Genomic DNA, 57,671 nt, shown 5'->3' on the forward strand with positions numbered 1-57,671 from the left:
AAAGTCTAATGCGCCCGCATCCAATGCATCAAGCGTTGCTTGTGCACCGTCATGGGTTAATGAAGAAAACATCAGTATTGGAGTCGGATTGGCAGCCATGATTTTACGAACGGCAGTAATACCGTCCATAACAGGCATTTCAATATCCATAGTAATAACTTGAGGTTTCAATTGAGCAGCCATATCAACAGCTTCTTGACCATTGACGGCAACACCCACAACTTCTAAGTCAGGATCTTGATTAACAATCTCACTGACTCGTCGTCTAAAAAAACTCGAATCATCAACAACTAAAACTTTAGTAGCCATTTAATTCCTTAAATAATGGAACTTTTACTTCTTACTTTTAGCGTAATATTTTAATAAGCCTGGCACATCTAAAATCAGTGCAATACCGCCATCAGAAGTAATTGTTGCTCCAGCCATACCTGGCGTACCTTGCAACATGCTTCCCAGAGGTTTAATTACCACCTCTTCTTGTCCTATCAGTGCATCAACCACAAAGCCAATTTGCATGGTCCCAAGTTGCACAATTACTACATGCCCTTGCTTTTTATCACCATGAATAAAGTTAGTTTTATTTCGATGTAACCACTGCTCAAGATAAAATAGCGGTACGGCTTTATCACGAACGATAACGGTTAATTGTCCATCTACTACATTTGTTTTAGTTAGATCGAGGTGGAAAATTTCGTTAACGCTTGAAAGAGGTAAAGCAAATACCTGCTTAGCAACATCTACCATTAGAGTCGGCATAATTGCTAATGTGAGTGGAACTTTAATCTCTAAGATTGTTCCCTTGCCCTGAACGGAATCAATATGAACAGTACCATTAAGCTGGGTGATACGGGTTTTAACCACATCCATCCCAACACCACGACCTGAAATATCTGAAATTTCTACTTTAGTAGAGAAACCAGGAGCAAAAATTAGATTATAAGCTTCGTTATCCGTCATGCGTGCAGCTGAATCTTCGTCTAACACGCCACGACTGATAGCAATTTCTTTTAATTTGTTGGCATCCATACCTGCGCCATCATCTTCAATTTTTAGTAGAATATGATCGCCTTCTTGGCTGGCTGATAAGGTAATGGTACCAGTTCTTGGCTTGCCATTCGCTTCACGGGTAATCGGCATTTCAATACCGTGGTCTACTGAGTTTCTAACTAAGTGAACCAATGGATCAGCGAGTGCTTCGACAAGGTTTTTATCAAGGTCGGTGTCTTCACCAACCATGATCAAATCAATTTCTTTATTGAGCGTACGTGCCAAATCTCTGACAACGCGAGGGAAGCGACCAAACACTTTCTTGATTGGTTGCATTCGTGTTTTCATGACAGCGCCTTGAAGGTCTGCTGTCACTAAATCTAAATTTGCCAACGCCTTAGACATCTCTTCGTCATCACGAGAAATACCTAAACTCACCAAACGGTTACGCACCAATACTAGCTCACCAACCATATTCATAATTTGGTCTAAGCGAGATGTATCAACACGAACCGTAGTCTCACCTTGTGGCATTGCATTTTGTGTTTTCGCAGGTTCTGCTTTTTTCGCAGCGGGCACAGCTTTAGATGCAGGTTCTGGCGCTTTACTTGCTGGCGCTTTATTAACTGGAGCTTTAGCTACAGGAGCTGGTGCTTTGGGCTCAGCTTTAGCAGGTTCACTTGGTGGGCTGGCTTTAGGTTTACTTGCCTCGACAGGCGGCGTGACCGCTGCTGGTGCAGAACCTTTACCGTGTAACTCATCAAGTAGTTTTTCAAATTCATCATCAGTAATGTCATCAGCATCGACTTTTGGCTCTTCAGCTACTGCTGCAGGCTCATTCTTTGCTGTCGTTGACTGAAATCCACCTGAACCATGTAGCTCATCAAGAAGCGCTTCAAATTCATCATCGCTAATTTCATCGCTAGCAGCACTGTCATTGGTAGGACTTGTGGCATTTACTGTCACACCTGCAACAGGTTCGTCATTGACTGATGTTGGGCTTTTCCCTTGTCCATGTAATGCATCAAGTAAAGCTTCAAACTCACTTTCATCAATATCATCAATGCTACCTGAAGTTCCTGCATCGGAGACAACTTCAGCTTCAGCCGCTGCAACAGGTTGTTCGATAATGGCTTCAATGAACTCTTCCACAACTTCAGGTTCAGTCTCAACAACTGTCTCAGAGATTTCAGAAGGAAGAGGCGCACCAGAACTCAAAAGCTTAAGCTTTTCAAGTAAAGCGGGATCAGCATCATCTTGCGGCTGGCCTTGCTGAGTTTGCTCAAACATACTATTGATAGCATCAACAGCTTGGAGAATGATATCCATTAACTCTGCGTTTACTTGACGCTTACCGGTTCTCAGTAAATCAAAGGTATTCTCTGCTTCATGACAAACGTCGACCATAGGGCCCAAGCTTAAAAAACCTGCACCACCCTTTACTGTGTGGAAACCTCTAAAAATAGCATTAAGTAAATCAGCATCATCAGGATTATTTTCAAGAGCGACGAGTTGCTCTTGTAGAAGCTCTAAAATTTCACCAGCTTCAATCAAAAAGTCCTGGAGTATCTCTTCATCAACATCAAAAGACATTAAATTTGACTCCTAATTAGAAACCCAGACTTGATAGCAGATCATCAACTTCATCTTGGCCTGTTACCACGTCTTCACGGGTTTCAGCATTCAAGATGGGACCTTCTGCTTCAATTTTATTGTCATCAACGACCCGTGTTGAGTCTGCTGCGCTTTCGCCAAAAATAGTGAGCATGGAGACTAAATTGCTCTCAACTTCTCTGACTAAATCAATAACACGACGGATCATTTGGCCAGTTAGATCTTGGAAATCTTGCGCCATCAAAATTTGATTGAGCAATTCCTTTAATCTACCTGAGTCATGCTCGCTATGAGACATGATATGTTGAACCTCATGACACAGAGATTTAAATTCGCTTAACGCGATGTCTCTACGCATCAATTTGTCCCACATGGGTGTGACCGATTGAATGTTATTAATTATTGTATCGGCCAAAGGTAAACATTCTTCAACTGCATCCATAGTTTTATTTGCAGCTTGCTCTGTCATATCGATAACAAAGTTTAATCTTTCTTTTGCGTCAGGTATTTCAGTATTGGCAAGTTCGGCTAAACGGGTATCAATTTGGAACTCATTTAATGAACTATGAAGTTGACGTGTCAACTTTCCGACTTCATCAAATAAATCCCGCTGAAGAGGCGCTGATAAGTCACGAATGACTTCATCAGCTTGTTCTTGTTGGCCATCTTCGAGCAGTTTTACGAGTTGCTTTGCTTGTTCAAGGTCGATCAGCCCTGATATTGCTGCCTGCATAACTTATCCTTAGCTTATGCTAAACGTTCAAATATTTTATCGAGTTTTTCTTTTAACGTTGCAGCAGTAAACGGTTTTACTACGTAACCATTCACACCCGCTTGCGCTGCAGCAATAATCTGTTCGCGTTTTGCTTCTGCAGTTACCATTAACACGGGTAAATGCTTGAGTGAATCATCAGCACGAATCGCCTTAAGCAAGTCAATACCTTGCATGCCTGGCATATTCCAGTCAGTTACAACAAAATCAAATTCGCTTTTTTGTAACATTGGTAAGGCGGTTGAGCCATCATCTGCTTCTTGGGTATTGTTGAATCCCAAGTCTCGCAACAAGTTCTTGATGATACGTCTCATTGTTGAAAAGTCATCAACAATAAGAATCTTCATATTCTTGTCCAAGGTTTCCTCCGGTGAGCTCATACACTGTGCTCTATATTAATAATTATACCTGTGTCCAATGCTTGAGTTTGCCTTTAAGACGCAGCATTGCCTGACTTAATATCTGGCTAACACGCGACTCGCTGACCTCAAGAATGGCACCGATTTCTTTTAAATTTAATGCTTCGTCATAATATAGCGACAAAACTAACGCATCTCTTTCGGGTAATGTTGTAATTGCTTCAGATAGTGCTGATTTAAATTGCATTTCAGCAAGTGACTCAAAGCTCTCATCAGGAGTAGACTCTGCTGTTACAATCACATCTTCAGATACACCAAGATCTTCAATCCCGATGATCTTCCCCACTGAAACATCATTTAGAATATGATGATACTCTTCAAGAGTCATCTCTAATTTTTCAGCAATTTCAATATCTTTTGCATCACGGCCGAGCTCTTGTCCTAATTCATCAATAACCTGGGCAACACGACGTTGGTTACGATGTACAGAACGAGGAACCCAATCACCTCGGCGGATTTCATCAATCATTGAACCACGAATTCGGATGCCAGCAAAGGTTTCAAATTTAGCCCCTTTACTGCCATCAAACTTCGATGATGCTTCCAATAACCCCATCATCCCTGCTTGTAATAAGTCATCCAATTGCACTGATGCTGGCAGCCTTGCCAACATATGATGAGCAATTCTTTTTACCAACGGAGCATACTGTTCAACAATTGAAGTTTTATTATCAAACTGAGTATACGCAGCGGCTTTATTCACTCGTTGAATCCTCTTGTTGATCTTTACGTTGAACTAATCGTTCGACAAAGAACTCAAGATGGCCGCCTGGCTGTTGAGGAACAGGCCAGCTCATAATTTTATTCGCTAAACCATGATAAGCAATCGCTGCAGGTGACTTAGGAAAAGCTTCGACAACCAATTTTTGTTTACGAACTGATTTTCTTAAATTTTCGTCAAATGGAACCGTAGCAACTAATTCTAAAGCGACATCCAAGAATCTATCCGTCACTTTACTGAGTTTGGCAAATAATTCCATGCCTTCGCGCAAACTTCTGACCATATTCGCCACAATTTTAAAACGAAAGACGCCATGTTCACGACTTAGGATTTTAATTAAGGCGTAGGCATCGGTTATTGATGTCGGTTCATCACAAACAACAATCAACACATCTTGTGAGGCACGGGAGAAACTCAGCACCATATCCGAGATACCGGCAGCGGTATCGACAATTAAGATATCGAATTGAGTTTTCATTTCACTGAAGGCGCGAATTAAGCCGACATGCTGAGCTTGTGTAAGCTCGACCATGGCTTGAGTCCCTGAAGTGGCAGGCACAATGCCAATACCTTTAGGGCCACGGACAATAATATCGTCCAACTCTGCTTCGCCAGAAAGTACATGGGATAAATTGCGTTCTGCTCGAATACCTAGCATCACATCAACATTTGCTAAGCCTAAATCGGCATCGAGTACTAACACTCGTTTACCTTTTTCAGCGAGCGCAACAGCGGTATTAATAGACACACTGGTTTTACCCACGCCGCCTTTGCCGCCACTAACTGCAATTACTTTTACTTTATCGTTATTTGGTTGATTCATCATACGTAAACCACTTGCTTGATCTCTGGTCATATTGTTACTCGAATGCATAGGCCATGTCATTTGACCACGCAGTGTCATGTGACGTTTGAGGTTTGGTGTCGTTTAATGCTGCTAACGCTTGTTTTGCGAGCATAAGCGTATCAGCAACTTGCATATCTTCTGGAACACGTTGACCATCTGTTATATAGCTTAATGGTAACCCATTTTGAATCAATACACTTAATGCGCCAGCAATCGAAACCGATTCATCTAATTTGGTCAAAATCACCCCTGATAATGGGATTCTTTTAAAATGCTCAACAGCATCTTGTAACACTCTTCTTTGAGAGGTTGCAGACATGACTAGATAACTTCTAATCGGTATTCTTGTATTTGCCATTAAATCATCTAACTGCTGATAAAGGCGCATATCACGCTGCCCCATCCCAGCTGTATCTATTAATACTAACTTACGATTCTTAAACTGGTAGAGAATTTGTTCTAATTCAGCAAGATCGTGAGCTTGTTTTACTGGACATCCCATTATTTTGCCATAAGTTGCCAATTGCTCATAGGCTCCAATACGATAATGATCTGTAGTTATGAGTGCAACCTGCTCTGGACCATGATGTGCTGCAAATCTTGCCGCTAATTTAGCCAGCGAAGTCGTCTTACCAACACCTGTTGGACCAACAAATGCCACCACGCCACCAGTACGAACAATATCATCACCTTGGTTATCTAATAAGTTCGCTAAACTCTGAGGTAACGCTCTCACTAAATCTGCAGGCGTATATTGCTGACTTAAGCCTGCCAATTTCGCCGCTACAGCAGGAGAAAACTCTGCATTAATTAATTTACTTTCTAGCATTGCCCCAACGGGGTCAGTGCGCTTTTTTTGGTCTTTCATTAACGAAGATACTTGATGAGTTAACAACCCACGCAAAGAGGCCATTTCTTCTCGCATTGCTTCAATTTCAGCAGACTGACTTTTATTCGATGTTCTTGGTTGGGCAAATTGCTGTTGTTCAATTTTAGGCTCAACTTTCGCTGTTTTTGTATCTTGTAATTGTTTGGCCCAATCGGGTAACTCAGGTTCTTCAACTCGCTGCGACATTTGTTGCTGCAAACGATTATGCTGCTTTTCGAGTAACGCTTGCAGTGAATCAGCTGCAGGAGGTGGGCTTACCTTGGTTTGCGCTTTCACTGTTGGTTTATTTTGCCCTAGTGAGACTTGATCATCACTGACATTCATAAAACCAGGTACAGGTGAATTTACAGCGACGTCCGCTTTAGGCTCATCGTAGTCAACTGCCGCAACGATTTCTATTCCACCCGTTACTTTTTTATTCGACATAATAACGGCATCAGATCCCAAGGTTTCTTTCACTTGAGCTAATGCTGAACGCATGTCTTTGGCAAAAAATCGTTTAATTTTCACTACGCACCTCTTTCAAACAGAAAGTCATCGCTATTGCCCTACCGCAGATACTATGCGTATTTGCTTTTCATCAGGTATTTCTTGGTAAGAAATAACCCGTAAATTCGGGATAGTATATTTAACAAATCGTGACAGCGTTGACCTTAGCATACCTGATGTCAATAAAATGGCTGGTTGTCCAACCATTTCTTGCTTCTGAGAAGCATCTAATAATGACTTCTGCATGCGTTCTGCAAGGCCTGGTTCGATATTTGGCCCTTCACCGCCTGTCGCCTGCATAGACTTGTGCAACATCTGTTCCAACTCTGGTGCCAATGTAATGACAGGTATCTCTAATTCAGGCCCAGATATTTCTTGAACAATCATTCTCTTCAATGCAATACGCACTGCAGCGGTTAATACTTCTGTATCATTACTCTTTGTACCGTATTCTAACAGGGTTTGTACAATTGTGCGTAAATCACGGATAGAAACACCTTCATTTAGAAGGTTTTGCATCACTTTAACCACAGAACCCAATGGCATGATATCTGGAATGAAGCCATCAACTAACTTAGGCGAGTTTTTACCTAGCATATCCATTAACTGCTGTACTTCTTCATAACCCAGTAATTTAGCCGCATTGTTAGTCAACAGTTGGCTGATATGGGTCGCGACAACTGTTGCCGTGTCTACCACGGTATAACCTAAGGTCTGAGCATGTTCGCGCTGCTCTGGCGCTATCCACACAGCTTCTAATCCAAATGCAGGATCTGTTGTTTCAATGCCATCAAGCTTGCCATACACTTGCCCAGGATTGATCGCGAGTTCACAGTCATGACGAACTTCAGCCTCTCCAACCACTACTCCCATTAACGAAATACGATAACAGTTAGGTGATAAATCAAGGTTGTCGCGAATATGCACCGCTGGTACTAAGAAACCTAATTCTTGTGATAATTTCTTACGCACGCCTTTAATGCGACCTAAAAGCTCACCACCTTGGCCTTTATCCACTAACGGAATTAGACGATAGCCCACTTCAAGTCCGATAGTATCGACATGCTGAACGTCTTCCCAACTGAGTTCTTTAGGCTCTGCATCCTTAATTTCTGCAGGGCTTTTAACCGCTTGCTCAAGCGCTGCGGTTTTGTTGTCATTATTACGCTTATAAATCATATATGCAGCAAAGGCTGTAATAAAAGCGAACGTTAAGAATGCAAAATGAGGCATTCCAGGCACGATACCCATGACAAACAATACGCCTGATGCTATCGCCATTGACTTATGGCTGACAAACATCTGGCTTATCATCATGCCGCCCATATCACCCGATTCATTTTGACGAGTCACCATCAATGCAGCAGCGATTGATAACAGTAGCCCAGGGATTTGAGCGACTAAGCCGTCACCAATGGTCAATAAAGTGTAGATTTCAACAGCACTGGAAAAATCCAATCCATGTTGAACCATACCGATCACAAAACCGCCGAGAATGTTAATCACCAAAATCATGATACCCGCAATGGCATCACCTTTAACAAATTTTGATGCACCATCCATCGCACCATAAAAGTCAGCTTCTTTGGTCACTTCAGCGCGGCGTACGCGAGCTTGATCTTGCGTTAATGTGCCAGCATTTAAATCGGCATCAATCGCCATTTGCTTCCCTGGCATGGCATCCAATGTAAAACGGGCGCTCACTTCAGAAATACGCCCAGCACCTTTGGTAACAACGGCAAAGTTGATAATAATAAGAATCAGGAAAACCACTAAACCTACAGCGTAGTTACCACCAATAACCACAGAGCCGAAGGCTTCAATGACTTTACCCGCGGCATCACCACCGTTATGACCTTCCAATAACACGATTCGGGTTGAGGCAACATTGAGTGCCAATCTAAGTAGCGTTGCGACTAACAGAACGCTGGGGAATGCGGCAAAATCTAATGGTCTATCAGAATAAATAGCGACAAGCAGTACAACGAGTGCTAAAGCAATGTTGAATGAAAACAAGATGTCCAACAAAAAGGCAGGCATGGGCAAAACCACCATACCGAGTGCTGCAAGCACTAATAATGGCGTACCTATACCTTTAAAAGTACTTAATCTAACTTGTTTAACTTGACCTAATGCTGCTTTTACATCCATCAGTAGGAAACCTTTATAGTAATATTCTTGACGCTGACAACAGTAAAATGCAATTACTAAGCCAAAAGAATAGTTTCAAAAGGGCCGCGGGGTTAATTGAAGGTTTTGTAAACGATTTAGTGTTTTAAATCATCAGGGATAGGTTGATTGATTGGCACGGGCTTAGGTCGCTTGCCCCTACCTTTTTGATACTGCTTGAGCTGGAATACATATGCCAAAATTTGTGCGACTGCAGTGAATAACCCTTCAGGCACTTGTTGGTCAATTTTCGTCGTATGGTATATAGCACGTGCTAAAGGTGGCGCCGACACAATCGGTACTTCATGCTCTCTGGCAATTTCACGAATTTTAAATGCGACATCATCGATGCCTTTCGCAATTAAAAAAGGCGCAGCTGACTGACTAACATCGTATTTGACCGCTACAGCATAATGTTCAGGGTTAACCACAATAACATCTGCATTTGGTACTTCAGACATCATCCTTTTGTTGGCCATCTCGTGCTGCATTTGTCTAATTCGACCTTTTACTTCAGGTTTACCCTCAGTGTCTTTGTATTCATCTTTGACTTCTTGCTTGGTCATTTTCAATTGTTTATTGTGATTCCATATTTGAAATGGCACATCAATCACCACAATAAATAGCATTGAAGAACATAACAGAATAAACATCCATACTAACAACTCTAGTGCATGGTAAACGTTGCCAGGTAGATGATCTGTCGAGAGTGTCATTATCTCAAAGAAGTAAAAACTCAATAAAAAATAGGCTGATACTGCCACTACAGCAAATTTAGCGATGCCCTTGGTCAACTCAACTAGAGCTTGTGTACCAAACATTCGCTTAAATCCTTTAGCAGGATTCATTTTACTGCCTTTGGGCATAAAAGCTTTAACTGAGAACGTCATACCACCCAGAATGATATTACCGATAAAAGCAATTAAGGCGAGAAATGCAATAAAACTGATGAGTGGAAAAGCAAGCTCATTGCCAACCACTCCCCAAACCAGAAACATTGAGTTGGTATCAAATATTTGATCCCGCTCCATGGTCAATATTTGTGTCATGATAGTGTGCAGACTTCGGGCAAGATTAGGCCCAACGATTGCGAACCCTACAGCTGATGCTAATAAAACAGCCGCTGTACCTAACTCTTTAGAGCGTGCCACCTGTCCTTTTTCACGCGACTGTTGCAGTCGCTTGGCGGTGGGGTCCTCTGTGCGTTCTTGACCTGTATCTTCTGCCATCAGTAACCTACTGAGTTAATGAGCCGTCAATTTGACAGGTCAATTGCAAAATATCACACATCAATAATTGGCCTCGCAGCCAAACCTCATCGAAATGAGACATGATGGGCCCTAATGTAAGCCACAAAATCAATAACCCGCTTACCATTGTTACCGGGAAGCCAATGGCAAAAATATTCAGTTGAGGCGATGCGCGCGTCATCACACCAAATGATAAGTTAATCAGCAGTAATGCGACGATTGCTGAAATCGACATCGTTAACGCCGCACCAAACATATAACCACCAAACTCTGCTAATTTTCGGTAATTAGTAATGCTAAAACCCTGATTTGAAATGGGGATAGTATCGAAACTAGCCACCAGCATTTTAAACATCAACAAATGTCCATCAACGGCGAGAAAAATCAACGTAGCCAGTAATAAAAAGAAATTACCTACAACTGGTGTTTGCTGACCTGAACTAGGATCGACCATAGAGGCAAAACCTAAACTGGTTTGCATACCAATAATCTGCCCCGTTAGTACAAAGGTTTGCATCACTAAAATTGTCACAAACCCCATAGCAGTACCTATGAGTATTTGCTGCGCAGAAATGAATACAGCACTTAATGAGAACAACTCGATAGGATCAACCGGTTCTGGAAGTACAGGTGCTACGGCAACAGTAATCGCAACAGATAAAAACAAACGGACTCTTGCTGGGGTGGTATTGGCACCAAAAACGGCCATAACCATTAACATTGAAGATATTCTAAATAACGGCCAAACATATGCGGCTATTGTTCGACTGATTTCTTCAAATAAAATTTCCACAGGACTAACCTATCACCTGAGGGATCATATTCACCATAGTGTAAAAAAAATCCATCATGGTTTGCACTAGCCAATGGCCAAGAAACATCAACGAAAATAGCGTAGTTAATAATCTAGGAAGGAAACTTAATGTCTGTTCATTGATTGAAGTTGCGGCCTGAAATACAGCCACAATCAGACCTATAAATAAGCCAGGTAAAATAATTGCCGATACAATCAGGACAATTACAGATAACGCTTCACGAAAAATATCAATCAGTGACTCTGGTGACATCAGTAACGCTCCCTATCTACCAAAACTGTTTGCCAGCGTTCCTAACACCAATCCCCAACCATCAACCAATACAAACAGCATTATTTTAAATGGGAGTGACACAATCATCGGCGACAACATCATCATACCCATTGCCATTAAAATACTCGCAACCACTAAATCAAGAACTAAAAATGGCACAAATAACATAAAGCCAATTTGGAATGCAGTTTTTAATTCACTGGTAATAAAAGCAGGTACCAATACACTCATTGGCGCTTGTTCTGGCGACGCAATATTGGTGTAGCCGGAAATTTCAATAAAGGTTTCTAAATCTGTGGTTCTGACTTGAGATAACATAAATGCACGCAGCGGCTCTTTACCGACTTCATAGGCTTGCTGCATTGTTAAAGATTCATTGATATAAGGCTCTACAGCTCGATCGTAAATTTGATCAAAAACTGGCGCCATAATAAAGAATGTCATGAACATACTCATACCAATGAGTACTTGATTAGATGGTGTTTGCTGTAACCCCAAAGCTTGACGCAAAATAGATAGCACTACAATGATCCGCGTAAACGAAGTGAGCATTATCACCATTGCAGGGATAAAACTCATTGCCGTCATCAGCAGCAATATTTGCATTGTTACAGAATACTCAGTACTTCCATCAGCACCGGTTGAAACCGTAACGGCTTTTAATATTCCATCTTCAGCAAAACTCAATGGCGTAAAAAAAACAGCGGCAAATAAGACTAACACTATCCACTTTTTCATTATTGCTATTCCTTAGCCTGCTCTTTTTCTTGTTGACTGGCTTGCTGTTTGGCTTGCTTTAACCTGCTAGCAAAAGACGTCGTTTCGACATTAACAGCCGTATCGAGCTTTTCAATCAAATTCACTTGCTGAGCAGTAACGCCGAGTAAATACTGCTGCCCTTCTAATTCAATCAAAACAATTTTTTCTTTTTGGCCTAAAGCGGTCATCGCAACAGTTTTTATCACCCCCTGATTTGATTGAACCAAGTTAAGCTTTTTAACGATATAAGCTAATACAAAAATAATGGCGATAACAAGGATCAGCCCACCCATCATGCTTGATAATGCAGCGATATTCGATGTTTCAGCACCACGGATGGCTATTTCTGAATTGGCTGATTCTGAATTTGACGCTTCAGTGACAGCAGAACTTGCCACCACTAATAGACTAACTGCATTTAGCACAAATGAACCCTTAACTGATAATTTGAAATTATTTTATTTTAGCTTTTTGATTCGTTCAGTTTGACTAATGACATCCGTTAAACGAATACCGAACTTATCATTAACCACAACCACTTCACCATGAGCAATTAAAGTGCCGTTTACCATTACATCTAGAGGTTCGCCAGCCACTCGGTCTAATTCCACTACTGAACCTTGGTTCAACTGCAGTAAATTACGAATACTGATAAAACTGCGCCCGACTTCCATCGAGATTGTCACAGGAATATCCATGATGCTATCAAGCTTATCAGCTTCTGCTTGAGAAATAGGGCTTGACTCATCTACGAGCTCATCGAGCTCTACTTGTTCGGCAACATTGGCCTCTTCAAGTGCTTGCTCTGCCATTGCCGCAGCCCAATCGTCAGTATCATCGCTCATCATGTCACCTTATAATTCTGAAATATCACGCGCTTTACCTTTGCGCGTAATTAACTGTAGTTCTGATTTAGCGGTCTCAGGACGAGGAATTTTCTCGCTGATCTTCAACGCTAAGTTATCTCTAGATTTACCTAATTTACATCGATAAGTGGGTAAATCCTCAATTCGCATCATGATGTGCTCAGGTAACTCAATCGGTATAACATCCCCTGCTTTGAATTCCATGACATCACGAAGTTTGACTTCATGCTCAATGATATTGGCATCAATACCGACTTGCACATCCATAATTTCATCACGTAAGGCTTGTCCCCAACGCATGTCAGTATCTTGCTTATCACTTTGAACACCCGCATCAAGTAACTCACGGATAGGTTCAATCATTGAATATGGCATGGTGATATGAAAATCACCACCGCCTCCATCAACTTCAATATGGAAAGAATTAATCACCACAACTTCTGTTGGACTAACAATGTTTGCCATTGCCGGGTTGACTTCTGAATCTAAATATTCAAACTCGACATCCATAACCGGTGCCCAAGCATCTTTATAATCTTCAAAAATAATTTTCAGCAATAATTGAACAATACGTCTTTCTGTTGGCGTAAATTCACGGCCTTCAATTTTTGCATGGAAACGACCATCACCACCAAAGAAGTTGTCTACCAAAATAAAGACTAAACGCGCCTCCATGGTAATCAGGGCAGTCCCTTTAAGTGGGCTAAAACGCACCATATTAAGACTAGTAGGAACAAATAATGTATGGACATATTCGCCAAACTTAAGCATTTGTACGCCATTAATCGACACTTCCGCGGCTCGGCGCATCATGTTAAACATGCTAATGCGCAAATGGCGGGCAAAACGTTCGTTAACGATTTCCAATGTTGGCATCCGCCCACGAACAATGCGGTCTTGAGAGGAGAAATCATATACGCGGGTGTCTTCACCGTCGTTTATGTCATCTTCATCAACATCATCGACCCCATGAAGTAGCGCATCAATTTCGTCTTGGCTTAATAAATCACTCACATTATCACCTTGTCTTATTCACTGGTGTTATTGCATCACAAAACCAGTAAATAGTACTTTTTCTACTATTTTGCGGCCAGCTACAGGTTGTAGTGTGTTTTGCACATTAAGTAGCGCTAATTGTCTTAGTTCATCCTTACCAGCCTGAGTACTTAGCTTTTGTACATCTGCAGCACTAAACGTGGTTAATAAAGCATCTTCAATTAATGGAATGTGCATTTTCGCAGTTTGACCATCATCGCCACGTACCATCAATTGTACTTTTATTTCCACTAGGCGAGCTCGATCAACCCCAGGAAGGTTAAACAAAAATGGCCTCGGCATGCCGACATAATTAGCCTTGCCTTTTTTAGATTCATCAACTTCGGCTTCAGCTGAAGTTGCAGTACCAGGAGTCGCAGGAATTGACTCCTCATCGCCTCCTAGAAAAAATAATGCCGCGCCTGCAATCAGACCAATAACGACGACACCGATAGCAATAAAGATAATCAGTTTTTTCTTACTTTTAGGTTGGTTTTCTGTTGTTAACTCTAGAGATTCTTCTTCAGCCATCATTTATTCCATTTTATGTGCTGCCACATTGGTAATAATCTCATCTCAATTATTACAGGGCTTTGACTGCATTAAAGTAATGGCTATAGATTACCGACTTAGGCGTAATAATCTATAGCTGAATTGCTACTCTTTGCATGTTTTGTAGCAATCTCGAGTTCTTGTGCTGAAATTTCATCCAGCATATTCTCGCCACTGCTGTTTTGTTCATCATACTCGGATTTTTTCTGGCTTTCGCCATCTTGAGATACATGGCTGTCAGCAAGTTGTAATCCTTCCTCAGCCAGCATTTCTCTCAATTTTGGAATCGCTTGCTCAATGAGGTCTTTTGTCTGAGATTGAGCTACTTGAAACTGCACTTGAGTTTGCTCACCGTTAACTTGAACTTTTACTACCATGTGCCCAAGCTCGGCTGGATCTAGACGAATTTCAGCATGCTGAACGCCTTGTCCAACCATAGTGATAAGTTGTTGTTTCATTACAGGTGCAAACTTTTGAATCATATCCTGCATTTGCACTACGGACTCAGCCCCTTGACGTAACGAAAGTTGAAATTGAGGTACATCACTTTTGTGCTGTGGTGTAAAACTGCTTTGATTTTGTAGTGCTTTTACATCTATCGTTTCACTCTCTTGCCCTAGTTCAGCAAGTGTTGATTGACTTGAGTTAGCTACTGCATTAACCATGGCATTATTAAAGGCTACTTTGGAGGTTGGTTTATCTAATGCCACACTTATCTCGGCTTTACTAAGATTCACATGGACACTTTCTTTATCCTCGTTCTTAGCTAGTTTATTCGTATCAGCTATGACTTTTGAATCAGCCACAACTTTCTCAGCATTGGCAACCTGAGCTGAAGCGGCAATATTGTTCGCTGTATCAGTGGCATTCGCAGCACTTTGGACACTATTTGCGATATTAGATGTTGAGTTAGCAAGTTTAGCTTTTTCAGCAGTAATTAAATCAGCATTGGCCTCTGTAACAGGGATTGTTGCTGTCTGGTTATTGAGTTTTCCATCGATTAACAAAGGTAAGGCTTGGTTATCAGTGATGCTGACTTGTTGATTGTAGCCATTAATTAGTTTGTTCAGTTCAGCTACACTTAAGGCGGTAAGATCTTGTTCACTCATCGAAGAAAATTGAGTCAATGCATCTAGTTGTTCAGTGTTCAGTGAACTTAAAAAAGAAGTGGTACTTATTTCGTTACCTAACTCTTTATCTAACTCTTTATCTAATTCTTCAATTCCTGCTTCTTTCGGCAAAACATCGACTGCGAGCTCATTAACCAATAAACCCTTTTCAATTGAATGCTGAGTTTCTTCAGTTAACACTAATTCGCTATCGGCTTGAGAAAGCGCTAACTCTGACAACTCAGATTCAAGCGGCAAGTCTTTGCCACTTTTTTCAATATCTGCCTGAGTATCGAAATTTTCAGCTAAATCTATTTGAGCAAAAATAAGGTCAACATCCGAACCTTCTGCCGATGGAGCATCGATACTTGCTGGTTGTTCATTAGTATTTAGACTGAGCTTAGTTTTATCTACATCCACTTGTGATGCTTGATTAAAGACAGATAAAAAAGACTGTTTATCATCGAGTTGCACGGTTCCTGAAACCTGCGAATTGGTGGTTTTGCCACTATTCCCCAATAAAATACTGCTCATTTGTTGCATAACAAACTCCACTCAACATCACTCATAACGAACCAATTGGTACAACAATCGGATCCTGATAACAGTCACAAAGCTGACACTTCACTAACTAACTCTATAAATAAGCAATTAAAATGCCAGCTTATTAGAATATTGGTTTTTAAGGTTATTTACTCTTTCATCGCAAGGTAACTATCAGACTGAAAAATGAAAGTTTAGAGTCAAGTTTAAGCGTTAAGTTTAAGAAGATTTCTAGCGAGGTTTTTTACGGATGAATTGTTGCATCGCAAATTCATCCGATGCTTTTTGTTCACGTTTATTTGCAATTATTTGCGCTTTTAATGCATTTTTTTCTAGTAACATTTCCACAGCTTTACGTTTTTGCTGCTTTTCTTGCCAATGTACTTGGCGATAACCCGTTTGTTTTTCAGTTTCTTTTACTGCATTAACTTGTTGAATGAGCGCTTGATCGACTTGCTTAATAAATTCATGAAATGAATGGTATTCACTGGCACTTAAAGTTTTGCCTTGGGTTTCACCCATTTGCTTCATGTATTCAAGACGATAGTTATTCAGAGCATCTAGCTGACCTTGGCATTTTTGCTGCTCAAGCTGGGCAGACTTTAATTGCAAAGCAGCTTGCTCTTCAGCTTCTTTATTGATTTTTAATACTGTCAACAGAGGATCAGCGCGGCGCATTATTTACATTGGGCAGCGATTTGCCCCACCATAGTTTGGCTATCATTAAACGAGATAACATCTTTAAAGCCCTGTCTTAAAAATGCATTCATCGCAGGTTGTAACCTAATGGCATTGTCTATTCGCGGATCGCTACCTTGAGAATATGCTCCAATGGATATGAGGTCGCGATTTTGCTGATAGGTAGAATACATTTGCTTAACTAAACGCATCGATTCTAAATGTTCTGGCGCAATCACCATTGGCGCAACACGACTAATAGATTGTTCAATATCAATAGCTGGGTAATGACCAGAATCAGCAAGTGTGCGAGATAAAACAATGTGACCATCAAGAATCGCTCTTGACGCATCTGCAATGGGATCTTGCTGATCATCACCTTCTGTCAGTACAGTATAAAAAGCAGTAATGGAACCTTGTCCAGGGCCTCCGTTACCAGCCCGTTCAACCAGTCTTGGTAATTTAGCAAATACTGATGGCGGATAGCCTTTTGTTGCTGGCGGTTCTCCAACAGCTAACGCCACTTCACGTTGCGCCTGAGCATAACGGGTTAAGCTATCCATCAATAATAAAACGTTGTACCCCAAGTCACGAAAGTATTCAGCTATACGAGTGGATGTTTCACAAGCACGAAGACGCATTAATGGCGAAGTGTCAGCTGGTGCGGCTACGACAACGGAGCGAGCCCGTCCTTCTTCACCAAGGATCTCTTCAATAAACTCTTTTACCTCACGACCACGCTCGCCCACTAGCCCTACAACAATAATGTCAGCAGTTGTCCCGCGAGTCATCATGCCTAATAGCACACTTTTACCCACACCAGAGCCAGCAAATAAGCCCATTCGCTGACCCTTACCCACTGTTAGCATGGCATTGATGGCCCTTACCCCTACATCTAAAGGTTCAGAAATGGCACGTCTAGCAAGTGGATTAATTGGCGGTGCATGACGAGAAGCTTGTTGATCTGTATTTAATGGCCCTAAGCCATCAAGTGGTGAACCACTGCCATCAAGCACTCTGCCCAACAAACTCAGTCCGACATTCAAACTTGACTGCTCACCTAATGGCCGCACTCTTGCCCCAGGTAGTACACCTCTTAATTCATCAACGGGCATTAAGTACAACAGCTCGTCATCGAACCCAACCACTTCGGCAACTAATTCACCCGCCATAGTTTCAATCGAGCATAAACTGCCCACAGGTGCTCTACAGCCTGTAGCCTCTAATGTTAAGCCCACAACACGCACTAACTGCCCACTGGCTACCGGCCTAAGTGGGCTGACTTTTTGACTTTGGTTTTTGAGTTTATTCAGTAACTGATGTTGACGGCTTTGCATTGTCTCGTACCTCATCAGTTTCTAAAATTTTGGATTGCTCGTCTGCACCATTTTCAATTGCTGTTGTGTTATGAAGGTCAACTGAAGAATCTGCAACTTGGAAACTTTGATCTTTTATAGATGATTCTTCTATCAATGGTTCATGACGAGTTGCTTCTTGCAGACTTGTATCATTCTCACTGATTTTTGAATCAGTCACTTCAGTAATTTGACTGTTTTCCGTCGTTAAGCTTGAAGATTGACTTTCTGGTAAGTGATCCACGACTTCAGTCGTATATTGCGGATGTTCAGTTTTTATCGTTTGCACATTTGCTTGAATGCCAGAGGCTTGCTCGTGTAACTCTTGCAATACCTGACGCATTCTCTCTTCTACCCGCAAATCAACGCTTGAACGCATGCTATTGATAATACAATCACCTGGATTTAATGAAGGGTCAGCTTCAATGTCCCAATGATTTTTTTCTAATTGTGCATCGCTGTATAATTGCATCACTAAGGTAGCATCATCTGGATGCAGTCTGAGTTTAACCTGTTGCTCTTTAATCGGCAGGGAGTCAACACCTTGACGCAAGACTGATAAAATATGCTCAGGATGGGTTTTGAGTTCATGACCAACAATAGATTTAGCTAGGTTGATTGCTAACTGTAATACTTCTGCTTCAATTTCAGCATCAAGTAACATCAATGGTTGCTCGAATTGTTTTACCAATTGAGTTAATTTCTCGAGCACTTCATTGACTTTAACTTGGCCAACTTCATAGCCTTGTTGTTCCCCCTGAGCAAAGCCTTCAGCGTGCCCGACTTCAAGACCTTCAAGTTTACCTTGTTCAAGACCTTGGCTGTGACCTGCTACTTTTCCTTGCTCAAACCCTTCCTGCTCAGCTTCAACTCTGATTTGTTCAATTTCTGCCATGGTTGGAGGTAGAAGCGGTTTTTCTTCTGATTTAGCAGGTGGGTTTTGGCTACCTAAGTGTCCAAATAAATTAGACGGAGAGTCTGTTTGATCTTCGGTGACATCAGGCAATTGCCAATGACTGAAATCTAAGTCATCATTTTCGATTGATTTATTGGTTTTAGATTCCGTCATGGATATGCCTAATTTCTACAGCGATTAATGGTTTTATATTGCAGCTAAACGGTAATGGCTTATGGATAAAATTATAATGATGGCATTATAAGAACTCTTCACCACCACCGCCACCAAGCATAATTTCACCACTATCACTTAAGCGACGAGCAATTGCGAGAATTTCTTTTTGGGCCACTTCAACTTCACTGATCCTAATAGGTCCCATTGCTTCAAGATCATCACGTAATAATTCACCGGCACGTTTAGACATATTACCGATAATTTTATCTGACAATTGGTCATCAGTGCCTTTTAATGCCTTCATCAGCACATCTTGCTGTACTTCTCTTAGTAAAACTTGAATTCCGCGGTCATCAACATCAATCAAGTTTTCAAATACAAACATAAGATCTTGAATTTGCTGAGCCATCTCTTCGTCTGATTCACGCATTGTTTCCATAATCTGGCTTTCAACGCCTGTATCTAAGAAGTTCATAATATTAGCAGCAGCTTTAAGTCCACCCATTTTCGCTGCTTGTGCGCCGCCTTGGCCTGCGAACTGTTTCTCCATAATATCATTCAATTCTTGCAATGCAGCTGGCTGTACTTCTTCTAAATTAGCAATACGCATCATCAGATCTAAGCGAGTATTTTCAGGAAACTGACTGAATATTTCTGCGGCCTGATCAGGTTCTAGATAAGATAAAACAATGGTTTGAATTTGCGGATGCTCATTTTGAATAATGGTTGCAACTTGACGTGCATCCATCCATTTTAATGAATCTAAGCCTTTAGCACCGCTACCCATGATAATTTGTTCAATTAAATTACCGGCTTTATCTTCGCCAAGTGCTGCTGTTAAGGCTTTTCTTACGAACTCTTCACTATTAAAACCAATAGACGAAAATTTTTGAATCTCTTCAAGAAATAACTTATGTACGCCAATGACTTTTTCTTGACCAAAGTCTTCCATGGCCGCCATAGACATACCGACTTTTTGAACCTGTTTTGGTTCCAAGTGTTTTAGTATTGAAGCCGCGTCAGCTTCACTTAGGCTTAACAGTAAAATAGCGGTCTTTTCAGTTCCCGTTAAATCATCTGGGTTAAACCCTTTAGTAGCCTCTGCTACCGCAACGTCATCATTTGCCATCGTCTTGTAACCAACTCTTAATTACTTGGGTAGAAAGTTCAGGTTCATTTGCCACTAATGCCCGTATTGACTTAATCATATCATCATCTTTATGAAGATTTGGGATTTGAATTGAGCCATCATCTGCATAACTATAATCAGCTTGCTGAGTATTGAGCATTCCGAGTGTATCTGCAGCATATTGATCTTCAATCTCAGCCAATTCATGACCTAAGCGAGCCTCTTCTGGCATTTCAACTTCATTGGCTTTCAGCAACTTATTCAACATTGGTCTGATAACAAATAAAATCAAGACTAAGACCAATAATGCACCTAAAACCAGTCTTACTGCGCGCCAAAACCAAGGTTGCTCCCATAATTCAGGCTCAGGTAATGCTTCAATTAATTGATCCATAAATGGAACGGTAACCACTTCTAAAGTATCACCACGTTGGCTAGTAAAGCCCATAGCCCCTTCCAGTAAACGGCGAATATTCGTCAGCTCTTGTTCGGTTCTTGGCACTCTAGTGACCACACCATTTTCATCAACCGCACCTGGTTTATAATCAATCGCCACTGACACGCTGACTCGTCTTACTTGGCCAACTTGCTGACGTGTATGACTAATTGTGGTGTCTAACTCAAAGTTACGGGTCGCTTCACGGTGGCTGTCACCACTGACTGAGGTAGTTTCTGCTTCACCGACTTCTTGTGGGATGTTTGATTCCATTGGCGGTTGATTTGATAAAGCGCCAGGAATACCGCCCATTGATTGACCTGATGAATTACGTTCAATGGTCATTTCACTACGAATCGCAGGTAAATCAGGTGAAAAGCGTTTGGCCGTTTGTTCAACCGCAGTAAAATCCATGTTCACATCGACCTGAGAAGTAAAATTTTCAGGTCCTAATATCGGCATTAAAATCGATTCGACTTTATTACGATACTCAGCTTCTTTCTGTTGAACCAATTCTTGTTCGCGGCGCGCTCTAGATGATGCCGCATCTTGGCTGCCTGAATTTAATAAACGGCCATTAGAGTCAGTTACAGTCACTCTCGTTGGGTCTAAGCCCTGTACTGCTGAAGCAACAATATCGACGATAGAGTCAATTTCTTCTTGTCCTAAACTGCCTCGACGAACATTGACCACAACAGTTGCACTTGGTTTGGATTTATTGCGGGCAAAAACATTTTCTTTTGGCAAAGCTAAAATAACTTTAGCGCGAGTTACGCTATTTAGTTCTTCAATTACTCGGGCTAAATTGACTTCTTGGCTTTGCTTTAAGCGTGCTTGCTCCATTCGTTGGCTAACACCGAAGCCACTGTCTTTACTTAGGTAATCTGTTGGCTGGCTTGATGCTTCAACGCCTGCACGAGCTAGTAATAGTTTTACATTTTGATATTTGTCTTCAGGAATACTGACGACATCACCAGAAATTTTATAGGCAATTTTATTTTTATCCAAAACGTCCAACACTTGGATCATTTCGTTTGTTTCCATTTGACCTAACGGTCTGTACTCAGGCTCTTGCGCCCACATCATCATAAATACAGCCAATACCAAACAAACGGCTAATGCCAGAATCATAGTAATTTGACGCATAAAATCAGCACTACCAAAAGAACTCATCAAACCAGGTTTGTTTTCCTGCTGAATCCCTGTGCTACTAGCGGTATCTGAATCTAATACGAGATCTGTACTCACAATAATTACCTACTTTCTAATCTGATAAAGAGGCCTAAACAGGCATGCTCATAATTTCTTTGTAAGCTTCGACAAGCTTATTTCTTACCTGTACTGTCGCTTCAAAAGCCACACCAGATTTTTCACGAGCAATAACGGTATCTGATAAAGTTACCGTAGAATCACCCATCTCTAAACGAGTGGCTAGATTAGCCGAGTTTTTCTGTAACTCTGTCACACCGCCAACAGCTTGAGAAAGCAATTCTCCGAAGTCTGCACCTGAAGTATTGCCTACTTTCTGGATCATATCCGGTTGGATAGGTGAGCGAAGATTAGGCGAGATTTCACCACGAAGTGATTGCATTTCTTGTAAGAAAGGATTCGAGCTAATCTGCATTGTAATCTCCTATTCGTCGGATATTTGACGACTAAAAACCAGTTACAATAGATTTAGCAAGTAGGATGCCAACAATAGAATTAACGCGATAGTTTGGGTGATTTTATTACTAATGGATGACTGTTTGACTAGCAAGTGAACAAGTAAACCTGATCGAAAGCTAGATCAGGTTTACTTTGTAGGAGTCTAGCTAAAAGCTAGGCAGGGACTTGTATTCCCATATCGCGCATCTTGGCCATTTTATAACGTAAGGTTCTAGCACTGATGCCTAGCTTTTCCGCTACATCTTTGCGGCTACCATTACACTGGTTAAGTGTCTCAAGAATAATTACATGCTCTTGAGCTTTTAACTCATCACCAAGTCCTTCATTTTCAACTACAGGTTTGACTTGAGTAGGTTCAGGTTGCTGTAATTCAACTTCATTTGAATCTAATATGATATCTGCTGTTGAAATAGCCTCTCCAGTATGAAGAATGAGTGCTCGTTGAATCACATTATCCAGCTCACGAACATTTCCTGGCCAGCGATAAGTCAACAAACGTCTACAAGCCACTTCATCCAAAGTCGGCACAGGTGAGATATTGGCATTCTTAGCATGCTTAACCAATAAATGACGCGCAAGTGGTAAGATATCAGCTGGTCGTTGATTCAAAGCAGGCCAAGTTAACGGGAATACGTTAATTCGATAATATAAATCTTCTCTGAAACCGCCTGATGCCACCATTTCTTTTAAGTCTCTGTTAGAAGTAGCAAGTACACGCACATCAAGAGAAATAGTTTTACGCCCACCTAAACGTTCAACTTCTCGTTCTTGTAACACTCGCAGTAGCTTAGCTTGAAGACCTAATTCCATTTCTGAAATTTCATCTAATAAAATCGTACCACCTTGAGCTTGTTCAAATTTACCGGGACAAGCTTGGTATGCGCCAGTAAAAGCGCCTTTTTCATAACCAAATAATGTCGCTTCGAGCATATTTTCTGGAATGGCGGCACAATTAATTGCAATAAAGGGTTGTTGTGAACGCGAGCTATTTTGATGTATGTATCGTGACAATACCTCTTTTCCTGAACCGCTTGGCCCCATAATCATCACTGACGCATCTGAACTGGCTACACGCTGGGCAATAGAAAGTAATGCCAAACTTTTGTCATCAGCCACCACAGGCTGATCAAGATTTTGCTTTAGGGGTAAATAACGTGACACTTGGTTAAGTAGTACTTCTGGCGCAAATGGTTTCGCTAGATAATCAACAGCACCAAGTTTAATCGCACTAACCGCACTATCAATGGTTGCATAAGCGGTCATCAGTAGCACTGGCACTTTACAGTTTTGCTGCTGTAAATAATTTAACAAGCCTATACCACCAATGCCTTCCATTTGAACATCACTAATAACCAAATCAAATTCTGTTGACTTGAGAGCAAGAATTGCATCTTCTGCAGATGCAACATCAACACATTCATAGCTTGCCAGCAGTAAGGTGTCGAGTAAGGCCTCACGTAAAGATGCGTCATCTTCAACGAGTAATAGTTTTGCTTCACCCATGTGATGCCTCCGGGCTATTGTGATTTTCTGCGCCACGTTCTGTTTTACTTAAGTCGTTATCTGTAATGTTGTTATCAGCTAATGCTTCATTGTTTAACACTTCACTTTCGAAACCTGTCGTCTGAGTTTTATGCGATTGATAAATCGGGAATGACAATCTGATTAAACAGCCTTTATTTGGTTGTGATGAGACTTGCACTGTCCCTTTATGATTTCTTACTACCGTTTGAACAACTGCTAAGCCTAAACCTGTACCTTGGCTTTTGGTTGTAAAAAATGGCTCTAGAATCTGTTGCTGCATATCAGCTGCTAATCCTTTGCCATTATCAATAACATCAATATTAATATGAGTATTAGATGAAGCTGTAATGATTCTAATTTCTGTGGCATTAGCCTCTAAGCTATTCATAACAAGATTATTAATTGCTGAACTTAGCGCATTACTATTAGCTAACATTCGTTCACTAGCTTGATTAAAATAATTTAACTGACACTGTTTTTTTTCAGCAATGGGTTCACAACTAGCAAGTACAGGTTCGATAATATCTTCAACGTCAGTCACCTGGGATGCATCATCTTGCTTATTTTTAGCCATTAACAGCATGTCATTTACTTGTCGCTCAAGTTCATTCAACCTGTCGACTAATTTAGTTTGAAATCGTTTTTTAGCCGTATCATTCAGTTTTGGACTAGCAAGGTTAGATGCATATAACATAGCGGCAGAAAGCGGTGTTCTTACCTGGTGAGCCAAGGTTGCGACCATTTTTCCTAACGCCGATAAGCGTTGGAGGTGCGACAAATTTTTCTGTAATAAACGTGTTTCGGTTAAATCTGTTAAAACAATTAATTGTCCAGGTTCTGGCGTTAACGGAGTAATAGCCAGTTTAACTCTTCGACCGTTTTTAAGTGAGACTTCATGACCATCATCTTCTTGCGGTGAAAAAGCGCGGTTAATAATATCGAACCATTTAGCCCCTTGTAGCGGTCTACCTAAAAGCTCTGTTGCCACAGGGTTTGCCAATGTAACCAGTCCATCACCATTAATGATAACAACACCTGAAGGCATCGCTTGCAGAATGTGCGCCATTTGATTTGACATATTCGCCGCCTTTTGCGGTGCTGAACGGGCTATTTGTCCAGCTAAATCATGATTAACGCTTGCTGAAGCCTCGGAAATATTATCGTTTTTTGAGGTGTAAAGGTCTTGATTATCAAGTGCTTGATAACCGACTTCTTGATAGTCTAATCCTTGAGGTGCTGAATAGGAGCTTTCTTGAGCCGTATCGTTAAGAGCATAGGAATTTGAGGCATTATAACTCGATCCCATTTCTGTAATAGAATTAGGCTCTACCATCGATTGTGCTAAACTGCTGTGCGCCGAAAACATAGCCACTCCGTCAAAATATTAACTTTTGTGTAAGCTGATGCATTTGGTGTGCCAAAACGTTATGTGTAAATCATAAGCATAAAAAAGCATGCCATGAGGCATGCTTTAGTGTAACCGTTTATGGCAAAACTGGTTAATCTTTGCTCATGCCATATTTACGCATTTTTTCAACTAAGGTTGTTCGTCTAATCCCCAACATTTCTGCTGCTCTAGCAACCACATTATCTTGCTGCTCTAGAGCTTGGCGGATCATATCGATTTCTAGCTCAGCTAATAAATCTTTTAAGTTGACACCTTCTGGCGGTAATTCACTTGGGAAACGGGTTTCAGGGATCTCAATAGGTTCATCATCACTGAAAATTGACGCTAATGCATCACGCTCTTGTTGCTCTTCGCTAATTTCAACACTGTACTCTGGCACATCGATATAACGATACTTTCGCGGTAAATCATTAACATCGACCAGTCCGCCAGGGAAAAGTATCGTCAGGCGCTCGACCAAGTTAGATAACTCACGCACGTTTCCTGACCAGTTATGTTCTTTTAATGACTCTATTGCACGCTGGGTAAAACGGATTTTACCCCGCCCTTCATTGAAGACTCTGCTCACCAATTCCTGCAGTAAAAGAGGCACATCATCACGGCGCTCGCTGAGCGATGGCATTTCGATTGGAAAGACATTCAATCGATAATAAAGATCTTCACGAAATAAATTATCATTTATCATCGTTTCTAAATCACGATGTGTTGCAGCAACAACCCTCACATCAGTGGTAATAGTTTTAGAACCACCCACTCTTTCAAATACTTTTTCTTGCAATACGCGTAGTAACTTAACCTGCATTTGCAGCGGCATATCACCAATTTCATCTAGAAATAGTGTGCCATTCTCAGCCAATTCAAAACGGCCTTTACGAGTTGAAATTGCGCCAGTAAATGAGCCTTTTTCATGTCCAAAAAGTTCACTTTCTAATAATTCAGGTGGAATTGCGCCACAGTTTACCGGAATGAAAGGACCATCCCGTCGCTCTGACATGTAGTGAATATTGCGGGCTACAACTTCTTTACCTGTACCAGACTGACCTAATACTAAAACAGTCGCACCTGAAGTGGCCACTTGGCTTATCAGATGACGAACATTGGCTATCCCTTCACTTCGCCCGACGAGTGAACGGAATAACTTAGTTTGATTAGCACTGGTAGGAATTTGTGGTTGCTTAGCTTGACCATAAACCTGACAAAAATGAAGTAGCTCAGTTAATTGAGGGTAATTGATAGGCTCATCAATAGTGCCAAGTACATTAACACCATTAATTTCAAGCGTACCAATCAATAATACTGGCTGCCAAGGAATGGATGACTGAACATCTTTGATAAACTCTGGCGATACTGATTCAGTATCAATGACTAAGGCTCTAAAACGAGATTCACGTGATAATGAAGCAAGATCATCAGTAGAGATGACATGATGTTTTTCATCTAAGAATTCAAAAATACAACAAAGACGAGAGACTCGCTCAGAAGGTTCAGCAACAATTAAAATTCGTTGTTCTATTTGCATCATTAAGAAGGCCAAAGCTCTAGTTATTAGTTATTCAAAGTCATATTCATGTTATTGGCTGTCTATTTGCAAACATCATAGAGTTAGCACACATTACAGAGTCTAGACTTGAATATTGATTATCACGCTATATTTTTTGAGTCAGAAGACACAATTATAATATAAACATTAACATAGCAGAATGCATACTCATATTTTTTAATCTTTACTTAAATATAGCCAAACCAGCAATAAAGTTTAAACGAATACGCAAAAATTAAATATTGTATTATCAGAGCATGAGAATCAAGCATCAGAAGACATTATTCTACCATGCTGTTGATTTAAGTCACCAACAGTTGTTTTTATAGGCAGGTTTCAACATTTTATTTCAAAAAGTAAATAAAACGAGCATTCGCTTTAACTGCAACCTTAAAACTTATCAGCAATAAAAAAGACGCCATTGGCGCCTGTTTTACAATCGTAACACTTAGTATCAACTTGCTTCTGAAGTCATCAAGTGCATATCTTGAGGAATGGCATCCCAGCCTTCTTTAATGGTTCGAAGAATCCCCGAAACATCATCAATCGCTTTAACATCATTATTCATATTTGCCTCTGAAATACGGCGTAACATGAAGTCATATAGTTCACTTAAATTACCCGCTACAGAATCTTTTACATCCATATTCAAGCTGTTATTTAGACCGTTTATAATTCCAATCGCTTTATTGATTGCAACGCCTTTGCCTTGTAAATCTTGAGTTTCGATTGCGTAACGACTTTGAGCTAAACGCAACAAAGCACCATCGAACATCATTTGGATTAAACGATGCGGGGAAGCAACAGCAATCTCACTATCTAGAGATACTTTGCGGTAAGATTTTATTGATCCTCTCATAGGTCACCTTCGCTACTTATTTGAATCGACTGATTGATATATATTAATTTGGCGTTGATTTTTCTTTCTAGCTTGAAGCAATGCCTGAATATGCTTAAGAACATTTCTCGCCCTTAATTCAAACCCTTCACTAATTACGATCTGTTCTTGAAGTGTCTTTTTAGCAAGTTCTACATCTGTCTCATCAATACTATCGAGTAAAATTTGACGCTCTACAGTCAACTCTTGCAAAATAGATACCAACTCATCAGACTGTTCATTTTCTGATGGGGTATTTTCTAATGTCTGCAGTGTTTGTTCTATTTTTTTATTAGTTTCGTTAAGTTGTTTCATAAATTAACTGCTTGGAACTGAGCCTGGAAGTGAATTTAAACGCTCTACGAGGCCCGAACTTTGTTGGTTCATTTGAGCAACGATTAAATCCATTGTATTGAACTGTTTAAATAATCTTGCTTCTAACAGCTCCATTTTCAAACTAAATGCGTCTCGTTGGTCATCTAAACGACTCTTTTCACTGGTTAAGCTATTATTTCGGTTATCAATGAGTCCACCAGTTTTCACATAACCTTCGACCATAGTATCTAAACGATTAGCGATCCCAGTATCAGGAGTCGCAAATAAGCCTTCAACTAAATCCATATTTTCACTAATTGCAGTATCTAACTTATCACTATCAATTGACATTTTACCGTATCGATCAGTCTCGATGCCTATGTCATATAATGCAACAGTTTGTCCATCAACATCGACTCGGTTACTGATCATACTGCGCATTTGAGATTCGATTGAGCGGATCATCGAATCCCCCTGCAAAGCAGCCGCTTCTTCTTTTTCAGTATCGTATTTAGACATGTCACTAATTGAAGTAACTAATGTATTGTAAGCGTCAACAAAGGCTTGGATATTCTCTTTAACCAGCTCGTCATCTTGTTCTATTTTCAATGTTGTTGTCTTAGCAATGTCAGCATCTGTTAACGACAGAGTCACACCAGCGATGGCATCTGTAACTTCATTAGATTGTGATGTTACTTTTTGACCATCTATGTATAAAACTGCATTTTCAGCAGTTTGTAATGTCGTCAGGTTACCGGCGCCAAACATGTCATCTAGTCCTGTACCTGCAGTATCTGTTGCAGTTATAGTAACTTCATTGTCTGTACCAGGCTCATCTGAGCTAAACACTAACCGACTTCCAGCATCACTTGTAATAATGGTGGCTGTCACACCAGAATTCTCAGTTGAACTGTTAATTTTACTGGCAATATCTTCAAGTGAATCAGTCGCTTCAATATCAACAGAGAAAGCTTCACCGTTGACAGAGAGGTCCAAACTACCAGCCCCGACACCTAAAGTTGGATCAGCAACGTTTGCTCCAGCCACTTTATGTGAAGATGCGAGTTGCTCGACTTGGATCTGATAACTACCTGTTTGCGCAGTTTTATCGGCCGTAGCGCCAAAATAAATACTGTCACCCGTAGACACTTTGCGAATATTTAATGAATCAGGATCGCTCAGTTTCTCTAACGCATCTTGGAAGGTAGATAATTTACTTTTCAATGAACCGATAGCTGAAACCTTAGCATCTATTGTTGCTTCACTTTTGTCGAATAGTGCCTCTTTGGGAAGTTTTTCAGCATCGACCAATACACCGACAATGGTGTTGATATCAAGGCCCGAGCCAATACCAGTTGCTGTTAATGCCATAATTTCCTCTTAGATACTTCGATAAAAATGTGAGCGACCAAAGATTACTAAAACTGCTGATTTTATGCTTCTGTATTAAGCAAAATTCCTGCCACTTCAGCCAGTTTTTTTGATAATTCCAACGCTTCGGCATTGGGTATCTGTCTTATTATATCACCTGAATCTACATCCATAACGCTAATGACATTTTGACCGGAATCATCATCTAATTTGAAAGCCAAACCTTTTCGCATCAATGCAGTCATATCATTAAGATCGTTGGTAATATCTGCTAAATCTTGTTTGTCAGAATCTTTTTCTGTCAAATCTTTACTTTCTTGCTCTGTTTTTTCAAGCTCAGTGACTTTCGACTTTTCTTCAGCTACCGCAGCCTTAGTCTCAGTAAGCTGACGAGTCCCCATATTATCAGTAAGGGTATTTGAGGTACCAGTAAAATTGATATCCATAGCCATCTTACGCCTCTTAGTTAGTTTAGTACGATAATCATCATCAAAAACGACAAAAGGGAGATCTATCAAGACCTCCCTTCTTAAATTTTCAAACTCTAATTCGATTAGTCAAATTAGAGAAGAGAAAGTGCAACTTGAGGTAGTTGGTTAGCTTGTGCAAGCATTGCTGAACCCGTTTGTTGTAAAACCTGATTCTTAGTCATTTCAGCTGTTTCTTTAGCAAAATCCACATCTACGATTCGAGACTTAGCATCTGCAACGTTTGCTTGAGTGTTAGCACTGTTAGCAATGTTGTGAGCAAGACGGTTTTGTTTCGCACCTAAATCTGCACGTTGGCTATCAATAGTGGCAATCGCTGCGTCAATTTTAGTTAGAGCTGAAGCACGACCTGCGGAGGTAGCATTAGTTAGACCTCCAACTGATAAGCTAGTCGAATCACTTGTAGCTACTGTAATAGTAATGTCTTCGCCATCTTGGTGACCAACTTGGAAATTCTTGCCGCCTGAAAAACTACCATCCAATAATTTAGTATCACCAAATGCAGTATTGTTTCCGATTTCAGTGATTTCTAAGGCAAGCTCGTCCATCTCTGCTTTAATAGCTGCTAAATCTTCAGTACTGTTTGCACCATTCTCAGATTGTACAGTCAGGTCACGCATGCGCTGAAGCATGTTAGTTTGCTCTTGCATCGCGCCTTCAGAAATTTGCGCAATTGAAATTGCATCGTTAGCGTTACGCATGCCCACTTCTAAACCACGAACTTGAGAGTTCAAACGGTTAGAAATCGCTAAACCCGCCGCATCATCTTTTGCACTGTTAATACGTAAACCGCTTGATAAACGTTCCATCGATGTGGCTAAGTTACCAGTTGAAGCGTTTAAGTTCTTTTGCGCTTTCATTGAAGTTACGTTTGTATTTACTGTAATAGCCATAATTTGATTCCTCTTTATACCTGGCTTTAAAACATTGCCTGTCTTTATTGCCAGGCGGGTCTATTGGGTTACAAATACTTTAACGGCAGCGTTTTAAGATACTTTAGAAATTATTTGAACATTTTTCGAACATTTATCATATTAGCTAGAAAACAGTGGCTTACAGGCATTAAAAAAGCCATATTCATTCAAAAATGGATATGGCTTTTTATGCAATTGGTTAACTAAACTACATTTCTGGGATGTAAATTACCCCAGTAGCGAAAGTGCAACTTGAGGTAATTGATTCGCTTGTGCAAGCATTGAACTACCTGTTTGTTGTAATACCTGATTTTTGGTCATTTCAGCTGTTTCTTTGGCGAAATCTACATCTACAATTCGGCTCTTAGCATCAGCAACGTTTGCCTGAGTGTTAGCACTGTTAGCGATGTTGTGTGCTAAACGGTTTTGTTTTGCACCTAAGTCAGCACGTTGTTCATCAATTGACTTAATCGCTGCATCAATTTTGTTAAGGGAAGAAGCTCGCCCTGCAGAAGTAGCATTAGTTAAAGCGGCAACTGATAAGCTTGTTGAGTCACTTTGCTTTACAGTTATACTAATATCTTCGCCATCTTGATGGCCAACTTGGAAAGTTTTACCTGCTGAAAAGTCACCGGTTAATAACTTAGTATCACCAAATGCAGTACTGCCACCAATAGCGGTAATCTCTTCTGCAAGTTGATCCATTTCAGCTTTAAGTGCAGCTAAATCCTCTGTGCTGTTTGCACCATTTTCAGATTGAATCGTTAGATCACGCATACGTTGCAGCATATTTGTTTGTTCTTGCATCGCGCCTTCAGCAATTTGTGCAATCGAAATTGCATCATTTGCATTACGCATACCCACTTCTAAACCACGAACTTGAGAGTTCAAGCGGTTAGAAATAGCCAGACCTGCCGCATCATCTTTTGCACTGTTAATACGTAAACCACTAGATAAGCGTTCCATCGAGGTCGCCAACCCCTGAGTTGAAGTGTTTAAGTTTTTCTGTGCCTTCATTGATGTAACGTTTGTATTTACTGTAATAGCCATAAATAAATCCTCATTCTTAGTTTTGTTGCCAAGACTTTGGAGCTTGGCTAAATTTTACAATTTAACGTGGGTCATTATTGTTTACATATCTTGCAAAATTCAAAAACCTTGCTAGATATAGTCAAACAACGAAATAGAACCGACTTTGCCGAATACACTCGACACGGCATTTAATGCCAGTTGCTGTTTTTCAAACTCAGTTATTGCTGCGGCATAATCCAAATCTTCAAGCATGGATAAAGCACTGTCATTAACGATTTTTTCTTCTGCGTGATTTGTAGAGATACTTTCTAAACTCTTCAAGCTATTGCCTGCAATACTTCTTGCCGCACTGACTTGAATTTGACCACTATCGATATTATTCAATAGCTGTGCCAACTTTGAGTTACCTTGGGGAGTATTTGGTATTGTAGGGTCTTCAAGCATAGAAATTGCTTGATTAAAGGTATCTAAAATACTGACTGTTTCTTGCGGTTCCATAGTGAAAGAGTCACCTGCAACGGGCTGTCCAGACAATTGAACCTCAATACCGTTAAAGCTTACAGGGTTACTGGGATCAAAATTGGGCACTGTAGAAATAACTGTTCCGCCAGAGTCTTCTATTTGTAAATCCAATACACCGGCGTTATCAACAAACTTAAACGTGTAGGTATCTTCAACATGAGCAGCGGAATCAAATATTGCCGCCTTATCTACGGTAAAGTCACCTTGTTGGGATGGCAAATAATTGACGCCATAGTCACCTAAAGGGTTTAAGGCATTCATAAATACCGTATCCCCTGGCACATTTGTTCCTACGGTGACACCGGAGGCAACAATACTTTGCCGCTCTCCGCTATCTCCGTTATAAACAATTTCGCCATTGTTATCAAAAGCAAACGGAGGGTTATTCGTGTTGTTCCCCGCGAAAATATAATTGCCAGACTCGTCTTTAGTATTGGCTATCGACATTAACTCTTCTAAGCTATCTTTCATTTCATCGGCAATCATTTGCCGTTCAGACTGAGATAAACTGCCGTTTGCGGCGCGTTGTAACTGTTCACGCATACTGCCCATCAAGGTTTCAGTGCTGCCTAGTTTGCTTTCACTTAATCCAAGGTGCTTTTGAGCGTAATCAACATTTTTGACATATTGATCAACTAGTGCGTTTTTCTGCCTTAAGGTATCAACACCAATTGCCGCCACAGGATCATCGCCAGCAGTATTAATCTTTTTGCCGCTTGCCAACTGTTCAAGAATTTTATTGGTTGCAGACTGCCCCTTTGAAATACTAGAAGTATTCTGGTTAAACATTTGAGCGGTTGAAATTCGCATAACTGATTCTCCTAGCGAACAGAACTAAGCAATGAGTCAAACATCTGCTGAGCAGTTGTCATGATTCTGGCGGAAGCTTGATATGACTGTTGAAAACGCATGAGGTTAGCTGCTTCTTCATCTAAATTAACACCAGACTCACTTTGAACTCGATTGTAAGCTTGCTGATAAACCGCTTCATTAGACGCAACAGATACTGCTGCAGCTTTAGTTTTACTGCCAATATCTAATTTACTGCCCTCAAAAACACCGGCTAAGGTTGTAGTGCCACCATTCATCAATTTTGCATCTGACAATTTAGCCATTTCAACTGCATTACTGTTATCACCTTCAGCAAATGACAAGTCGAAGGTATAAGTATCAATAACACCGCCAGCAGAACTATCATCGATTTCAAAATCAAATCCAAAAGGTGTACTGATTTGAGGTGGTGTAAATGCAGTAGGTCCACCAATAGCAGTACCATCGACATCAAATGCTTGATATGTATTAGTGACGGTATCAATCTGAATCGTGATTTCACTGTCTGTGAGCGGGAAGTTAGCATTAGTACGATCTATGCTAGTTAACTGAACACTCGTATCACCCGAATTTGTTGACTCGCCTATGATTTTAGGGCCTGCTGCAGCAATACCTTTAGGGTCTGTCATTTCAACCCCGATACCTGCGGCTGCACCTGCGTTTGGTCTTATTTCAAACCTATCACCATCAGCGAAACCCGCTGGAACTGAATCAATTTGAATAGAAAAACCATCCCCACCCGTTAATTGGTTATTCACAGCATCATAAGTTAACGCTTGGGTCTCACCCGTTTTAGTATCTTTTAATTCATAAGATGAAGGTGCAGTAAATGAAAGCTCATATGCACTCCCTGTTAATTGACCGACATCATCAATATTAACTTTTAATTTGGCAGTACCAGTATTACCTTCGTATTCGCCAACTCGGCCAGCTGCCATCGTTGGATCATTAATATCGGTAAAAATGTTCTGTCCAAGCTCACCATTTAAATCAAAACCCTTAGACTGCATTTCATTGAATGCATCAGCAACACCTAGAGCAAGTTGTCCTAACTCTTGGTTAACTGGAATTAAGGTTTCATCCCTAAATTTGAACAACTCTCCGAGTTGCCCGCCAAGTTTAGAACCATCAATAACTAAAGTTTGGTTACCTGTTGACGTTGTCAGTCTCGGCTCATTAGGATAAGGGTCGCCTGTGGTTGTGCCCACTTGCATAGCCACTTCACCAGACACTAGCATCACAGAGCCGCCCAACATGACGCTTTTGCCACCATTTTCTAACGGAATCACATTCACTTCTGAGTATTCACTTAATTCAAGAATTAACGCATCTTGTTGATCAAGTAACTGGCTATCTTGTTGTCCGCCCGATTTCATTAGCTCTAAATTAATATTGGCGAGCTCAGTACTAATTTCATTGATTCGATCTGCAACAGCGCCAATTTGACTATTGGTTTGTTTCATCTGTGAATCTAAGTGAGACTGCATTTGATTCAAGCTAGTCGCAGTTTGCTGTGCAGCACCTAACATACTGTCACGCATACCAATATCTGTAGGCAGATCGGCGACACTATTAATACTGGCAAAAAAATCAGTCAATCTATCAGGAACCATAGAGCCAATTTGAGAATATAGCTGATCCATTTCGTTCATTTTAGTGAAGCGAGTTTCCGCGCCACTCATTGCGGTTTGGCCAATACGCAACTCTCTTGCTGCATAGTCGTTATATATCCGTTTAACATCGGATACATAAGTGCCCTGTCCATAAAAACTATTACCAATTTTTTGGGACTCTAATGACGATTGCTCAGCCACTTGACGGTGGTAACCCACCGTATTGGCATTGGCAATATTATTACTGGTCACGCCCATTTGAGATTGCGCAGCCAGTACACCCGTACGGGCAATGTTTAGTAAGTCAACAGCCATTAGTTAGTCTCTCCTGGTAATACAGACTTAAGCCCATTGGTCACTGACTCCATCACCTTCAACACTTTTTGTGCATATTGTGGATCAGTGGCATAACCAGCTTTTTGTAATGCATGTATAAACTTGGCAGGCTCTGCTGCCACTTTTTTAGCTTCTTGATAACGCTCGCCATTTGAAATAAATGACACAAAATCATTAAAACTCTGCTCAATACTGTCGTAGGTTCTGAAGTCGGCTTTTTGCTTCACTGCTACCCCTTGTTCATACTCCAAGGTATTCACCGAGGCTTTATCACCTTGCCAGCGCTTATCAGCTTTAATATTGAATAAGTTGTTACTCGCCTCACCATCATGACGGCGGATCATTTTTTGTCCCCAGCCAGTTTCTAATGCTGATTGTGCTAACAAGACTTCTGGTGTGGTACCTAATGCTTTCGCCGCTTTTTCTGCATGGGGATATAACACGGCAACAAAATGCTCAGGATTTTCAAATTCGCTAGGGGCTTTATTTATCGTTTGCGGCAATTGATTGCCACTCGTGGCAACAGAAGTCACCGACTTTCCAGCCAAAATTTGCTGAAGTGCCGCCTCATCAATCGCATCATGGCTCGAAGATAATTGCTCAATATTAATGGCCGGTTGCTGAATTGAATGCACTGCAATGCTAGAAGACGGTATGGCAGGTTGATTTAGCGTTTTATCATCACGAGAATGATTATCGAACATGCCATGCTTTATTTTTGCATCGATATCACCACGAAGCACTGACGCTGGTCTAAATGGAGTATCTTGCGGTGATAACTGCTGCACCATCAAGTCTGCTATGCCCAACATGCCCTTATCTGATAAATCCACCGACATTTGTTGATCACGCATGTTTTCAAAAAACTCGGTGGTTTGGCTGTTCATTGGACTATCTGATTTAAAAGCTGCATTGGCATCACGCATGCTTTTCATCAGCATTTGAATGAAGATACCTTCAAACTGTTTCGCGACTTCTTTAAGCGCGCCTTTCTCGTCTTTCTGAGCTTGAGAACGTAATGAATCTAGTCCTCCTAGATCCAGAAAGTGCGATGAATTTGACAGCTTTTCCATAGTCGTACCGACAATTTTTAGATGATGATAAGTTCTCCATGCAAAGCGCCTGCCATCTTTAACGCTTCGAGTATTGCAAGTACATCAGAAGGAGCTGCACCTACAAGGTTTACCGCTCTCACAAGCTCATCAAGGGTGGTACCAGGGTCAAAAAGAAACATACGGCTGTCAGCTTCGGCCACATCAATGGTTGAATCAGTAGTGACAACTGTTTGACCATTTGCAAAAGCATTAGGTTGAGAAACTTGCGTGGCCTCAGCAATGGTTACCGTTAGACCGCCATGGGTCACTGCAGCTGGCATTAACTTCACATTTTGGCCAACAACAATCGTGCCTGTACGAGAGTTAACAATCACTTTCGCCGACTCGCTGGCTATCTCGACTTCTACATTTTCTAATGTGGCTAAAAATGACACTCGTTGAGATGCATCACGTGGTGCACTGACTTGAATAGAAGTGCCATCTAACGCGCGTGCCATTCCAGGGCCTAAAAAGCTATTAATCGCATCAGCCATGCTCTTTGCCGTTGAAAAATCCGAACGATGTAGATTAAACGTCAAGTGGTCACCTGTAGCAAAAGGCGACATCACACTACGTTCAACCATTGCACCACCAGGAATACGTCCCACTGTTGGGGTATTTTGAATAACTTGCGAACCATCTAGGCCTTCTGCGCTAAAGCCACTAACAACTAAACTTCCCTGCGCAATAGCATAAACATTGCCGTCGACTCCTTTAAGAAAAGTTTGCAGCAGTGTTCCACCACGTAAACTTTTGGCTTCACCAATACTGGATACGGTAATGTCAAGATTTTGACCTGGTTTGATAAATGCTGGCATTTCAGCGTGTACAGCTACCACTGCAGAGTTTTTGGTTTTCGGTTTAACATTATCAGGTAGGTTAATGCCAAAGTTTTTCAGCATCGTTCTAAAGGTTTGTTCGGTATAACGCGTTTTTTCACCTGTGCCTGGTAAGCCAACAACAAGACCATAACCAATCAATTGGTTGCTACGCACCCCTTGAACATTGGCAATATCTTTAATTCGTTGCGCTTGAACAGGCGCTGTAAGGGCCAACATTGTAGTAATAGCTGCTGTAACAACCACACCTTTTAAAAATGATTTAGTCTTCATGGCATACTCCTTAGAAAGGCCACCATTCGCCCATAAAGAAGGAGCTTAACCAACCCACTTTTTGGACATCTGCAAACGTGCCAGTACCACTGTATTGAATACGGGCATTGGCAACACGGGTTGATTCAACGGTATTTTCTGGGGTGATATCTTGACTACGAACCATGCCTGTAACACGGATAAATTCATCTCCATTATTGATTGAGATCCATTTTTCGCCACGTATCACTAGATTACCGTTACTGAGCACTTGCATTACGTTGGCTGAGATACTGCCATCTAAACTGTTTGACTGATCGGCATCAGACTCACGTTTGGTATCCATAGAATCTGAATAGCGCAAATCGAGTGGCACCCCTTTGATGGTGACATTACCGCCACCGGCATAAATCGGATCGACACTTAAATTTGAATCTTTTTTGATTTCGTTGTTAGCACTTTTAGTGGCTTGTGTTGACTCATTTAATAACACCGTAATGATATCGCCCACTTTATGTGCTCTGATATCTGAATATAAACTCGATGCTTGATGGTCCATATAAATAGAGCCTGTCGATACCATCTGAGTTGCGGGTGCATCAGGATAAACAGGCGCATAAAATGGATCGTCAGGAATGGGCTTTTTTTGGGTTGAGCTACAAGCTGATAGCACAATAACTGATGCTATGACTAGATATGTTTTCATCATCCCTCTCCTAATCATCAAACGTTATAAGTTTTGCGTTACGTAAGACATCATCTGGTCAACAGCTGAAATCACTTTAGAGTTCATCTCATAAATTCGCTGACTTTGAATAAGGTTCACTAACTCTTCAGTCACGTTTACATTCGATGTCTCAAGCGCGCCTTGACGAATCGCCCCTAAACCGTCCAATGATGCTGTGCCTTGAATAGGCGTGCCGCTTGAACCCGTTTCGGTGTAAAGGTTTTGACCCACTGGATCTAACCCTGATGGATTAATGAAATCACTCATCGCCAATTGACCAACAACCGTACTTTCTGTCGCGCCAGATAATTTAACCGAGATTTCACCTTCTGAAGATACAGTTATTGAAGTGGCATCATCAGGAATAGTAATAGAGGGTTGTAAAACATACCCTGAACCTGGAGTCACGATTTGACCATTTTCATCAAGACTGAATTGGCCGTTACGCGTGTAAGCTGCTGTGCCATCCGGCATTTCAACTTCAAAAAAACCCGGACCTTCAATCATTAAGTCCAATGAGTTGTCAGTTGTTAGCATATTGCCCTGAGTGAACATTTTCTGCGTCGCGACAACTTTGGTACCTGCACCAATGTTTAAGCCATTAGGTAACTTAGTGTTATCAGCACTAATACCACCAGCCTGATTGACGGTTTGATAGAGTAAATCTTCGAATACTGCTCGGCTCTTTTTATAGCCAACGGTACTGGCATTGGCCACATTGTTAGAAATAACAGCAATATCGGTTTGTTGGGCATCAAGGCCTGTTTTACTGATCCATAAAGCGGGATGCATAATAATTACTCCTAACTAATTCTCATTAAAGACGAGGATGCGCGATCTAGATCTTCGGCATTTTTCATCATCTTCACTTGCATTTCGTATTGACGCTGAATATCAATTAACGCCACCATTTCCGATACAGCATTAACGTTACTTCCTTCAACTGCGCCGCTCTCAACGGTTACATTAGGATCATTCGGCGCATTTAAGCCCGATGTCAGCCTAAATAAACCATCTTCGCCACGCATCATTTCTGCATTATCTGGATTGACTAATTTAATTCGCGCCACTTCTTCAATCACATCTGCGGTAGCACCCTGTGGTCTTACAGAAATAATGCCATCAGGTGATATCTGAACTTTATCGATTGGTAAAGGCAGTACAATTGGCCCAGCTTCACCCATCACTGGATTACCGCGGCCATTGGTCAGTAAACCGGTACTGTCAAAACTTAGACTCCCAGAACGGGTATAAGCCTCACCACCTTCTTTACTTTGAACCGCAATCCAACCTTGATCTTTAATTGCAATGTCTAAATCTCGCCCTGTAGTTTTAATCGGGCCAGAATTAAAGTTGTGTCCGGGACTTTCTGTCATGGCAAACACACGTGTAGGTAGACCTTCACCAAATGCTTGCATAGAGCGAGCTTGAGCAAGATCAGCTTTAAAACCATCAGTATTGGCATTAGCTAAATTATTGGCACGAACAGCCAAAGCATTCATATTCTGCTTTGCCCCACTCATGGCAACATAAAGTAATTTGTCCATTTGCTGCTCCGTCAAACTTTTTACATAACAAAAGATATATACAGAACTAGCAATCAGTGTGCCAACACATGAAAGTAGAAATAATTAAAGCTAAGCTAATGAATTTGAGATGGAATAAAACGATTACCTGGTGAGGTACTAATAAGAAGGGGGTCAATTAAAATGGCAAAGAGTTGCCGTTGCGGCAACTCTTTGAAAATCTAAACTCTATGATTAATCAAAACCTTAATCGATAACTAGCGGATTTGTAGTATTGACTGATTCAAGGTGTTATTCACCTCAAGCGTACGAGAGTTAGCTTGGAAGTTACGTTGAGCTGAGATTAAGTCAACCAATTCTGTGGTCAAATCAACGTTAGACTGCTCAAGTGCTGATGAACGAATACTACCGAACGTGCCACTATTGGCTTCACCTGCCAAGGCTGCACCAGAATCTAAGCTCGCTTTCCAAGAGGTATTACCCACTTGAGTCAAACCTTGTTCATTAGCAAAACGCACTAGTGCAACACGCGCCAGTGGCTCAGTTGAACCATTACTGTAACTTGCAGTCACTAAGCCATCAGAACCGATACCCACATTGGTTAAACGACCTACTGTTGTACCGTCTTGGGTTAACTCAGTCACTTCAAAAGGTGAAGCATATTGTGTTGGGTTATTAAAACCAAGAGTTAATTTTTGAGTACCATCAGCACCAGGACCTAGAACATTTGCGCCATTGACACCCAGCTCGACCGTTTCAACAGTTGCGGGATCTGAACCTGTGTAAGCTCCGGCATCATTAAACTTCAATACTGACCCTTTCCAACCTGATGCATTTTCAGCAAGTGCCGTACCATCTGCAATACCATCGCCGGTAGTATCTACACCGTATGAACCACCATTTGCTTGATCAATATCGACCTGCTCGCCATCAACGGCATAAAAGGCAACCCAGTTACTCTCACCGGTATAAGCACCATCTGTTGGTTTGATGAAATAGGTTGTCATAATGTGCGACTCACCTAATGAATCATAAATAGTCACTGACGTTGAGTTATTAAACGTATCTGGATCGTTTGGATCAAAGTTAGCAGGATCTAATGCTGACTCACCTACATTTAAGTTCATTTGCAAACCAACATTACTGGTTTTTACAGGGCTACCAGCAGTATCTGGAATTTTAATCGGTACAGTACTCGATAAGCTCACCGAAGTAGAGTTACCATCGGCATCAACTGGGAAACCTTGTAAGAAGTTACCCGCTGAATCTGTCATGAAACTTTCAGAGTTCACTTTAAATGCACCAGCACGTGTAAATGAGTGATCTTGCGTACCCACTTCAGATGCCGTAACAAAGAAACCACCGCCACTGATAGCCATATCAAGTGAGTTACTGGTGAATTGTAAGCTACCTTGTTGAAACTGTTGTGCCACTTGAGTCGTGGTTGCACCACCACCCACTGCAGTTTTACTGTTTGAAAAAATAGAATTAGCATAAACATCAGCAAATTCAGCACGAGACTCTTTAAAACCAATTGTATTAACGTTGGCAATGTTATTTGCTGTGGTATTGAGATCTTTTTGAGCAGCTGAAATACCACTCAAAGCAATGTTAAACGACATAATTCACCCCTTCTCTTACTAATTCTATTTATTGTTAATAGTCAGTATTCTGACCATTATTGAAATTTGGTTTTAAGCTTTCCACGGTCTAACTTTTAGTAAATTAACTTTCCGCAACAGCAAGTACATCTGACAATTGAATGCCGCCAATACCACGAAGGTTTAATATCGCCCCGGTTGTGACATCACCCAATGAAACGCTGGAAACATGTGCGTAAGTCGATACCGCTAAGTCTTCTGATGTGCCATCAATTTTACCGTTAGCTTTAATGGCATAATTTCCTTCAGCAACAGGCTCACCGTTTTTATCTAGGCCATCCCATGTCACATCGATGTTACCGCCTGCAGAACCATCAACTTCGAATGTTCTGATAACTTGGCCGGATTCATCCTCGATATTCACAGTAATGCTGTCAATCGGTGTCGGCGTACTGATCACCCCTTTCACTTCAGGGCTTTCACTAGAGATATGCCCTGTATCTGATGGAATAAGTACTTTTTGACCAACAAGTCCTGATGCTTGTAACGCTTGGCTGGAGCTAGTTAAGTTATTTAGATTTAGGATTTCTTCATTCAATTTTGAGATACCATCAACCGTTGAGAAAGATGCCATTTGAGAAATCATCTGGTCATTTTCTACAGGTTTAAATGGATCTTGCATTGACAGCTGTTGGCTTAATAAAGCGAAGAAATCCGCTTGAGTCAGCTCCTGGCTATTAGGCTCAGGTGTTTCAGCGACTTCAGCATGCTGAACACTGTCTAGAAAAGCATTACCTGTCGTAGCCGTTTGTGTTGTATTTGAAGCAACACTACTTGTACTGCTCGACTGTGTCTGCGGCAATGTTTGACTGCTGTAAGGATTTACGAGGCTCATCTGTTACCTCCATCAAATTTCATATTACTTACCCATACGAAGCGTTTGCTGCAGCATAGATTTAGCTGCATCAGCCACTTGGACATTCATTTGATATGACCGAGATGCAGAAATCATGTCTGCCATTTCTTCCATCATATTCACATTTGGTTTATAGATAAACCCATCACCATCAGCCATTGGATGATCAGGAGAGAACTCCTTTAATAATGGTTTATCACTTTCAACAATGCCTTTAACACTGACACTGTGAGAACTATTTTGTTGACTCGTCGCTTTAGCCATTTCAGCTTCAAAAATCGGATGGCGCGACTTATAAGTTTGATCAACACTACTAGAGACTGAATCGGCGTTGGCAATGTTACTGGCAGTCGTATTCAGTCGCACTGATTGTGCTGACATACCTGAACCTGACACATTAAAAATATTAAATAGACTCATGATTAATCTCCTCTAATCGCTTTACGCATGCCAGAAAACTTACTTTCAAGGAAACCCAATGACATTTGATATTCTAAAGAGTTTTGCATAAAAGCAGCTTGTTCTTGCTGGGAGTCAACGGTATTGCCATCGCCTGTATCTGGCTGATTGGGTACGCGGAACTGAACATGTTCTTGGCTAAGCGCCTTTAAATCAAAATGCTTGTCAGTTGTTTGACTCATTTGTAAACCTTGCTGATGAGAACGAGCACTATTCATGGCAGACGCAAAGTCTACATCACGTGCTTTATAGCCAGGCGTATTTGAATTGGCGATGTTACTTGATAGCACTTCAGCCCTTTGAGCACGAATGCCCAATGAGTATTGATGTATCCCCAAACCATTTTCAAAATTAATCGCCATAAAATTGCCTCCATCAGCTAACTGAGAGGAATAAAGCAAAGGTTATGCCAAAACATTTAGGAAGTAGATGCGAAATAGATAAAAAAAATAACGCCAGCAGAAGCTGGCATAGAAAATGATAAAAAACCTTTATTTACAATGTATTATAATTAGGTTTTCTTTTGATAATAAATACCAGGGTTACATCGAACCATACTGAATTCGTCAGTCAAACCTGAGATAGATTCTGACGCACCTAAAAATAGTATGCCGTTAGGATTCAAAGCGGCAGCAAATTGCCGCAGTATTTTAGCTTTTGCCTCAGGGGCAAAATAAATCAGTACATTACGACAAAAAATAATGTCGTATTTACCTAAAAGGCTATAACTTTCAAGTAAGTTATGCGCTCTAAAGTTCACTAATCGCTTAACGTTATCTTTAACTTTCATATTACCAGACGGTAATTGATCAAAGAATTGGCGTTTGCGTTCAGGAGATAACCCACGCGCTAACGCTAAACTGTCATATTCTGCATTCTTACACCGCTCTAACATCGAAGGTGATAAGTCAGTTGCTTGAATAGTCGCGTTTCCGGGTAACGCACCAGGCTTACGTTGCTGATACTCAAGAATGGTCATCGCTAAGGAGTAAGGTTCTTGCCCAGACGAGCATGCAGCTGACCATATTTTCAATGGACGCCCTAAACGGCTATATTCAGGTAATAATGAATTATGAAGTAATTCAAAGGGGTATTTATCCCTAAACCACAAGGTTTCATTTGTGGTCATGGCATCAATAACTTCTGCCCGTAAATGTCTTTCTGTTGGCTTCATTGAGCGTTTAACGACTTCAGATAATGAGGGTAAATCATGTTTACCCATCAATGGAGCTAAACGACTTCTTACCAAGTACTGCTTGTTGTCACCTAATACAATGCCGCTGTGCTGCTCTAAAAAAAGCTTAAACTGATTATATTCTGCTTCAGCGAGTGATTTATTCGTCACATTTACACCCTATTATAAAGAAACTACCTACAAGTAATTTCAGTGTGAACCGGTCACTTGATTGACTCATCTAACGCTATCAATGTTGACTTGCTAACTCAAACATTCATTTTAATGAACTTAACGAGATGCTGCAGTTTCATAGATAACATTCATCTGTCTATTAAGTTAATCATAGACAGAGAATGATAATAATGCTTATAAAATTAAGTGTTTATTTACAGCAGAAGCCAGCTCATCCGGATTAAATTTTGCGATAAAATCATTTGCACCGACTTTCTCAACCATTGCTTGGTTAAAGACACCACTTAACGAAGTATGTAATACAACTTTAATGTCTTTTAGTTTTGGATCATCTCGAATTTCAGCAGTTAGGGTATAACCGTCCATCTCAGGCATTTCAATATCAGAGATGATTAATGGAATTTCGTCAGCGACATTGTCCATTTCTGTTGCTATAGCTTTGAGTTTTTCGAGTGCATCTTTACCATCAATTGCAGTATCAATTTGCAGATTCAAAGACTCTAAAGAACGAATAATTTGTTTACGTGCCACCGCAGAGTCATCAATGACCATAATATGATAATGCTGATCACGGTCGATAGTTAACGCTTCATCAGCTTCTTTACTGATTTCAGTCTTAACAGGTGAGATTTCATCTAAGATTTTTTCAACGTCCAAAATCTCGACCAATTCACCTTCAATTTCAGTCACTGCTGTTAGATATGAATTACGTCCCGCACCTTGTGGCGGCGGCATAATTGATTCCCAGTTCATATTGATAATACGCTCAACAGAACTGACTAAGAACCCTTGAATACTGCGGTTATACTCAGCAATAATAATGAAGCAGTTCTCTGTTGAAGTTAAAGGACGGCCGCCTGTTGCCGCACTCAAATCAATCACAGAAATAGTCGAACCACGAATATGAGCAATACCTTTAATCATTGGGCTTAAGCGCGGTAATGTCGTTAATGGTGGACACTGTAAGACTTCTTTTACTTTGAAAACGTTGATACCAAATCGTTGACGGCCATTCAATTTAAAAAGTAACAACTCAAGTCTATTTTGACCAACGAGTTGGGTACGTTTATTGACTGATTCAAGAATACTCGACATAACCCTGCCTTGTTTATTTTACAGCCCCTTCCGGGCGTTTTTCTTATGATTTAAAGCGACAGTAAATCTATTACCATCAAATTGTACCACACGCTAAATTCGATTTTCTGACAATATGATTATCAACATACTAACTGGGCATGCTTATTGCTTCATGTAAAACAATGACAATAAAACCCCATATTGATAGTTGAACAGTCAAACTTCTGACTCACTGATGAGTACAATGCGACTCATATAAACAACTAAATTAATATTCTTGTTTAAATCCACAGATTTAAACCGTTAATAGAGAAGTATAGAGACATACTGGCAATACTGGCTAGAAACTAAAAATGAATAAAAGAATGCTATGGCTACTCATTATATTGTGTTCCTCTTTACCGGCTTTCGCCAGTGAAGACAGCACTATTACCTACTCTTTATCGACCATTACTGAGTTAGCTAAAGAGACTGTGGCAAAAAAAATTGCTAATAGTCCTTCATATAATAGTGATGCAAAGATAAATATCTTGCCACAACGTGTTGAAGGAAGGTTAACCCCTCCATCATGCTACCCGCCAATCAATGTAGAAATGGCCAGCGACAGACCGATTAACCGAACCAATACCGTAAAGATAAGTTGCATCAGTCCTGAGTACGATTACCCTTGGCAAATGTATTTATCCGTCAAAGTTGAAGTACTCTACCCTGTTGTGACGGCTAAAAGTATTATCGAGAAAGGCGAACTCATCACCAATGACACCATAGAAATAAATTATGTCGATCAGCACAGTATTCGTGGCCAATTTTTCTCGGGTGTATCCGACATTATTGGCACTCGCTCAAAAAGACGAGTCCCAGCCAAAGCCCCATTACTCAATAATAACCTATGTTTTGTATGTAAAGGTGATTCAGTCTCCATATATGCAAAAACTAATAGCTTTGAAATAAAAACAGCCGGTGAAGCATTAAGAGACGGAAATGTGGGAGAGACCATTAGAGTCAAAAACTCTAACTCAAACAGGAAACTAGATGTTATTGTCATAGGTGTTGGAGAAGTTGAAGTTAGGATGTAAAATAATCCTAAAGTTCTTTCCAGCATGGCCGATACCCTGTTAGGAATACCATAAATTACGCTGGAGCCTTACATGGCAATTGATATTAACAATCTAAAAACAGCTTCACACACTCAGTTACGTACTAACCGTGACGCAAGTGCTGCGACAAAAACTGCAGAGTCAACGAGCAGTAATACAGCAGCAGTGAAAACTGATTCGGTCAGCATTACCTCGCAAGCACAACAGCTGCAAGGAGCTCAGAGCAAAATGGCATCGTTACCTGAAATTGATCAAAGCAAAGTTGATGCAATTAAAACAGCGATTTCTGAAGGTCGATATAAAGTCGATCCAGAAAAGCTTGCTGCTAATATTGCCAGTTTTGAAGCTGACATGAGCGGACTAAATTTCGACCAAGAGTAATTTCATAATGACTCTTGGCTAATCAAGCATTACAAATGTAATGTGGATTTTATGAAGAGTAACTTATGAATGAATTACTACAGCTGTTATCTTTTCAGCACGGCACTTTGTCGTCGCTGAAAAAACTTGTATCTGCAGAAAAGCAAGCGTTAACAGATCAAGATGCAGATACCCTTTTGGCTTTAGCCCGCGAGAAAGTAACCTGTCTCAATAATCTGCAGCAGAATGATCAGAAGCTCGCTAACCATCCTGATAAAGAATTACTTAGCACTGACACTGTATTAATTCAGAAAGTGGAAGAAGCCAAGGTAATATTAGAAGAGTGTAAAGACATTAATAATCAAAATGCCAGCTTGATTGAACTGAATATTGCGAGTTTAAATCGCTTTTCTCAAGCGATGCAAATGAGTCGAAACGCTACCAGCCTCACTTATAATGACAAAGGGCGAACGTCGACCATTTCATCATTAGGCTCTAATCTAAAAGCCTAATGTAAGCGTCAATTTCTGCTCCCATGAATAAAAACTATAAAAAAGCCGCTGTCATCAGCGGCTTTCTTGTATTCATTTGTAATAGATCAATCAACATTAAAGCACTAAAAATAAGTGACTTCTTTGATTTTTCTTGGTCGATTGTCTTGCTGATATAAGTTCCACACTTGAGCAAAATCTAATTCTAATTCAGTAACATACATATCACCAGCGGGATAGCTTTTAATCACCTTAGCCCCCTTAATCATGCCAGAAACCTGAGTCGACACGGTTTCACTATTTAATAACCACTCGCTCATTTGGCTATGAGCATCCACTTGTTGACCATATACCTGCTCTGCTAACTCACGATACGCCGCAATTTTTGACGCTTGCATCGCCATTAACACTTTATGAGATTGCTCTTTTGCTGGCTGGGTCGCGAGAGGGGCATAACCTATCGCGGTTAATTTTGGAAACTGCTCAGGCGCCTCTGTTTCCCACTGAACATATTTATCATTACTTGAGCAACCGACTAACGATAATGCTGCGACAGACATCATTGCCATTAAAAGCTTTTTCATAATTTCTCTCCTAGCACAGCCACTTTTCCATCCCCAGATTGCTCATTACGATAGAGCAAACCATTTTCTGAGGTAACTTTATTAGAGGGTGATAAGTAACCCGGTAAACTGTCTGTATGAACAAAAGTTTGTACAGCAGACACCACTCGATTATTGGTTACATTAACAATCCTGGCATTCAACACGACTCCTTGTGTTGTTGTAGCCATTGTCGACACAACAACATGGGACACGGGTAAATCAGACGGCAATAGCTTCCAATCACGACTGAGAATAAACTCACCTTGTTCTGTTGCTCTTATGGCATTAGCCACATTCATATCAACTAAATTAAATTCATGAGCATGAAATGCTGCAACAAAACCTTGTTGTAGCTGCAAACCTAGAGCGTCAGTTTGACTAAAAGCATCTATTTTTACAGGTGTCGTCACCAATAAAGGTTGATCTGAACGCAGGCTATCATTTTGTAATACCAGTTCATTGACGATTTTTTCTGCAAGTGTGTTCACTTGAGACTTTGGGGCTAAACCGACCTTCTCTATATTGTAGCTTAATGCTTTTGGCGTCTGAGCTTCTGGTTCGGACATAAACCATGAGTTAGTGTCAGTAGGCTGCCCAGTATAGGTTAACTCATCGCCACTCTTTGACGTCTCACTTGCGCAAGCTGCCATTAATAAAGCGATGGGTAATAAAATAAATTGACGCATAGCCTTTATATCCTTAACTCAATTCATGCACTGTCATTGGCGTTATCTAGAGAAGTATGGTTTTAAACCCAGTGAACAAACCTTACTCATTCAATGGGTATCAAGTGGCCTAACTTTATTAATAACCATATTCGTCATCACACTCATAACAATGTTAATAGCCACACTCTCTGAAACCCTATCGGCACTTAAGTTAAAAACTTTATCATTTAACCGCTATTAATTAGCCATGATGAGCCTTTTCTAAATGTTCACACTTATCAAAGCCACAGATACACAAAGGGCACAATTATTGCTTTGCTATAAAGACTCATAAAAATGGTGTCTAAAAGTCATTAAGTTGGCACTGATATCTTCATTATTTTGTAAAAAGTGAAACTGAACATGCCGAATTTAAACATTAAATTATTATTTTTTTCAGTGCTTGTACTGCAATTGGCTAGTATCAGTCACGTCGCTTTTGCACAAAGAATCGAAGTATCAGGTCAAGCGAGCATAGTCGATGGCAATATTGATAAAGCCCGTGAAGCTGCAATAAATCAAGCATTAAACTATGCCAGCTTAAAAGCTGGAGTGAACTTCAATAGTCGTCAAACCATTAATCAAGGCAACTTGACTCAAAATGCATTTCAAGTACAACGCATGGGTGAGGCTAAAAATATTGAAGTGGTATCAGAAATAATCACCTCAACTGATATTACTGTCTCATTAAGGCTAAACCTCGAATCACAGAAGGTCGTTCAGCAATGTCACAGCCAGCAACTTAAAGCGGCACTGATGATTCCACAAGCTACCATGCGAGATCGCTCCCAATTGCGCTATGGTTAATTAGCCAATTTTGAACAAGCCCTGTCACAACAATATGGCACAGTGATTAATAGCATGTCAGAGTTTAGTTTTGCGCATATGCACGCCGAAGAAAAACTAGACCATAAAAATCAATTGATAAACTTTAGAGGCAACAGGATCCCAAGTTGGTTAGGCGAAATTACTGATAGCCAATATATTTTACAGCCTGAGATTTTAGATATTTCCACAGAGCCAAATCAGAGCTCAATGTTCGGCCTGTGGAGTGATTACCCTCAACGACAAATTAATTTACGCTTTACATTATTTCATGGCATTAGCGGTGAAAAAGTATGGAGTAAAGACTACGCCGCTACAGCAGAATGGGCATTTGATAAAGATGAAACCGTCTCTCCAACAACAAAGCGCTTTTGGAGTTCGACTTACGGACAATCAATGAACCAATTATTTCAACAAAGCACGCAAGATATTGATAACCTCCTAAACTGTCGTCCATTATTAGGACAAATCGTCGCTAAGCAAGGAAACAGAATTATCATCAATCTAGGCCGAAAAAATAACGTTAAAATGGGTGATAACTTTCAAATTGTCTTGCAGCAAAATATCCCAGACAGAGTCAACTTAATGCGTGCAGTCGCAACGAAAAATCGCGCCACAGTTACCATTGAGCAAGTATCAGAAGAAAGCGCAACTGCGGTGCTAGAAGGGATTGGAAGTACAGGCAATATTCAAGTACAAGATATTGTGATTAAAATTTAATACAAACTTTACTGAAGTAAAACCCTGATATATAGGTCAAATTATTAAAAGATAATTTGCGATTTGCTACTAAAAGAAAAGGCTTACAAACAATGGAAAGATCTAGCTCAGTATTTAATAATCAATTTTCAATTAGTCAATTTGGCGAATATTACTTACCGAGTGTTAATCGTAATACCTTTGAGAAAGTGGATTCGACAACTGCGTTTAAACAAAAATTTAAACAAGATATTTTTGCTAAAGACACCCTACATATTGTTCTGGGCTTAGATTCTGGATTATTGGTAAATTACATTCTGGAAGCGCCAAAAACTGATGGCAGTAAATACATTTTTGTTGAACTACCAGAAGTGATGAACATGCTCAACATTGAGATACCTACAGAGCAACAGGATTACCTAAAAGTCATCAGTTTTGATGAGTTAACACACCACATTGAATCTGCAGAAGACGACTTATACTTTATTAAAGACCAGATTGCTGTGACTCTTTCACTAGCGGCTTCATCAGGCGTGATAGAGGAGTATTCAACGCTATACAGCCAAGCTTATCGAACCATAAATCAACACTCTATTTCACATAAAACCAACTTTAACCAAAAGTCTTTTTTTGAACAGCAGATGTTTAACGTGGTTGAAAACCAGTTACCTGCATCATTATTAAAAAATAAGTTTCTTGGTAAAACCGCCATTGTCATTGGTGGTGGCCCGTCACTGGATCTACACCTAGAGTGGATAAAAGAAAACTATCAACAACTCTTTATCTTTACCGTTTCAAGATTTGCAGCAAAACTCTCCCAAGCTGGTATTCCCGCACATATTATTGTTTCAGTTGATCCCCAAGATACGAGCTTTGAAGTGAATCGTGACATGATGAAATTAGCAGGAGAAAGCCTGTTCATCAATTCACATCATGTCAATCATAGAATTCTTGCTCAATGGCAAGGTAAATCATTGTTCTTGGGAGATCAGTTACCTTGGATTGAAACAGATAATATTCTGACCATCGGACCAACAGTCACAAACAGTGCCATCAGAATCGCTATAGAAATGGGGTTTGAACAAGTATTATTAACCGGCGTTGATTTTTGTCATTCTCCAACTGGGGTTACTCATGCTAAAGGTAGCCTTGAAGCCAGTGCAGGCAGTAAAAACAGTAAAATCCACGAGTGGGTTGAAACCTATTCAGGGCAAATAGCTGAGACACCGATTCAATTACTATACGCAGCTCAAGGGCTTGAAGAAGAAGCTTCGCAATTTCCTAATGTTAAAATTATTAACCTCTCAGAACACGCTGCCAAAATAAAAGGCGTTGCTTATAAAAACTTCAACGATATTAATATTGTATCTGCACAATGTTCTCCTACTCAATTATTGGCAATGATACCGTCGAGTACCGATAATGAATCAAGCTTTCTTAGCACATTAGAAACTGAAGTCATCGATGCTAAAAATGCTTTTATCAGCATTAAAAAGCTGTCCCAAAAAGCATTAAATTTGACTAACTCAGCGAGAAAACTTAAACCTGAATCCATTGAATATCAAGGTAAAGTTAAAGAAATAGATAGCATTGAAACTAAAATCAATAAGAAGTTTAATCGCTATAACATGTCGATTAAAGTGTTTGGCTATTTTGAGTTTTCTCAGTTTCTGACCACCAAAAAAAAACAAGATTGGTCTGAACAACATATGCTTAAGATGACAAAGTTGTATTACAGCGCATATGAAGTCATCACTCAAAAGCTACAAAATCTGACAGAAACATCGATAGAGACTATTAGAATTAGACGTGAAGAAACTAAAGTTCAGCCCAACATTGAGCTGCTTACCATTGGCTGGAATAAATACAATCAACCAGGTCGAGTATGGTTATTGGAACAAAAACTCAATGCAACTTCTTTGGATACATTATCAGCAAAAGAATCAGAACAATTAGCAGAATCAAAAAAGCAATATCAAGAACAATTAACTAGTTTTTCTCATCCATATTTTGCCATGAAAAAAACCAATCAGAATTTAGATAATACATTAGCCAAAATTCTGGACTTAAAGAAGCATAACAATATAAAAGGGCTAACTTTACTGATTAATAGTATTAGACCTTTAATCGAAAAAGATGCTTTTGCGGCAAGGCTACTCCTCCTTGCTGAACATTATATTTATTTCATTGAAAAAGATTTTGAATCTTCGTTGCAGTCTTTATTACAAATTGAAAAGGCAGATAGAACAGAGTTAGAGCTCAAACAACTGTTATTGGTGGCTTTAAAGCTTCATCAACTTGATCTTGCAGAACAAACCATCAAAAGCCTTTCACTTTACAGCGATGAATACTTCCCTCAACTTGCTCATATTTTCTCGCTACAAGGCAATAATCAACAAGCACTTGATACCTATCTTGATTATTTAGATAAATACCCGACGGACGAAGGCACTTTACTTAAGCTTGGAATTTTTCTTGCTAAAATTGGTCAACTTGGGGGAGCGAAGTCAGCTTTTGAACAAGTGTTAAGTATTAACCCTGATAGCATTTCAGCTAAAAATTATTTGGAGCAAGTACTCCAGCAAGCTTAACCATTCACTAGCTTATACATATTTGAATATTAACCTACTAGTCTGCTGATTTTGACAGGTTTGGTTTGCCCACATTTTCGGGGAAAAGCTATAATAATCATTGATTCGATAAGGAAATGATATTAGAAGTGGCTAAGGACTAAGCAACTAAATTTAAACGCTTTTAATCAAAGGTAAAACTTGTATAATTAGTAAAGTCTCCCTATAGCTCAACAGGATAGAGCAGCCGCCTCCTAAGCGGCCGATCAGGGTTCGAGTCCTTGTGGGGAGACCATACCAACCTTTCTTAATTCCCGATTTAGCTCTTACGTTTATACAGACGCAGTTCTGAATGAAAACCGTCTATGGTTTCAAAGCCAAACGGATGAACATTGGTGGCAAGTAATTCATAATCAGGTAAGAAAACATCATAATCTTCTCCCTTAATTTGCTTTTTAACACCAGCTCGTTTTCCATCAATGGCAAGTTGCTTACCTTCTCTTAGGTTCCTTAAAAGCACATATTTACAGTTTAATCGCGACACATGACCCAAATAGTTTTCAACTATGTCCGGTTCCATTTCTTGAAACGAGATAAAATTAACAAACAAATCCAGCTCACCGGTCACTTTTGGAAGCTGCCAAGGGCACATTACCGCACCTTGAAACTGACTTGATAGATTTTCTAGTGAGAAGTCATCACAAGTTGTCAGAGTTTTATAATCAGCAATATTATCTTGACCGAAAATAGACTGAAGATAGTATGTTGAAAATAAACAAGTGGGTGCAATATCAACATTTAAGTAAAAAGTGTCATTTCGCTCATCACTCAACAGGATTTCACCTAACGAGCCAAAACCACCGCCAATTTCTAATACTTTGTTTATAGGTACATCAGCGAGTTGTTGCTTTAAAAAATTGAGACCTAATAAATAGTTTAAACTTGAACGACTAAACTTACGATTTTCAAATTCAAATTGCTCAACAGGTGAGCCAACTGAGCTTTCATTAAAGTTATCAGTGAAAGGTTTTTTGTTACTATCGCTCGCTTTGTAAACTCGAAAATCACTTCTTGCATGATTTTCACCAGACAAGAAGTCCTGCATCGATAGGATTGCTTTTGGATTTCCTGATAAGTGCGTTTCGCACAGTGTCATCATTTCCTGATACTTTGCAGGTGATGATGCCCAACCATGGAAAGTATAGGTAGGAACAAAGAATGACAAGGCACTTTTCAGCCCCCGAAAATTCTCAATACCATTGGTTTCAATATCCTGCTGCAAACCTTTAGCACCAAATTGCCAAAAGCTGGTAGGTAAATATTTGGAATCAGCTTGCTTCATATCTGTGCTAATTAATTCAATCTGTTCAGTCCACATGGAAAAACATCCTTTCATTACTGTATCTAGTTTTGCCAGTTATCTTTATTCGGCAGATCATCTGCAAGTACAGGTTCACCCACTTTTACACTGCGTTCTAAGGCTTTACCCAATAACTGCTCCATATATTTAGGCTGTAAGCCACTACCATTACGCAGCACTTTTATATCTTCTTCACCAATCACTTCTCCAGCGGATAGATTTCGGCAATAAAAGAGCGAACGGCGGCGTAGTTTATCTTCTTCAGTCACTTTGTAGCTCACTTCACCTAAACAGGACTCAACAGCTCTGATCTGATCAACCATTTCTCGAAACTCATGGGGCTCCATAGAAAACGCGCCATCGGCGCCGCCATCATTTCGATTTAAGGTAAAGTGCTTTTCAATGATTCTTGCCCCTAGGCTCACTGCAGTCATGGGGACTAGTGAGCCCATTGTGTGATCTGACAATCCTATGGGTACCTTAAATCTTTGCTGCATATCGGTGAGCATCTTCAGATTGGCATCATTTAAGCTTGCTGGGTACTGAGATGTGCACTTAAGTAAAGCAACGTTAAAGTTACCAGCCTTGAAGCAAGTATTAAGGGCGAGTTCGATATCTTTATCATCAGCAACACCGGTAGAGATAATAAGTGGCTTACCTGTTAGTGCTGCTTTTTCTATCAGGGGAATATGGTTAACTTCAAAGGAGGCAATTTTGTAATATGGCACATTAAGGCTTTCTAAAAAATCCACCCCTTCAAGGTCAAATGGACTTGAGAAAAACTCCATCCCCAGCTCATGGGTAAGCGTTTGTAAAGGCTGATGCCATTCATAAGGCAATGCGGCTTCTTGGTAAAGACTCCATAACGTCCTCCCCTTCCATAAGCCTTTTTTGCGCTTACCAAAGTAGTCATTATCAATATCAAGACATAATGATTCAGGGCGATATGTTTGAACCTTTACAATATCGGCACCAGAAGCTGCCATAGCTCTAATAGTGTCACAAGCTCTTTCTAAGCTACCATTATGATTGGCTGATAATTCAGCAATGATGATGGCCTTTTTCGGGAGCCAATCAGTCATTTAAACTATCAAAGTAAGCAATCAAAGCAGCAGGTGTGGTCAATTCATCCACCTTTTCGTCAGAAACTTGATGGCCTGTAAGTTGCTCAAGTTCCACAAATAAATTAAACATGTCTAGACTGTCAAATCCTGCGTCTTCGAAAGTGACATCAAGTGCTAGCGCTTCAAGATCGACTGCGCCAGATTCTTCTAGCGCTTTTTTAATTACTTCTAAATTGACCATAATGGCCTCCTTATTATCTATGAATTAATGCACTGGCCCAGGAGAAACCCACACCAAATCCACTCAACACAATATTGTTCCATTCACTACTCATCGCGTGCTTTTCAATAAGAAGAGGAATAGAGGATGAAACGGTATTACCAGTATCTTTGAGATCTTTAATAAAGCGGTTCTTGTCTTTAAAACGCCTCGCAATCGTGTCCACAATCGCGGCGCTTCCCTGATGGATAAGAAAAGCATCAATATCAGCCTCAGACATTTCGCTATCTTCTAGCAACGCTTTAATATGTTTAGGCACATTCACCGAAGCAAAGTTGAACACCTGTCGGCCATTCATTGACAAAATGCCTTGTTTTGTTTGCAAACTTTCTGCTCCATTGCCGTCAGTTCCAAACAGCACAGAACCCAGTTTAAAAACAGGTTCATGACCAATCCAACTCGCGGTTGCGGCGTCTCCAAATAACATTGAAGTGACCCTGTCTGCAGGGTCAATGACTTTTGAATAGGGGTCGGCTGTCACTAATAATGCCTGCTTGAGCCCTGCAGCTTGCAGTAAGCCTTTGATGATATAAAGACCATAAACATAACCTGAACAGCCTAAAGACACGTCAAAAGCGGCTATTGTTTTCGGCAGGCCTGCTTTTTCTTGTACTATGGCTGCTGTGTGAGGAATGTTTTCACCATCACCATTTTGAGTCACAACAATAAGAGCATCGATTTTGTCTTTTTCAAAACTGGGCTGCTGTTTTACTAGTTGTTCAATAGCTGCAACACATAAATCTGAACATTCTTGTTGCGGACTTTTTCGAGGTAAAACAAGGGCGCCAAGTTTAGACTCAACAAACTCAGCAGATTCACCAAATTGACGCCCCTGCTCTAGATTATCAATTGCGGTAGACGGAATGTAACTTGCTACCGCTTTTATGCCAATATCCATTATTGCCCCTCCACGATAAACCTAATTTGCCCCATTAAATGTCCATCCAGCCATACTTCAGAAACCGAAAATTTGTCATGTAACATCGACTGAAGCCTAATTTCTGCTGCTTCATACTGTATCGGTAAACTTTTCGTAAGGTTTAGTTGGCCAAATAACCACTTCCCTTTGCTTGGTCGCGCGATCTCATTGTGCATTTTCTTAGTTAAGGCAACCAGCACTTCAATACAGGTATAGTTTCCTGAAGGTTTAAGCATATTGATTGTTGCTGGATGAGTTGTCATCTGAGCGTTAGAAACTAATCCATCTTCATCAAACTCATAGCGTCCTTCGACTGAAGCACTACCTTCAACCCACCAAAACGGGACTTTAGTCCCATCGGTTAGATGGAATTTCCCTGTTGCTACAATTGTTCCTGTTTCAGGTTTTTGTGTCATTAATTCACATTGACAACGAGCAAGTTTTCGAAAGCTAAGTTGTGTCAGTCTGGCTCCTTCTGGATAGTTCTTCTTGGCATACTCAACAGTGAACAAATAAAAATCTGTTCCATGTAAATAATTACGATTACCTTTAAATTCGAACATTTAACCACCTTTTACTTAGCTAACTCGGCGGGCAGGATTCCCTAACCAAGTCGAACCTTCGCCAGCATCTTTTAACAGTGCTGAACCTGCACCAACTACTGAATAAGCACCAAGGCTTAACCCATCACGTACAACTGCATTTGCTGCAACATGAACGCCTTCGCTCAAACTGCTATATCCACAAAGACAAACATTCGGGCCAATATCAACATAATCAGATACCTGAACATCATGTCCAATATTAGCTCCCGCTCTTACCAAGACGTTTTCGCCTATGTTCACCTGCGGCTGAATCGATACCTGTGAGCAAATCACGCTCCCTGCGCCAATTTGAGAATCGAAACCTATCATCGCACTAGGATGGATTAAAGTTGCCATCCTGCTCGAAGGAATAGCTAAAGATTTTAATAAATCTGCTCTCTCGCGCATTTTCCCCACGCTTAATAGCGCAAATACAAATAAGATATCTTTATCTAATTCTTGCCACTGAGAAGACTTCCCTAGTACAGGCCAGTGGAAAAGTAACTCACCAGCGCTATGATGGTCATTAAGAAAACCCACTAGCTCTATTGCATCGCCCGCGCGCTGCATATCCATAATGATTTGAGCTAAGACTGCACCATTGCCTGCGCCGCCGATAATGACCACTCGCTTTTTACTCATATTCTTTTATTCCTGATTACGAATAACTTAGTTAATTAACTCTGCCATCCACACACTTCTTTTTTGCCATCCTTGCATCACTTCTTTTGCACTCTGTGACATTAACTGCAGCTGATTAGGTTGATTTATTAATGACCAAATAGCCGATTCTAGCTGTTGTTCTAATGCCGTTGTTACTTTACCTAAGTGCATGATTGCATTTAACTTAGCTAATTGTTCATTAGGTACAGATTGATTGTCCGCAATCGTCCAACACAAAGCGGGTAAAGCAGCAGCACAGCGCTCCCAAGAAATACCGCCACCAGCACCTATTGCTAAGTCGGCCTGTTCCATTAACTGCGATATTTGCGAAGATTGAATCTCAAGGTTCAAGTAGTTAGCATGTTGACG

Annotated in this window: 60 protein-coding genes, 1 tRNA gene and 1 pseudogene (2 of these 62 only partly in view); 8 read left to right on the top strand and 54 right to left on the bottom strand. The window is 40.5% G+C overall.

Annotated elements, in window-relative coordinates:
• The 45 genes from AB4153_RS16450 to AB4153_RS16670 form a co-directional block, all read right to left on the bottom strand.
• Positions 1–309 carry the start of a chemotaxis response regulator protein-glutamate methylesterase gene (locus tag AB4153_RS16450; RefSeq protein WP_303516973.1) on the bottom strand. The gene continues 870 nt to the left of window position 1, outside the view, so 309 of the gene's 1,179 nt are visible here — the first part of the coding sequence; its start codon is at positions 307–309; the stop codon falls past the left edge of the window.
• 24 nt (positions 310–333) lie between these two features.
• Positions 334–2,580, bottom strand: coding sequence for a chemotaxis protein CheW (locus AB4153_RS16455; RefSeq protein ID WP_371998155.1), 2,247 nt, complete (start codon positions 2,578–2,580; stop codon positions 334–336).
• A 16-nt stretch (positions 2,581–2,596) separates the two neighbouring features.
• Complete coding sequence (locus tag AB4153_RS16460; protein WP_102529027.1) at positions 2,597–3,334, bottom strand: protein phosphatase CheZ; 738 nt, start codon at positions 3,332–3,334, stop codon at positions 2,597–2,599.
• A 14-nt stretch (positions 3,335–3,348) separates the two neighbouring features.
• Positions 3,349–3,732, bottom strand: coding sequence for a chemotaxis response regulator CheY (gene cheY / locus AB4153_RS16465; protein ID WP_080916243.1), 384 nt, complete (start codon positions 3,730–3,732; stop codon positions 3,349–3,351).
• A gap of 43 nt (positions 3,733–3,775) precedes the next feature.
• On the bottom strand, positions 3,776–4,495 hold the full coding sequence (locus AB4153_RS16470) for an RNA polymerase sigma factor FliA (RefSeq protein WP_102529026.1): 720 nt from the start codon (positions 4,493–4,495) through the stop codon (positions 3,776–3,778).
• Positions 4,488–5,369, bottom strand: a complete 882-nt coding sequence (locus AB4153_RS16475; protein ID WP_102529078.1) for a MinD/ParA family protein — start codon at positions 5,367–5,369, stop codon at positions 4,488–4,490. The genes AB4153_RS16470 and AB4153_RS16475 overlap by 8 nt, the downstream gene beginning before the upstream one ends.
• A 4-nt stretch (positions 5,370–5,373) precedes the next feature.
• Positions 5,374–6,759: a flagellar biosynthesis protein FlhF gene (gene flhF, locus AB4153_RS16480; protein WP_102529025.1), complete on the bottom strand. Its 1,386-nt coding sequence runs from the start codon at positions 6,757–6,759 to the stop codon at positions 5,374–5,376.
• 30 nt (positions 6,760–6,789) lie between these two features.
• On the bottom strand, positions 6,790–8,889 hold the full coding sequence (gene flhA / locus AB4153_RS16485; RefSeq protein WP_102529024.1) for a flagellar biosynthesis protein FlhA: 2,100 nt from the start codon (positions 8,887–8,889) through the stop codon (positions 6,790–6,792).
• Positions 8,890–9,005: 116 nt separating this feature from the next.
• Positions 9,006–10,136 (bottom strand): flagellar biosynthesis protein FlhB, encoded by a 1,131-nt coding sequence (gene flhB, locus AB4153_RS16490; RefSeq protein WP_102529023.1) that lies wholly within the window; start codon positions 10,134–10,136, stop codon positions 9,006–9,008.
• A 7-nt stretch (positions 10,137–10,143) separates the two neighbouring features.
• On the bottom strand, positions 10,144–10,950 hold the full coding sequence (gene fliR / locus AB4153_RS16495; protein WP_371998156.1) for a flagellar biosynthetic protein FliR: 807 nt from the start codon (positions 10,948–10,950) through the stop codon (positions 10,144–10,146).
• A 4-nt stretch (positions 10,951–10,954) separates the two neighbouring features.
• Positions 10,955–11,224 carry a flagellar biosynthesis protein FliQ gene (gene fliQ, locus AB4153_RS16500; RefSeq protein ID WP_102529021.1) on the bottom strand — a complete coding sequence of 90 codons (270 nt, stop codon included), beginning with the start codon at positions 11,222–11,224 and terminating at the stop codon, positions 10,955–10,957.
• A gap of 12 nt (positions 11,225–11,236) precedes the next feature.
• Positions 11,237–11,983, bottom strand: coding sequence for a flagellar type III secretion system pore protein FliP (gene fliP / locus AB4153_RS16505; protein ID WP_102529020.1), 747 nt, complete (start codon positions 11,981–11,983; stop codon positions 11,237–11,239).
• 5 nt (positions 11,984–11,988) lie between these two features.
• Positions 11,989–12,348, bottom strand: a complete 360-nt coding sequence (fliO, locus tag AB4153_RS16510; RefSeq protein WP_371998191.1) for a flagellar biosynthetic protein FliO — start codon at positions 12,346–12,348, stop codon at positions 11,989–11,991.
• Positions 12,349–12,462: 114 nt separating this feature from the next.
• Complete coding sequence (gene fliN, locus AB4153_RS16515; protein WP_102529018.1) at positions 12,463–12,852, bottom strand: flagellar motor switch protein FliN; 390 nt, start codon at positions 12,850–12,852, stop codon at positions 12,463–12,465.
• Between the two features lie 6 nt (positions 12,853–12,858).
• Positions 12,859–13,884, bottom strand: a complete 1,026-nt coding sequence (fliM, locus tag AB4153_RS16520; protein WP_102529017.1) for a flagellar motor switch protein FliM — start codon at positions 13,882–13,884, stop codon at positions 12,859–12,861.
• Between the two features lie 27 nt (positions 13,885–13,911).
• Entirely contained in the window at positions 13,912–14,436 is a 525-nt protein-coding gene (gene fliL, locus AB4153_RS16525; protein WP_102529016.1) for a flagellar basal body-associated protein FliL, read from the bottom strand.
• A gap of 98 nt (positions 14,437–14,534) precedes the next feature.
• Positions 14,535–16,109: a flagellar hook-length control protein FliK gene (locus tag AB4153_RS16530; RefSeq protein WP_371998157.1), complete on the bottom strand. Its 1,575-nt coding sequence runs from the start codon at positions 16,107–16,109 to the stop codon at positions 14,535–14,537.
• Between the two features lie 231 nt (positions 16,110–16,340).
• Positions 16,341–16,787, bottom strand: a complete 447-nt coding sequence (gene fliJ / locus AB4153_RS16535) for a flagellar export protein FliJ (protein WP_102529014.1) — start codon at positions 16,785–16,787, stop codon at positions 16,341–16,343.
• Positions 16,787–18,124, bottom strand: coding sequence for a flagellar protein export ATPase FliI (fliI, locus tag AB4153_RS16540; RefSeq protein ID WP_229369247.1), 1,338 nt, complete (start codon positions 18,122–18,124; stop codon positions 16,787–16,789). The genes fliJ and fliI overlap by 1 nt, the downstream gene beginning before the upstream one ends.
• Positions 18,093–19,211, bottom strand: coding sequence for a flagellar assembly protein FliH (gene fliH / locus AB4153_RS16545; protein ID WP_371998158.1), 1,119 nt, complete (start codon positions 19,209–19,211; stop codon positions 18,093–18,095). Before fliH ends, fliI begins: the two co-directional genes overlap by 32 nt.
• Before the next feature lie 85 nt (positions 19,212–19,296).
• Positions 19,297–20,343 (bottom strand): flagellar motor switch protein FliG, encoded by a 1,047-nt coding sequence (fliG, locus tag AB4153_RS16550; RefSeq protein WP_102529011.1) that lies wholly within the window; start codon positions 20,341–20,343, stop codon positions 19,297–19,299.
• Positions 20,333–21,952 (bottom strand): flagellar basal-body MS-ring/collar protein FliF, encoded by a 1,620-nt coding sequence (gene fliF, locus AB4153_RS16555; RefSeq protein WP_267869126.1) that lies wholly within the window; start codon positions 21,950–21,952, stop codon positions 20,333–20,335. Before fliF ends, fliG begins: the two co-directional genes overlap by 11 nt.
• 109 nt (positions 21,953–22,061) lie before the next feature.
• Complete coding sequence (gene fliE, locus AB4153_RS16560; protein ID WP_102529009.1) at positions 22,062–22,403, bottom strand: flagellar hook-basal body complex protein FliE; 342 nt, start codon at positions 22,401–22,403, stop codon at positions 22,062–22,064.
• A gap of 197 nt (positions 22,404–22,600) precedes the next feature.
• The gene (locus AB4153_RS16565) at positions 22,601–23,950 is read right to left on the bottom strand and encodes a sigma-54 dependent transcriptional regulator (RefSeq protein ID WP_229369250.1); all 1,350 of its coding nucleotides are present in this window, start codon (positions 23,948–23,950) and stop codon (positions 22,601–22,603) included.
• A complete protein-coding gene (locus tag AB4153_RS16570; RefSeq protein ID WP_371998159.1) occupies positions 23,943–25,337 on the bottom strand; it encodes a PAS domain-containing sensor histidine kinase in 1,395 nt (464 codons plus the stop codon). The genes AB4153_RS16565 and AB4153_RS16570 overlap by 8 nt, the downstream gene beginning before the upstream one ends.
• Before the next feature lie 133 nt (positions 25,338–25,470).
• Complete coding sequence (locus tag AB4153_RS16575) at positions 25,471–26,901, bottom strand: sigma-54 dependent transcriptional regulator (RefSeq protein WP_248955054.1); 1,431 nt, start codon at positions 26,899–26,901, stop codon at positions 25,471–25,473.
• A 472-nt stretch (positions 26,902–27,373) separates the two neighbouring features.
• On the bottom strand, positions 27,374–27,778 hold the full coding sequence (gene fliS / locus AB4153_RS16580) for a flagellar export chaperone FliS (RefSeq protein ID WP_102529006.1): 405 nt from the start codon (positions 27,776–27,778) through the stop codon (positions 27,374–27,376).
• A 12-nt stretch (positions 27,779–27,790) separates the two neighbouring features.
• Positions 27,791–28,111, bottom strand: a complete 321-nt coding sequence (locus AB4153_RS16585; RefSeq protein ID WP_102529005.1) for a hypothetical protein — start codon at positions 28,109–28,111, stop codon at positions 27,791–27,793.
• A gap of 3 nt (positions 28,112–28,114) precedes the next feature.
• Positions 28,115–29,482 carry a flagellar filament capping protein FliD gene (gene fliD / locus AB4153_RS16590; RefSeq protein WP_371998160.1) on the bottom strand — a complete coding sequence of 456 codons (1,368 nt, stop codon included), beginning with the start codon at positions 29,480–29,482 and terminating at the stop codon, positions 28,115–28,117.
• 62 nt (positions 29,483–29,544) lie between these two features.
• Positions 29,545–29,934: a flagellar protein FlaG gene (locus AB4153_RS16595; protein WP_241906457.1), complete on the bottom strand. Its 390-nt coding sequence runs from the start codon at positions 29,932–29,934 to the stop codon at positions 29,545–29,547.
• 110 nt (positions 29,935–30,044) lie between these two features.
• The gene (locus AB4153_RS16600; RefSeq protein WP_102529003.1) at positions 30,045–30,863 is read right to left on the bottom strand and encodes a flagellin; all 819 of its coding nucleotides are present in this window, start codon (positions 30,861–30,863) and stop codon (positions 30,045–30,047) included.
• A 249-nt stretch (positions 30,864–31,112) separates the two neighbouring features.
• Positions 31,113–31,934 (bottom strand): flagellin, encoded by an 822-nt coding sequence (locus AB4153_RS16605; protein WP_371998161.1) that lies wholly within the window; start codon positions 31,932–31,934, stop codon positions 31,113–31,115.
• Between the two features lie 111 nt (positions 31,935–32,045).
• A complete protein-coding gene (gene flgL, locus AB4153_RS16610; protein ID WP_371998162.1) occupies positions 32,046–33,248 on the bottom strand; it encodes a flagellar hook-associated protein FlgL in 1,203 nt (400 codons plus the stop codon).
• 11 nt (positions 33,249–33,259) lie between these two features.
• A complete protein-coding gene (gene flgK, locus AB4153_RS16615) occupies positions 33,260–35,197 on the bottom strand; it encodes a flagellar hook-associated protein FlgK (RefSeq protein WP_371998163.1) in 1,938 nt (645 codons plus the stop codon).
• Entirely contained in the window at positions 35,197–36,291 is a 1,095-nt protein-coding gene (flgJ, locus tag AB4153_RS16620) for a flagellar assembly peptidoglycan hydrolase FlgJ (RefSeq protein WP_102528999.1), read from the bottom strand. Before flgJ ends, flgK begins: the two co-directional genes overlap by 1 nt.
• Positions 36,292–36,308: 17 nt before the next feature.
• Positions 36,309–37,370 carry a flagellar basal body P-ring protein FlgI gene (locus tag AB4153_RS16625; RefSeq protein ID WP_241906460.1) on the bottom strand — a complete coding sequence of 354 codons (1,062 nt, stop codon included), beginning with the start codon at positions 37,368–37,370 and terminating at the stop codon, positions 36,309–36,311.
• A gap of 64 nt (positions 37,371–37,434) precedes the next feature.
• Positions 37,435–38,109, bottom strand: coding sequence for a flagellar basal body L-ring protein FlgH (gene flgH / locus AB4153_RS16630; protein ID WP_102528997.1), 675 nt, complete (start codon positions 38,107–38,109; stop codon positions 37,435–37,437).
• A 24-nt stretch (positions 38,110–38,133) separates the two neighbouring features.
• A complete protein-coding gene (gene flgG, locus AB4153_RS16635; RefSeq protein ID WP_102528996.1) occupies positions 38,134–38,922 on the bottom strand; it encodes a flagellar basal-body rod protein FlgG in 789 nt (262 codons plus the stop codon).
• Positions 38,923–38,933: 11 nt separating this feature from the next.
• Positions 38,934–39,677: a flagellar basal-body rod protein FlgF gene (gene flgF, locus AB4153_RS16640; RefSeq protein WP_102528995.1), complete on the bottom strand. Its 744-nt coding sequence runs from the start codon at positions 39,675–39,677 to the stop codon at positions 38,934–38,936.
• Positions 39,678–39,913: 236 nt separating this feature from the next.
• Positions 39,914–41,278: a flagellar hook protein FlgE gene (flgE, locus tag AB4153_RS16645; protein WP_102528994.1), complete on the bottom strand. Its 1,365-nt coding sequence runs from the start codon at positions 41,276–41,278 to the stop codon at positions 39,914–39,916.
• Between the two features lie 103 nt (positions 41,279–41,381).
• Positions 41,382–42,152, bottom strand: a complete 771-nt coding sequence (flgD, locus tag AB4153_RS16650) for a flagellar hook assembly protein FlgD (protein ID WP_102528993.1) — start codon at positions 42,150–42,152, stop codon at positions 41,382–41,384.
• Positions 42,153–42,176: 24 nt separating this feature from the next.
• Positions 42,177–42,593, bottom strand: a complete 417-nt coding sequence (gene flgC / locus AB4153_RS16655; protein WP_371998164.1) for a flagellar basal body rod protein FlgC — start codon at positions 42,591–42,593, stop codon at positions 42,177–42,179.
• A gap of 2 nt (positions 42,594–42,595) precedes the next feature.
• Complete coding sequence (flgB, locus tag AB4153_RS16660) at positions 42,596–42,994, bottom strand: flagellar basal body rod protein FlgB (RefSeq protein ID WP_102528991.1); 399 nt, start codon at positions 42,992–42,994, stop codon at positions 42,596–42,598.
• Positions 42,995–43,143: 149 nt separating this feature from the next.
• The gene (locus AB4153_RS16665; RefSeq protein WP_102528990.1) at positions 43,144–43,977 is read right to left on the bottom strand and encodes a protein-glutamate O-methyltransferase CheR; all 834 of its coding nucleotides are present in this window, start codon (positions 43,975–43,977) and stop codon (positions 43,144–43,146) included.
• A gap of 198 nt (positions 43,978–44,175) precedes the next feature.
• Positions 44,176–45,096, bottom strand: coding sequence for a chemotaxis protein CheV (locus tag AB4153_RS16670; protein ID WP_102528989.1), 921 nt, complete (start codon positions 45,094–45,096; stop codon positions 44,176–44,178).
• A gap of 335 nt (positions 45,097–45,431) precedes the next feature.
• On the opposite strand from AB4153_RS16670, the gene flgA reads away from it, so the two are divergent.
• The 3 genes from flgA to AB4153_RS16685 all read left to right on the top strand — a co-directional run bounded on the left by flgA (position 45,432) and on the right by AB4153_RS16685 (position 47,047).
• Positions 45,432–46,154, top strand: coding sequence for a flagellar basal body P-ring formation chaperone FlgA (gene flgA / locus AB4153_RS16675; protein WP_229369277.1), 723 nt, complete (start codon positions 45,432–45,434; stop codon positions 46,152–46,154).
• 72 nt (positions 46,155–46,226) lie between these two features.
• Complete coding sequence (gene flgM, locus AB4153_RS16680; protein ID WP_102528987.1) at positions 46,227–46,556, top strand: flagellar biosynthesis anti-sigma factor FlgM; 330 nt, start codon at positions 46,227–46,229, stop codon at positions 46,554–46,556.
• Between the two features lie 65 nt (positions 46,557–46,621).
• Complete coding sequence (locus AB4153_RS16685; protein ID WP_102528986.1) at positions 46,622–47,047, top strand: flagella synthesis protein FlgN; 426 nt, start codon at positions 46,622–46,624, stop codon at positions 47,045–47,047.
• Between the two features lie 104 nt (positions 47,048–47,151).
• Here AB4153_RS16685 and AB4153_RS16690 read toward each other — a convergent pair whose 3' ends face one another.
• Positions 47,152–47,610 (bottom strand): LPP20 family lipoprotein, encoded by a 459-nt coding sequence (locus tag AB4153_RS16690; protein WP_102528985.1) that lies wholly within the window; start codon positions 47,608–47,610, stop codon positions 47,152–47,154.
• Positions 47,607–48,317, bottom strand: coding sequence for a FlgO family outer membrane protein (locus AB4153_RS16695; protein WP_371998165.1), 711 nt, complete (start codon positions 48,315–48,317; stop codon positions 47,607–47,609). Before AB4153_RS16695 ends, AB4153_RS16690 begins: the two co-directional genes overlap by 4 nt.
• Before the next feature lie 384 nt (positions 48,318–48,701).
• Here AB4153_RS16695 and AB4153_RS16700 point away from each other — a divergent pair, with 384 nt between their 5' ends.
• The 5 genes and pseudogenes from AB4153_RS16700 to AB4153_RS16720 all read left to right on the top strand — a co-directional run bounded on the left by AB4153_RS16700 (position 48,702) and on the right by AB4153_RS16720 (position 52,727).
• On the top strand, positions 48,702–49,145 hold the full coding sequence (locus tag AB4153_RS16700; protein ID WP_371998166.1) for a flagellar assembly protein T N-terminal domain-containing protein: 444 nt from the start codon (positions 48,702–48,704) through the stop codon (positions 49,143–49,145).
• Between the two features lie 12 nt (positions 49,146–49,157).
• A pseudogene (locus AB4153_RS16705) lies at positions 49,158–49,505 on the top strand (flagella assembly protein FlgT middle domain-containing protein); the annotation flags it as partial.
• Positions 49,506–49,559: 54 nt separating this feature from the next.
• A complete protein-coding gene (locus tag AB4153_RS16710; protein ID WP_371998192.1) occupies positions 49,560–49,883 on the top strand; it encodes a FlgT C-terminal domain-containing protein in 324 nt (107 codons plus the stop codon).
• Positions 49,884–49,975: 92 nt separating this feature from the next.
• Positions 49,976–52,453, top strand: coding sequence for a 6-hydroxymethylpterin diphosphokinase MptE-like protein (locus AB4153_RS16715; protein WP_371998167.1), 2,478 nt, complete (start codon positions 49,976–49,978; stop codon positions 52,451–52,453).
• A gap of 198 nt (positions 52,454–52,651) precedes the next feature.
• Positions 52,652–52,727 (top strand) — tRNA-Arg (locus AB4153_RS16720).
• Between the two features lie 24 nt (positions 52,728–52,751).
• Here AB4153_RS16720 and AB4153_RS16725 read toward each other — a convergent pair.
• The 7 genes in view from AB4153_RS16725 to pseG are tightly spaced (at most 27 nt apart) and all read right to left on the bottom strand, a layout consistent with a single transcriptional unit that may run on beyond the window.
• Complete coding sequence (locus AB4153_RS16725) at positions 52,752–53,810, bottom strand: putative sugar O-methyltransferase (protein ID WP_371998168.1); 1,059 nt, start codon at positions 53,808–53,810, stop codon at positions 52,752–52,754.
• Between the two features lie 26 nt (positions 53,811–53,836).
• A complete protein-coding gene (gene pseI, locus AB4153_RS16730; RefSeq protein ID WP_371998169.1) occupies positions 53,837–54,874 on the bottom strand; it encodes a pseudaminic acid synthase in 1,038 nt (345 codons plus the stop codon).
• Positions 54,867–55,097, bottom strand: coding sequence for an acyl carrier protein (locus AB4153_RS16735; RefSeq protein ID WP_102528971.1), 231 nt, complete (start codon positions 55,095–55,097; stop codon positions 54,867–54,869). The genes pseI and AB4153_RS16735 overlap by 8 nt, the downstream gene beginning before the upstream one ends.
• Before the next feature lie 13 nt (positions 55,098–55,110).
• The gene (locus tag AB4153_RS16740; protein WP_371998170.1) at positions 55,111–56,034 is read right to left on the bottom strand and encodes a ketoacyl-ACP synthase III; all 924 of its coding nucleotides are present in this window, start codon (positions 56,032–56,034) and stop codon (positions 55,111–55,113) included.
• Positions 56,034–56,618 (bottom strand): hypothetical protein, encoded by a 585-nt coding sequence (locus AB4153_RS16745; RefSeq protein WP_371998171.1) that lies wholly within the window; start codon positions 56,616–56,618, stop codon positions 56,034–56,036. The genes AB4153_RS16740 and AB4153_RS16745 overlap by 1 nt, the downstream gene beginning before the upstream one ends.
• 15 nt (positions 56,619–56,633) lie before the next feature.
• Positions 56,634–57,281: a NeuD/PglB/VioB family sugar acetyltransferase gene (locus AB4153_RS16750; RefSeq protein ID WP_371998172.1), complete on the bottom strand. Its 648-nt coding sequence runs from the start codon at positions 57,279–57,281 to the stop codon at positions 56,634–56,636.
• Positions 57,282–57,308: 27 nt separating this feature from the next.
• Positions 57,309–57,671, bottom strand: the 3' portion of a protein-coding gene (pseG, locus tag AB4153_RS16755; RefSeq protein ID WP_303516957.1) for a UDP-2,4-diacetamido-2,4,6-trideoxy-beta-L-altropyranose hydrolase. It continues 708 nt past the right edge of the window; 363 of the gene's 1,071 nt are visible here — the last part of the coding sequence; its start codon lies off the right edge, out of view; the stop codon is at positions 57,309–57,311.

The organism is Shewanella sp. 10N.286.52.E4, assembly GCF_041468785.1.
In the GTDB taxonomy this organism is placed as follows: domain Bacteria; phylum Pseudomonadota; class Gammaproteobacteria; order Enterobacterales; family Shewanellaceae; genus Shewanella; species Shewanella electrodiphila.

What these genes read in the sequence shown, in the direction of transcription:
- flhA (WP_102529024.1), bottom strand. Translation starts at nt 8,889, where the DNA reads ATGGATGTAAAAGCAGCATTAGGTCAAGTTAAACAAGTTAGATTAAGT.
- AB4153_RS16695 (WP_371998165.1), bottom strand. Translation starts at nt 48,317, where the DNA reads ATGCGTCAATTTATTTTATTACCCATCGCTTTATTAATGGCAGCTTGC.
- AB4153_RS16530 (WP_371998157.1), bottom strand. Translation starts at nt 16,109, where the DNA reads ATGCAACAAATGAGCAGTATTTTATTGGGGAATAGTGGCAAAACCACC.
- AB4153_RS16585 (WP_102529005.1), bottom strand. Translation starts at nt 28,111, where the DNA reads ATGAAACAACTTAACGAAACTAATAAAAAAATAGAACAAACACTGCAG.
- AB4153_RS16625 (WP_241906460.1), bottom strand. Translation starts at nt 37,370, where the DNA reads ATGTTGGCCCTTACAGCGCCTGTTCAAGCGCAACGAATTAAAGATATT.
- flgG (WP_102528996.1), bottom strand. Translation starts at nt 38,922, where the DNA reads ATGCATCCCGCTTTATGGATCAGTAAAACAGGCCTTGATGCCCAACAA.
- fliP (WP_102529020.1), bottom strand. Translation starts at nt 11,983, where the DNA reads ATGAAAAAGTGGATAGTGTTAGTCTTATTTGCCGCTGTTTTTTTTACG.
- flhB (WP_102529023.1), bottom strand. Translation starts at nt 10,136, where the DNA reads ATGGCAGAAGATACAGGTCAAGAACGCACAGAGGACCCCACCGCCAAG.
- flgM (WP_102528987.1), top strand. Translation starts at nt 46,227, where the DNA reads ATGGCAATTGATATTAACAATCTAAAAACAGCTTCACACACTCAGTTA.
- fliS (WP_102529006.1), bottom strand. Translation starts at nt 27,778, where the DNA reads ATGAGAGGATCAATAAAATCTTACCGCAAAGTATCTCTAGATAGTGAG.
- fliF (WP_267869126.1), bottom strand. Translation starts at nt 21,952, where the DNA reads ATGAGTTCTTTTGGTAGTGCTGATTTTATGCGTCAAATTACTATGATT.
- AB4153_RS16690 (WP_102528985.1), bottom strand. Translation starts at nt 47,610, where the DNA reads ATGAAAAAGCTTTTAATGGCAATGATGTCTGTCGCAGCATTATCGTTA.
- AB4153_RS16735 (WP_102528971.1), bottom strand. Translation starts at nt 55,097, where the DNA reads ATGGTCAATTTAGAAGTAATTAAAAAAGCGCTAGAAGAATCTGGCGCA.
- AB4153_RS16710 (WP_371998192.1), top strand. Translation starts at nt 49,560, where the DNA reads ATGAACCAATTATTTCAACAAAGCACGCAAGATATTGATAACCTCCTA.
- flgE (WP_102528994.1), bottom strand. Translation starts at nt 41,278, where the DNA reads ATGTCGTTTAACATTGCTTTGAGTGGTATTTCAGCTGCTCAAAAAGAT.
- AB4153_RS16460 (WP_102529027.1), bottom strand. Translation starts at nt 3,334, where the DNA reads ATGCAGGCAGCAATATCAGGGCTGATCGACCTTGAACAAGCAAAGCAA.
- flgD (WP_102528993.1), bottom strand. Translation starts at nt 42,152, where the DNA reads ATGAGCCTCGTAAATCCTTACAGCAGTCAAACATTGCCGCAGACACAG.
- fliN (WP_102529018.1), bottom strand. Translation starts at nt 12,852, where the DNA reads ATGATGAGCGATGATACTGACGATTGGGCTGCGGCAATGGCAGAGCAA.
- AB4153_RS16475 (WP_102529078.1), bottom strand. Translation starts at nt 5,369, where the DNA reads ATGACCAGAGATCAAGCAAGTGGTTTACGTATGATGAATCAACCAAAT.
- flgC (WP_371998164.1), bottom strand. Translation starts at nt 42,593, where the DNA reads ATGAGTCTATTTAATATTTTTAATGTGTCAGGTTCAGGTATGTCAGCA.
- pseI (WP_371998169.1), bottom strand. Translation starts at nt 54,874, where the DNA reads ATGACTGATTGGCTCCCGAAAAAGGCCATCATCATTGCTGAATTATCA.
- flgL (WP_371998162.1), bottom strand. Translation starts at nt 33,248, where the DNA reads ATGCGAATTTCAACCGCTCAAATGTTTAACCAGAATACTTCTAGTATT.
- flgA (WP_229369277.1), top strand. Translation starts at nt 45,432, where the DNA reads ATGAATAAAAGAATGCTATGGCTACTCATTATATTGTGTTCCTCTTTA.
- fliE (WP_102529009.1), bottom strand. Translation starts at nt 22,403, where the DNA reads ATGCAGATTAGCTCGAATCCTTTCTTACAAGAAATGCAATCACTTCGT.
- fliI (WP_229369247.1), bottom strand. Translation starts at nt 18,124, where the DNA reads ATGCAAAGCCGTCAACATCAGTTACTGAATAAACTCAAAAACCAAAGT.
- AB4153_RS16745 (WP_371998171.1), bottom strand. Translation starts at nt 56,618, where the DNA reads ATGTTCGAATTTAAAGGTAATCGTAATTATTTACATGGAACAGATTTT.
- AB4153_RS16565 (WP_229369250.1), bottom strand. Translation starts at nt 23,950, where the DNA reads ATGGGTGAAGCAAAACTATTACTCGTTGAAGATGACGCATCTTTACGT.
- AB4153_RS16605 (WP_371998161.1), bottom strand. Translation starts at nt 31,934, where the DNA reads ATGGCTATTACAGTAAATACAAACGTTACATCAATGAAGGCACAGAAA.
- AB4153_RS16570 (WP_371998159.1), bottom strand. Translation starts at nt 25,337, where the DNA reads ATGTTTTCGGCGCACAGCAGTTTAGCACAATCGATGGTAGAGCCTAAT.
- AB4153_RS16740 (WP_371998170.1), bottom strand. Translation starts at nt 56,034, where the DNA reads ATGGATATTGGCATAAAAGCGGTAGCAAGTTACATTCCGTCTACCGCA.
- AB4153_RS16750 (WP_371998172.1), bottom strand. Translation starts at nt 57,281, where the DNA reads ATGAGTAAAAAGCGAGTGGTCATTATCGGCGGCGCAGGCAATGGTGCA.
- flgF (WP_102528995.1), bottom strand. Translation starts at nt 39,677, where the DNA reads ATGGACAAATTACTTTATGTTGCCATGAGTGGGGCAAAGCAGAATATG.
- flgH (WP_102528997.1), bottom strand. Translation starts at nt 38,109, where the DNA reads ATGAAAACATATCTAGTCATAGCATCAGTTATTGTGCTATCAGCTTGT.
- flgK (WP_371998163.1), bottom strand. Translation starts at nt 35,197, where the DNA reads ATGGCTGTTGACTTACTAAACATTGCCCGTACGGGTGTACTGGCTGCG.
- AB4153_RS16700 (WP_371998166.1), top strand. Translation starts at nt 48,702, where the DNA reads ATGCCGAATTTAAACATTAAATTATTATTTTTTTCAGTGCTTGTACTG.
- AB4153_RS16715 (WP_371998167.1), top strand. Translation starts at nt 49,976, where the DNA reads ATGGAAAGATCTAGCTCAGTATTTAATAATCAATTTTCAATTAGTCAA.
- AB4153_RS16455 (WP_371998155.1), bottom strand. Translation starts at nt 2,580, where the DNA reads ATGTCTTTTGATGTTGATGAAGAGATACTCCAGGACTTTTTGATTGAA.
- flgB (WP_102528991.1), bottom strand. Translation starts at nt 42,994, where the DNA reads ATGGCGATTAATTTTGAAAATGGTTTGGGGATACATCAATACTCATTG.
- fliH (WP_371998158.1), bottom strand. Translation starts at nt 19,211, where the DNA reads ATGACGGAATCTAAAACCAATAAATCAATCGAAAATGATGACTTAGAT.
- AB4153_RS16600 (WP_102529003.1), bottom strand. Translation starts at nt 30,863, where the DNA reads ATGGCTATTACAGTAAATACAAACGTAACTTCAATGAAAGCGCAAAAG.
- AB4153_RS16670 (WP_102528989.1), bottom strand. Translation starts at nt 45,096, where the DNA reads ATGTCGAGTATTCTTGAATCAGTCAATAAACGTACCCAACTCGTTGGT.
- AB4153_RS16595 (WP_241906457.1), bottom strand. Translation starts at nt 29,934, where the DNA reads ATGGCTATGGATATCAATTTTACTGGTACCTCAAATACCCTTACTGAT.
- fliJ (WP_102529014.1), bottom strand. Translation starts at nt 16,787, where the DNA reads ATGCGCCGCGCTGATCCTCTGTTGACAGTATTAAAAATCAATAAAGAA.
- AB4153_RS16575 (WP_248955054.1), bottom strand. Translation starts at nt 26,901, where the DNA reads ATGATGCAAATAGAACAACGAATTTTAATTGTTGCTGAACCTTCTGAG.
- fliD (WP_371998160.1), bottom strand. Translation starts at nt 29,482, where the DNA reads ATGGCATTAACAGCAACTGGTATTGGCTCGGGCCTTGATATCAACACC.
- AB4153_RS16725 (WP_371998168.1), bottom strand. Translation starts at nt 53,810, where the DNA reads ATGTGGACTGAACAGATTGAATTAATTAGCACAGATATGAAGCAAGCT.
- AB4153_RS16685 (WP_102528986.1), top strand. Translation starts at nt 46,622, where the DNA reads ATGAATGAATTACTACAGCTGTTATCTTTTCAGCACGGCACTTTGTCG.
- fliQ (WP_102529021.1), bottom strand. Translation starts at nt 11,224, where the DNA reads ATGTCACCAGAGTCACTGATTGATATTTTTCGTGAAGCGTTATCTGTA.
- fliL (WP_102529016.1), bottom strand. Translation starts at nt 14,436, where the DNA reads ATGGCTGAAGAAGAATCTCTAGAGTTAACAACAGAAAACCAACCTAAA.
- flgJ (WP_102528999.1), bottom strand. Translation starts at nt 36,291, where the DNA reads ATGGAAAAGCTGTCAAATTCATCGCACTTTCTGGATCTAGGAGGACTA.
- fliG (WP_102529011.1), bottom strand. Translation starts at nt 20,343, where the DNA reads ATGGCAAATGATGACGTTGCGGTAGCAGAGGCTACTAAAGGGTTTAAC.